Genomic DNA, 43,229 nt, shown 5'->3' on the forward strand with positions numbered 1-43,229 from the left:
CGGGCCGGCGACGGGTATCAGCTGACAGGTGTCAGAGGCAGAGGATGGTGCTGGCGGTGCTCACGGTGCAGTTGAGCACGCTCAGGGTGCTCGGCGCGGTCTCCTCGACGGGGGCCTCGGGTGCTTCCAGGGCCTGCAGGTCCAGAATCTCCATGGTTTCCTCCTGTGTGCGGACGGGATTTCTCCCGGCGGGGGTCGCCGGGGGTCTGTTGGGCCGGTCAGGGCGCGGAGGCCGGACCGGGGCGCCCGATGGGCGCGGTCCACGGCAGGAACGGGGTTCCGGCCATGGTGGTGCCGAGGGCGAGCAGGACGCCGGCCGAGCCGGTGGCCAGGTCGGCCGACAGCCTGAGCAACTGCTCGCCGGGGAAGGCGAGTTGACCTCGGTAGGAGATCTGGTGCCAGCTCAGCAGCTTGCGGTGGCGGTCGGCGTGGGCGGCGCAGCGGGCGCGGTCGCCGGTGTTGCGGAGCAGTCCGAGGTGGCCGATCAGGCCGGCCCGCCCGTTGAAGAGTCCGGGCTGGATGATGAACTCGGGCTCTGCGGCGCGGATCAGCGCGGGTGCGCGGCCGCGCAGGGCGGAGTCCGGGCGGTGGGTCAGCAGCTGGTCCAGGACCAGGCCGATGCCGGCGCTGCCGCCCTCCAGGTAGGGCAGGACCCGCAGGCCGTCCCGCACCTGGACGGTGCCGTCGGCCGCGAGGACGCAGCGCTCCAGGTCGTGGGCGAGGGTGGCCTCCGCCCGGTCCAGCAGCCGGATGTCGCCGGTGTGCTCGTACAGCCGCAGCAGGGCGAGCGCCGCTCCGGTGGGGCCGCTCAGCAGGCCGGGTTCGGCTGCGGCGATCCCTGGTACGGCACCGGTCAGGGTGTCGGCGGCGGCCTCGGCGAGGGCGACGGCCCGCTCCAGCAGTGCGGGGTCGGCGGCGGCCTCGGCGAAGTGCAGCAGGGTGAGGGCGATGCCGGCCCGCCCCTGGCCGAGGCCCGCCTGTCCATGGACGGGGTCGGTGCCGGTCGGCCGGTCGGGCCCGCTGGTCAGCCGGTCCAGCAGGTCGAGGGCGGCGGTGCGGGCCCCGAGCAGGTCCAGGGTGTAGGCGACGCCGTGGCTCCCGGTGTACAGGCCGGGCCGTACGGGGCTTCGCCCGGCGGCCGCGGTGAGCCAGTCCAGGTGCTCCGGGTCGATCCGGCATCCGGTGGCGTCGAGGGCGTAGAGGACGCCGGCCGCGCCGTAGGCGAGTCCGAGCGAGTCGTGGGTGAACTGGGCGACGTCGCCGGGGAACAGCCGGTCGGCGCGGTCCGGGGTCGCGGTGGCGGCGATCCCGGCGGCCAGTGAGCTGCGGATGGCCTTCCAGTCGGGGACGTCCGCGGTGAGCAGTGCGGTGAGTTCGGCGCGGTGGTGGCCGATCTCCTCGTAGCCGGGCAGCGACGGCTCCCGCCGGACGAGGTGGGCGCGGATCGGGGCGGTGTAGCCGTCCGGGAGGGGGAAGCGGCGTTCCACCACGTCGATGAGCTCGTCGGTCTTGCCGGGGTCGAGTGCCAGCAGCTGCTGGAGCGGCAGCAGCAGCCACAGCCGCAGGGCCGCCAGGGCGTGCTGGTCCAGCTCGACTCCGGTGCGGCCGGCCGGGGCGGCGAATCCGGCGGCGCCGAGCGCAGGACGGACGAACTCATCGATGGGGCTGGCGAGTTCGAAGTCGATGAAGACGACGGAGCCGTCCGGGCGGAGCATCAGGTTGCGCGGGTGCAGGTCGCCGAAGACCACGCCCCGGGCGTGGATCGCGGCGAGCCCGCGTTCCACCTGGTCGAGGATGTCGAGGGCCCGGCGGACGTAGTCGGTGACGACGGCCTCGTCCGGGTCCGGGTGGACCAGGGGGTAGTTCTGCACCAGCCACTCGTTCAGGGTGGCGCCCTCGACGTACTCCTGGACCAGGAAGTGGTGTTCCCAGGAGGTCAGCCGGCCGTGCAGCGCGGGCACGGCGGGGATGCCGGCGAGCCGGGTGAGGATGTCGTACTCGTGCCCCAGCCGGGTGACGGCGTCGGTCCCCCGCTGGTCGAGACCGGCGTGCGGGCGGGCCTCCTTGAGGACGACCGGTGTCCCGTCCGAGCGGTCGTGGGCCAGGTAGATGCCGCCCGCGTTGGAGAAGTGCAGGGCCCGCTCGACCCGGTAGGGCAGGGCCGTGCCGCCACCGGCCCTGCGAGCGGTCAGGGCGGGCCGGAGGAAGTCGGGGACGGGCGCCCAGGACGGCACCTCGAAGACGGCGGCGCGGACGTCGGGCACCAGCCGGCCCTCGGGATCGGCGAGCGCCGGGACCTGCTCCCCGGTGTCGGCGCGGCACCAGCGTTCGGTGAACGCGCCGTACCTGAGGTAGAGCGGGCCGTCCTCCCAGCGCAGGTCGCTCAGGATGTACGGGCCCGGCTCCCCGGCCAGTTCGGCCCCGAGCTCGGTGAGGCAGCGCCGCAGGCCGTCCTCGTCCAGGGGGTACAGCGTGCAGAACTTCCCACTGCCGCCCCGGTTGGCGTACTTGGAGTTCTGGACCTGGAGGATCGGCAGGCTGCGCAGGTACTTGAACGGCATGCCGACCCGCTGACAGTACGAGCGGACCGTGTCGAGCACCCGCTCGGCGTTGTCCAGGCAGGCGGAGACGTGGACCTTCCAGCCCTGGTCGGGCAGTCCGGCCCCGGCCGGCTGGACCACGACCCAGATGTCCCGGTCCTGCCGGACCCAGCCGGGCGGCAGGGGCTCGGTCACGGCCGCGAACTCCTCATGGGCGGCCCACCGGACTGGCGAGTCGTAGAAGAGCGGGTCGGCGTAGGAATACGCCTCGTACCGCATGTCCACCACAGATCTCCTCGGTCGCGAGTCGCGCTCCGGTCGTCGCACGGCTCTCGGACAGTCTCGGGCCGACAGCCACCGGAACGGAGGCCGGCCGCTGATCCGAGAGGTGACGGGACGTCAAAAACGATTCATGTGGCGTTACTCGGCGCAACGCCTTGTTCACGCAACGGAGCCTAGGGCGGCCCGGGCAGGGCGTGCCAGGCTTTCCGGGGCTTTGGCCGGATGCCGTTCACTCCGGGGCGCGGGGCGGCGCGGCAGCGGTCGGCGGATGCGCGCCGCACCCGCCCCGGCGTACGCGTGTCCGTACACGCGGGCTTGTGCCCGCCCTGCCAGGGACTGTTCGTACCTGGAATAGGTGTACGACCCGTTCGTTCACCCTCGTACACCGTTCCGGCCGGGCTCCCCGCAGGTCCCACCCGTCCCGGTGTCCCCCCGCGACACCCGGGCACACGGCCCGCGCCGACGCCCGGGTGGCTTGTTCCGCACCCTGACGGGGCGTCCGGAGGGACAGCGCGGCGAAGCCGCCCGGGACGCACTACGGCGGGCGGCGGCCGACGGGCGGCAGACAGAGCCACAGCGGGCGGCGGTACGGCGGGCAGAGCCACAGCGGGCGGCTTCGCCGGACAGAGCCACAGCAGCCGGCGGTACAGCGGGCAACGGGCAACGGGCAACGGGCAACGGGCAACGGGCAACGAAACGGCCCGGGAGCCCTCGTACTCACCCGGCCGGGCATACCGGTGGGGCGAGTGCGAGGGCTCCCGGGCCCGGTGGACGAATCGCTCAGTGGGTCCCGGCCGTCGCCCGGAACCTCAGTCCGGCGTCGTGCCCGGCGTCGTCGAAGAACAGGCCACGGTCGCCGCCGAGCTGCTCCCGCAGTACCGCCAGGGACCGCATGCTGCGCGACTTCACCATCGACGGGCTGAGCGAGAGGATCTCTGCGGTCGTCTCGACGCTGTGGTCCTCCCAGTAGCGCAGCAGGAGGATGGCGCGGTCGCGCGGGGCCAGCCGTCCCAGCGCGTCCAGCAGCGTCAGCCGCACGGCCGTGGGGTCGCTGTCGGCGGTCCGGTCCGGCAGCTGCTCGACGGTGAGCTCACTGCTGCTGCGCAGGCGGCGATGGTCCAGCAAGGTGTTCAGCAACACCTTGCGGGCGTAGTGGAACGGGTCGTCGGGGCCCTTGCGGCCGATCCGGTTCCAGGCGACGTACATCTTGGTGAGCGTGCTCTGAGTGAGGTCCTGGGCGAGGTGCCAGTCACGGCACATCAGATAGGCGATCTGCCGCAGCCGCACGACGTTGGCCTCGGCGAAGGCTATGTACTCCTGCTCACCACGCATGAGCTTTCCCCCGTTCCGACCGGCTCACCGGCCTGAAAACGATACTGGCGCCACGGCCCGTCGATGACACGGGGGGCCGTGGCGCTGCTGGTCGGTCACTGTGCGGCGGTCATTCGTGGGGACGGGCTCCCGGTACCGGGTACCGCCCCCAGCCGCCGCAGGGTCACAACAAGGCCGGCAGGTCCGGGAACCGGGCGGCACCGGCCAGGACCGTCGTGCGCTCCAGACGCGTGCCGACGGCCGGGTTCTCGGCGATCGCGATGGCCTGCTCCACCGTCAGGGCCTGCACACCGGGTCTGTTGCGGTCGTCCTGGGAGTCCAGGCAGCTGCCGATGTCGATCTGCACCACCGTGCCGTCACCCCGGTCGGCCAGCACCCCCGTGCTCTGCACGCAGTTGCCCTCCATGTGGTAGACCTGCACGATCCGACCGGCGGCGTCGGTCACGCACTTCGACGTGCCCCCGTCGCAGACCATCCGCCCCGCGATGGGGTGCACGCTCAGCCTGATCATCCCGGTGCCGGCCGCCGTGGTCAGGTACGTCTGCACCAGCGGTTCGTCGCCCCCGTTCCCCGCGTAGTGGCTGGTCTGGCCGGGAGGCAGCAGGCTCAGCAGTTGCTGCAGCAGGCCGGGCGCCGTCGCCGGGACCTTCCCGTCATCCGGCGGAGTACCCGGGACACCGGTGCGCGAGGACGCCGGGCTGACGGTCGGTGACGCTCCGGACGTCGGCGGGAGAGCCGTGGACGGCGCAGCGGACGGTGCGGCTGCCGAGGCGGCACCGGAGGACTGCGGGACGGCCGGGGCGCCGCTCCCCGCAGCCGCGTCGAGCCGGGCCGGCCCGCCACCGGCGGCCGGCCCCTTGTTGGTCACCACGCCCAGCAGGACCGCCACGACGGCGATCGCAGTGGCCGACCCCGCGACGGCGGTCCACATCCGCACCCTGCGAGTGCGCCGCCCGGCACGCGCGGCCTCCTCGATCATCCCGCCCAGGAGGGGCGGTGGCGGTTCGAGCGACAGTTCGTCGCTCAGGACCTCACGGAAATCGTCCATCTCACTCCCCACTCACAACCCGCTGCCCCTGCGGTCAGCGGTCCGGCCGACCCGCTCGGCTACGGGCCCCGAACCCAAGGACGGGTCGGGCGGCCGATCCGGTCGCACCTGAACGGGAGAATTTTCGCCGTGCCCCCGACCGGCGCCCCGGCGGCCGGGCCACAGAGGCGGTGTGTCAGGGAGTTGATCCTGCATGCGGTGCGACGGCCCGGTCGGTGACGGACCCGGTGACACGGCGGTCCGCCGGCTCCCTCCCCCGGGGTCGACGGACCGGACCCGTACTGCGGGCCTGCTACGACCGGTCGTACCAGGAGTACACGGCGCGGCCGTTGGGCAGGGTGAAGACCTGGTCCCGGGCGACCACCCGGTTGTCGGTCCCCGTGCAGTCGGTGGTCGACCAGACGATCACGGCGGTGTCGAGCCGGTTTCGACGGTCAGCGGTGCGCCGGGGTGGACGATGCAGCGATGGCTCGGCGCCTTGTCGTAGGCATCGCCGTCGAGCAGCAGAAGTCCGGTCGCGGCGCCGGCCGGAGCCGGATGCCCGAAACCCCCTGCCCCACCCGGAGCGGGCAGGAGCAGGGGGCCGTTTCGCACTGCCGCCGTTCACACGGCCGACGTCATGTCAGGGCAGGTAGTACATCGGGTTCGGGATCTTGTAGGTCTTCTCCGCGTGACCGCCCGACAGGTCGCTGTACTGGTCGCCGAAGTTGGCGACGATCTGGTAGCCCAGGCTCTCGATGTGCGCCCGGGTACCCGACTTGTACTCGATCGTCGTGCAGGTCTTGCCGCAGGGCAGGTACGACGGCGGGGTCACCGGGTTCTTCAGGTACAGGTGCTCCTGGTCGGCGGCCGGGAACCCGACGGCGGCGAGGTTGGCCGCCGTCGCCGAACGCTGGGTCTCGGGACGCCCGGTGACGAAGAAGACGGTGTAGCCCTGCTTCTTCGCCCAGGTCGCCAGCGTGTTCATCCCGAACACGGCCGGCATGGTCTTGGTGGCGATGTACTGCGCGTTGCTGGCCGGGTTGTAGACGAAGGTCGTCTCCAACTCGTAGTTGTACGTCGACAGCGAGGTGTCGTCGACGTCGAGCACGATCGCCTTCTTGCCGCTGCGGTCGTGCCGTATCTTGCTCTCCAGGTACTTCTGCGCCTTGGTCTCGATCGACTTGACCTGCGCGGCGTAGTTGCTGTTCGGCGAGGCCCAGTGCTCGCCGTTGGCGTCCACCGTGTCGCCGTAGTACGCCTTGATCTTGCTGACCTCGTCGGTCATGTTGGTGATCTGCCGGTCGCTCTTCGGCGCCGACGAGTCGGCGACCGCGAAGCCGCCGCCGGCCACCGCCCCGCCCACGACCACGCCGACCGCGAGGACGGCGAGCTTCTGGGAACGGCTTCTGAGGGTGTTTCCGACCATCTGAGTACTGCTCCTTCTACCCCCGAGCGGGTGGGCGCGGTTCGCCCGTCGCCGCTCTTCCGGGTACGGTGCCCCAGACCGTACTGGCGGGTAACAGAGCCGGTCAAGGGCACTCTATGCGCGTCGTCTACGCGCGGTGCCGAGCACCGGGAGACGTGAAGGATCCTGCACCCCGGAAGGCGGGACCGCGACCGCCGGGTGTGCGGCCGGTGAACGGAGCGACGACCCCTCCGGACCCCGGGGAGCACCGCCGGCACACCGCCCGGCCGGCGCCCCGGGTGCCGGCACTCCGGCGCCCCACCTACGCCGACCTGCACCGACCCCCGCCGGATGGCGGGCCACTCCGCCAACCGTCCACGACCGTGGACGAGTTGGCGATCCGATCGGTCTGACATGAACCCGCCGCTCGGCGGGTTCTGATGAAATATCAGGTTACCGTACAGTAAATGCACAGTTAATCGCTTCCCAAAGGATCACATCTTGCTCCGCCATCAGCCCCGACGCCTTCGCCGACTCACCGGGACGGTCCTGGCCGGTGCCGCCATCTTCGGCGCAGTACCCGCCGCCGCCGGCCCCGCCTTCGCGGACACCGCCCGGCCCGCGAGCGGTACGGCCGCCCGGACTGCGACCCCGCACCTGGACTCCGTCGAGGGGACGCTGCGTCAGGTCTCCCCCGGCCTGGAGGGTTCGGTCTGGCAGCGCACCAGCGGCAACGCCCTCGACGCCCCGGCCGGCGACCCGGGCGGCTGGCTGCTGCAGACCCCCGGCTGCTGGGGCGACGCCAACTGCACCGACCGGCCCGGGACTCGGGCCCTGCTGGCCAAGATGACCGAGAACATCGCCGGGGCGACCCGTACCGTCGACATCTCGACCCTCGCCCCGTTCCCGAACGGCGCGTTCGAGGACGCGATCGTCGCCGGCCTCAAGGCGGCGGCGGCTTCCGGGAACAAGCTCCAGGTGCGCATCCTGGTCGGGGCCGCGCCGCTGTACAACATCAACGTCCTGCCGACCTCCTACCGCGACGAGCTGGTGCGCAGGCTCGGCAGCGCGGCGCCGGACATCACGCTGACGGTGGCCTCGATGACCGCCTCGAAGACCGCCTTCTCCTGGAACCACTCCAAGCTCCTGGTGGTCGACGGCCGGAGCGTGGTCACCGGCGGCATCAACGGCTGGAAGGACGACTACATCGACACCACCCACCCGGTGTCCGACGTCGACCTCGCGCTGACCGGTCCCGCCGCCGGCTCGGCCGGCCGCTACCTGGACACGCTGTGGACCTGGACCTGCCGGAACACCGGGGTCCTCTCGGCCGCCTGGTTCGCCTCCTCCAACGGCGCCGCCTGCATGCCCACCATGGAGCAGGACCGCAACCCCTCCGCCGCGCCCGCCACCGGCAACACCCCGGTGATCGCCGTCGGCGGCCTGGGCGTCGGCATCCGTGACAAGGACCCGCTGTCCACCTACCGGCCCGCTCCGACGGCCGGCGGCGACACCACCTGCGGCCCCATCAACCTGCACGACAACACCAACGGCGACCGGGACTACGAGACCGTCAACCCGGAGGAGAACGCCCTGCGGGCCCTGGTCGCCAGTGCCGACAGCCACGTCGAGATCTCCCAGCAGGACGTGAACGGCACCTGCCCGCCGCTCCCCCGCTACGACGTCCGCCTCTACGACACCCTCGCCGCCAAGCTGGCCGCCGGGGTCAAGGTGCGCATCGTGGTCAGCGACCCGGCCAACCGGGGCGCGGTCGGCAGCGGCGGCTACTCGCAGATCAAGTCCCTGTCGGAGATCAGCGACACCCTGCTGGCCCGGCTCGGCAAGCTGAACGGCGGTTCGGCCCAGGCGGCGAAGACCACCATGTGCCAGAACCTCCAGCTGGCCTCGTTCCGCGCCGCGCCCGGCACCACCTGGGCCGACGGCAAGCCCTTCGCCCTGCACCACAAGCTGGTCTCGGTCGACGGTTCCGCCTTCTACATCGGCTCCAAGAACCTCTACCCGGCCTGGCTGCAGGACTTCGGTTACATCGTCGAGGACCCGACCGCCGCCGCCCAGCTCGACGCCCAGCTGCTGAGCCCCGAGTGGAAGTTCTCCCAGGACGCCGCCACCGTGGACTACGCCCGGGGTCTGTGCAAGGGCTGACCTCCACCCGCCGGCCCAACCGCCGCGAGGGGCGCGGTAGTCCGTGCGCGACCAGCCCACGGACCGCCGCGCCCCTCGCGGCCACCCGCACTCGCCCGGAGCGGTCGACCGGAGCGGTCGACCGGAGCACTCGCCCGGATCCGACACCCCGCACTCGCACCGGAGTCGCGTGCTCACACCGGAGTCCGGCACTCGCACCGAGTCCCGCGCCACCGACCGGCCGGGCGCCCTGGCGGACCCGACCGCACCGCCCCGTGGGTTCCGTTCACCGGACGGTGAGCGGGTTCACTGGACGGTGAGCGGGCGGTCGGTCGGGGCGACGGGTGCCGGCAGGGCGGTGGAGCCGGTCAGGTAGCGGTCGACGGCGGCGGCCACCGAACGTCCCTCGGCGATCGCCCAGACGATCAGGGACTGCCCGCGCCCGGCGTCACCCGCCACGAACACACCGTCCGTGCCGGTCGCGAAGGCGCCGTCACGGGCGAGGTTCCCGGCGGGGTCCAGGCCCAGGCCGAGCTGGTCGACCAGGCCGCTGCCGTGCTCCGGGCCGGAGAAGCCGAGCGCGAGCAGCACCAGATCGGCCGCGATCACCCGCTCGGTGCCCGGTCGGGGCCGCCGGTCCCCCGGTTCGGCCTCGGCCAGGCACACCGCCCGGACCCGCCCCCCGGCACCCTCGAACCGTACGGTGGTGGCGGCGAACTCGCGCGGGTCGCCCGGCTCGGCGGCCAGCTCCTGCGCCTCCTCGTGCGAGGTCGTGACCCGGTACACCTTCGGATGCACCGGCCACGGCTGGCCCTCCGCGCGCAGTTCGGGCGGACGCGGGTTGATGTCCAACTGCCGTATTTCCGAAGCATGTTGGCGCAATGCCGTACCCACGCAGTCGGCTGCGGTGTCGCCGCCCCCGACGATGACCACCCGTCGGCCCTCGGCCGAGACCGCCGGTCCGCCGTCACCGGCCACCGCCCGGTTGGCCTGCGGCAGGTACTCCATCGCCTGGTGGATGCCGGCGAGTTCACGTCCTGGTACGGCGAGTTCGCGACTGGCGGTGGCGCCGACCGCGAGCACCAGCGCGTCGTAGCGCGCCCGCAGGTCGTCGGCGCGCAGCTCGCGGCCGACCGCGACACCGGTACGGAACCTGGTGCCCTCGGTCCGCATCTGTTCGATCCGGCGGTCGAGGCGGTGCTTCTCCAGCCGGAAGTCCGGGATGCCGTAGCGGAGCAGTCCGCCGATCCGGTCCGACCGCTCGTAGACGGTGGTGGTGTGCCCGGCACGGGTCAGCTGCTGCGCGGCGGCCAGCCCGGCGGGACCGGAGCCGACCACCGCGACGGTGCAGCCGGAGAGCCGCTCCGGCGGCTGCGGCTGCTCGTAACCCGACTCCCAGGCGCGGTCGGCGATTTCCAGCTCGACGTTCTTGATCGTGACGGCCTCCGAGTCGATGGCCAGCACACAGGCGCTCTCGCAGGGCGCCGGGCAGAGCCGTCCGGTGAACTCGGGGAAGTTGTTGGTCGCGTGCAGCCGGGCGCTCGCGGCGTGCCACTCGTCTGCCGCGACCAGGGTGTTCCACTCCGGGATCAGGTTCCCGAGCGGGCAGGCGCTGTGGCAGAACGGGATGCCGCAGTCCATGCAGCGGGCTGCCTGCCCGCCGATGATCGGCAGCAGCGCCCGCTCGCGGTAGACCTCCGCCCAGTCCTGGACGCGCTCGGGCACCGCCCGCCGTGCACGGTGCCGGCGGGGGTTGTTCAGGAATGCCTTCGGATCGCCCATCGGTCGCCTCCAGCGCCTGCGCGACGACACCGGACCGGCAAGGCCGCCCACCCCTCCCGCGGGCGCGGGGACGACATGCGGCACCGTGTCGCCACGGTACGCCCGCACGGGTCGGACGGGAAACCGTGGCACCGGCGGGACTCCCGGGCCCTCGCCCCGCGCGGGCCCGCATCAGGCGGCGGACGCGCACTTCGCGGGCTCGCGCGCACCACCGCGCAGCCGGCGGAGCCCCGCAGTCGGCTAGCGCGCCGGGTCCGGCGCCGTACGCGGCCAGGGGCGGCGCTCCTCCAGCTCCGCCGCCAGCGCGAGCAGGCGCTGCTCGCCCCCGGGCGGTGCCACCAGCTGCACCGAGAGCGGCAGGGCCCCGGCGAAGTCGGGGTGGTGTCCGGCGGGCAGCGCGAGCGCGGGCCAGCGGGCGAGGTTCCAGGGGTGACTGAAGGGTGCGTACCGGGCGTTGGACAGCACGTTGCCGAGCCAGCCGCGGGTGTGCCAGCGGTACGCGGGCGGCGCGGGCCGCGCGAGGGTGGGCGTGACCAGCACGTCGTACTGCGCGAAGAACCGGTCCAACTGCGTCTGCCAGTTGCTGCGCTGGCTCTGGCGGACGAGTCCGGCCCGGGTGACCGCCCGGCCCAGGGCGGCATGGCGCCGGGTCCTGGGGTTGAGCAGCTGCGGGTGGAGTCCCCGCGCGTCGTCGGCCGTTCCGGCCAGCCAGCGGCCGACGGACGCGGCACCCAGCCACCACGGGTAGGACACCTCGGCCCGGGTGACCCGGTGCCCGGCCTCGGCGAGATGCCGGCCGGTGTCGCGGACGGCGGCGACCAGCTGCGGGGCGACCTGGATCCCGGCGGTGGGGCAGCGGACGGAGAGGGCGATCCGCAGCGGACCGTCCTCGGCGTGTGCGGCCGGCCCCGGGCCGACCCCGGGCTCCTCGCCCGCGAGGACCGCCAGCATCAGCCGGGCGTCGGCGGCGCAGGTGGCGATCGGGCCGTTCTCCGACATGCCGGACCAGCCGTCGTGGCCGAGGTCGGCCGGCACCAGGCCGTGGCCGGGTTTGAGGCCCAGCACCCCGCAGTTGGCGGAGGGGATGCGGATCGAGCCCATGCCGTCGTTCCCGACCGCGATCGGCACCATCGCGGCGGCCACCGCGGCGGCGCTGCCGCCGGAGGAACCGCCGGAGCTCCGGGAGAGGTCCCACGGGCTGCGGGTGGTGCCGAACACACTGTCGGTGGTACCGAACACACAGAGTTCGGGGACCGCGGTGAGGCCGACGACCACGGCTCCGGCGGCCCGCAGGCGGCGGACGGTCTCGTGGTCGGCGGGCGCCGGTGTGTCGGGGGTCGCGGCCGAGCCGTTCCTGGTCGCCTCACCCGCCACCGGCAGGTTGTCCTTGACGGCGACCGGGACACCCGCCAGCGGCAGCGACGCCAGGTCGTCCCGGTCGGCGAGCCGGTCGGCCGCGGCAAGCGCCTGCTCGGCGAGGACCTTGCGGAACGCCCCGACCCGGGGTTCCACCCGCTCGATCCTGGCCAGGTGCTCGGCCACCACCTGACGAGGCGTCACCTCACCGCGCCGCACCGCCCCGGCGATCTCCCCGGCCGTACGCCCGACCCAGTCCGCCACCAGCAGCTCCCCTGCTCCGCCCGGTCCGCGACGCCCGGAGGGGCGCCCGGCAGCAACCTACCGAGCGCCCCTCGGGCAGACAAGACCGGCTCCTTGCCGGGGCCGCGGGCCCCGCCCCGCACCGGCCCGGCCCGAGTCCCGCCGGCTCCGGTCAGAGTGCGAAGGCCACCCCGGTCACCCGCTCGGACTCGGCCCACAGCCACCGCCCGAGCCGGGTGTCGTGCGCCTTCTGCCGGAAGGCGACCACTCCGGGAGCTCCGCGCAGTTCGCCGAGGCCCAGCGGTCCGTAGTAGCTGCCGCCGATCGCGTACGGGTCGGTGGCCGCGCGCAGCACGGGCAGCGCCCCGCGCTCGGCGCGCTGGCCGATCAGCCGGGTGCCCCAGGAGGTGGGAGCGGACAGGATGCTGCCGCCGGCCAGGCTCGGGCCCTTGTCCCCGATCTCGGTGGCGGAGAAGCCCGGGTGGGCGCCGATGCTGGTGACGGCGAGCCGGGCCGCCGTGAGCCGGCGCTGGAGTTCCAGGACGAACACGGCGTTGGCGAGCTTGGACGCGCCGTACGCCTGCCAGGCCCGGTAGCCGTGCTCGGACTGGAGGTCGCCGAAGTCGATCCGGCCGGTGCGGTGGGCCAGACTGCTGACCGTCACCACCCGGCTGTCCGGCCGCTCGGTGAGCAGCGGCAGCAGGTGTCCGGTGAGCGCGAAGTGGCCGAAGTGGTTGGTGCCGATCTGGAGTTCCAGGCCCTGGGCGGTCGTCTGCCGGCTCGGGACGGCCATCACTCCGGCGTTGTTGACCAGCAGGTCGAGGCCGTCGAGGGCGCCGGTGGCCCGCTCGGCCGCGCTCCGCACCGAGTCCAGGTCGGCCAGGTCGACCTGGAGCAGTTCGATCCGGCCGTCCGGGACCAAGGCCCGCAGGCGGGCCAGCGCCGCTTCGCCCTTCGCCGGGTTCCGGGCACCGAGGAGCACCCGGCAGCCGCGGGCGGCCAGCCGGTGGACCTGGTGGTAGCCGATCCCGCTGTTCCCGCCGGTGACCAGGGCCGTCTTCCCGCTGAGGTCGGGGATGTCCCGCTCGTCCCACACGCTGTTCGCCATGGCCGGAGTGTATGCGAGCGCCCCGGTCCGCCAACCGGGGCCTCCCGCAGGGGCGTTGGCTGCCGGTCCGGTGCCGCCCGGCCCGCAGCGCGGGCGGGCGGAGGCCGGTGGCCGGGCGGCCGGGTGGCCGGCGATGTCCACGGCCGGTGCGCGCAGTCCGGCGACCCGGCTCTCGGCCCCTTCAGCCCGCTCGCCCGGTGCGCGGTCGGTGGCCCCGGCGGGCCGGCCGACGAGCGTGCGGGCCCCGGGTGGAGCCAGGGGAGGGTGGAGGACGGCCGGCCGGGACGGCGTCCGGAGTGCGCGTCACTCCGCCTCCTCCGCGTGCCGGGCGCGGGCGACGCGCTCCGCGTGGGTGGGTCCGGCCGGGACCTCGATCGGCCGATTCTTCGCGAACTCCTTGCGCAGCACGGGCACGACCTCCTCGCCGAGCAGGTCGAGCTGCTCCAGCACGGTCTTCAGCGGCAGTCCGGCGTGGTCCATCAGGAAGAGCTGGCGCTGGTAGTCGCCGAAGGACTCGCGGAACGTCAGGGTCTTCTCGATGACCTCCTGCGGGCTGCCGACGGTGAGCGGGGTCTGCTCGGTGAACTCCTCCAGCGACGGGCCGTGGCCGTAGACGGGCGCGTTGTCGAAGTAGGGGCGGAACTCCCGTACCGCGTCCTGCGAGTTGCGCCGCATGAACACCTGGCCGCCGAGGCCGACGTACGCCTGCTCGGCGGTGCCGTGGCCGTAGTGGGCGTAGCGGGTGCGGTAGAGCTCGATGAGCTTCTGGAAGTGCTCCTTGGGCCAGAAGATGTTGTTGGCGAAGAAGCCGTCGCCGTAGTAGGCGGCCTGTTCGGCGATCTCGGGGCTGCGGATGGAGCCGTGCCAGACGAACGGCGGGACGTCGTCCAGCGGGCGCGGGGTGGAGGTGAAGCCCTGCAGCGGGGTGCGGAAGCGGCCCTTCCAGTCGACCGTCTCCTGCCGCCAGAGCTGGTGCAGCAGCGCGTAGTTCTCGATGGCGAGCGGGATGCCCTGGCGGATGTCCTGGCCGAACCACGGGTAGACCGGGCCGGTGTTGCCGCGTCCGAGCATCAGGTCGACCCGGCCGTCGGCCAGGTGCTGGAGCATGGCGAAGTCCTCGGCGATCTTCACCGGGTCGTTGGTGGTGATCAGCGTCGTCGAGGTGGAGAGGATGATCCGCTCGGTGTGCGCCGCTATGTACCCGAGCATGGTGGTGGGCGAGGACGGGACGAACGGCGGGTTGTGGTGCTCACCGGTCGCGAAGACGTCCAGGCCCACCTCCTCGGCCTTGCGCGCGATGGCGACCATCGCCTTGATCCGCTCGTGCTCGGACGGGGTCCTGCCGGTGGTGGGATCGGTCGTGACGTCACCGACCGTGAAGATTCCGAACTGCACCTGAACTCACACCCTCCATGTAGTTCATATTTCAACCAGCAACTCTAACGCAGCCACCGGCGGCCCCCCTTCCCCCCGCCCCCGGGGCGGTCTCAGCCGGCCTGCGGCACCGTCCGCAGGTAAGCCCCCAGTGCGGTGATCGCCGCCGGGTTGCGCGGGCTCTCCACCAGGTCGGCGTAGCGCAGCACGAAGATCCGGTCGTTCCTGACCGCCGGCACGTCCGCCAGCGGCGGGTAGGACCTGAGGAACTCCTTCTTGGCCTCGGCACCGGTGTCGCCGTAGTCGTTGATCACGATCACCTCGGGCTTGCGCTGGACCACCGACTCCCAGCCCACGGTGGTCCAGGAGTCCGCCAGGTCGCCGAAGACGTTGGTCCCGCCGGCCTTGGCGATGATCTCGTCAGGAGCGGCGAACCGGCCGGAGGTGAACGGCTTGTCCTGGCCGCTGTCGTAGAGGAAGACGCTCGGCCGGCGGCCCGGTGCGGCCGTCCGTGCCTCGGCGACCTCGGCCTTGAAGCCCGCGATCAGTTCCTCGGCCCTGGGCCGGACGTCGAAGATCTCGCCGAGGTTGGCGAGGTCCGTGTAGAGCGCGTCCAGCGGCGGCATCACCCCGCGCGCCTTCTCCCGGCCGTTCCGGCAGGACTCGGTGAGGGTGTAGGCCGCGATGTCCAGCTTCCCGAGGGTCTCGGGGGTCAGGCCGGCGGCCTCGTCCCAGCCGTAGCTCCAGCCGCCGAAGACGAAGTCCGCCCTGGCGTCCAGGACCACCTCCTTGGTGATCCGGTCCTTGGAGAGCCACTTGGCACGCTGGTAGCCGTCGCGCCACGGGACGGCGGTCAGGTCGCCCTTCTCGTCGGGCATCGCGTAGCCGGCCATCCGGTCGGTGAGTCCCAGCGCGAACATCATCTCGGTGATGCCGATGTCGTTGGTGACGACCCGTTCGGGCTTGCGCCGGTAGGTCACCTCGCTGCCGCAGTTCTCGACCGTGACGGGGTAGTGCGCCGAGGTGTCCGCCCCCTCCGGGGCGGTGGTGGCGACCTCGGCGCCGCAGCCGGTCAGGCCGAGCGCGAGCAGGACGACGACGGTGGCGGAGCGGGTGGCGGCGGAACGCATCAGAGGGGTCCTCACGGGTGCAGACGGTCGAAGAGCAGTTGGACGGCGCCGGTCTCCGGGTGCCGTACGGGATGCGCCCGCACCCCGAACACCTCGGCCAGCAGGGCGGGTCGGAGCACCTCACCGGGCGGGCCCGAGGCGACGATCCGGCCGTGGGCGATCACGTGCAGCTCGTCGCAGTGCGCGGCGGCCAGGTTGAGGTCGTGCAGTGCGGTGAGCACGGTCAGCCCGCTGTCGCGGACCAGCGCGAGCACCTCCAACTGGTGGGCGATGTCCAGGTGGTTGGTCGGCTCGTCCAGCACCAGGACCCGCGGCTGCTGGACCAGGGCACGGGCGATCAGCACCCGCTGCTTCTCGCCGCCGGAGAGCTGCAGGAAGCCGCGCTGCGCCAGGTGCCCGGCTCCCACCCTGCCGAGCGCGGTGGCGCACAGCCCGTCGTCCCCGCCGCGGGCGAAGCCGCTGCGGTGCGGCAGGCGTCCCATCGCGACCACCTCGGCGACCGTGAAGTCGAACTCGGCCGAACTCTCCTGCGGCAGCGCGCCGACCCGGCGGGCGCCCTCGCGGGGGCTCAGGCCGTGCAGGTCCTCCCCGTCGAGCCGGACGGCGCCCGCGGCGGGCCGCAGGGCCCGGTAGACGCAGCGCAGCAGGGTGGACTTGCCGCTGCCGTTCGGTCCGACCAGGCCGAGCACCGTGCCGCTGCCGGCCCGTACGGTCACCTCGTGGACCAGCCGGGCCCCGGCGATCTCGACCGAGACGTCCTCGATGTCGACGCGCATCAGCGGCCTCCGAAGGCGTAGCTGCGGCGGCGCATCAGCAGCAGGAAGCAGGGCACGCCGAGGACGGCGGTGATCACACCGACCGGGAGTTCGGCGGGGGCGAGCAGCAGTCGGGAGATGACGTCCACCCAGACCAGCAGGACGGCTCCGGCGATCGGGGCGATCGTCAGCACCCTTCGGTGGCCGGCTCCGACCAGCATCCGCACCAGGTGCGGGACCATCAGGCCGACGAAGCCGATCGCGCCGCTGACGGCCACCACGGTGCCGGTGACGGCGGCGGTGACCAGGAAGAGCCGGCTGCGCAGCCGTCCGGCGTCCACGCCGAGGGCGGCGGCGGTCTCGTCGCCCATGGCGAGGGCGTCCAGGCGGCCCGCCGTACCGAGCAGGTAGGCGGTCCCGGCGAGCACGCAGCCGGCGGCGATCGGTACCGATCCCCAGGTGGCGCCGCCCAGGCTGCCAAGCAGCCACATCATCGCCGAGCGGGCCGCCTCGCCGCGTTCGGCGCCGAAGACCATCAGCGCGGTGACGGCGGAGAAGCCGTACGCGAGCGCCGTTCCGGTCAGCACCAGGCGCAACGGGGTGAGGCCGTGTGCGGTCCGCGCGACGGCGTGGACCAGGGCCATGGCGGCCAGGGCGGAGAGGAAGGCGGAGGCGGAGAGCGCCCAGGCCCCGAGCGAGGCGAAGGCCCCGAGCAGGAGTACGGCGTTGGCGCCGACCGAGGCGCCGGAGGAGATGCCGAGCACGAACGGATCGGCGAGAGCGTTGCGCACCATGGCCTGGACGGCCACTCCGGTGACGGCCAGTCCGGCGCCGACGGTGGCGGCGAGCACGGTCCTGGGCAGCCGGATCTCCCAGACGATGGTGTAGGCGGCGGCGTCCTCGGCCGCGATCCGGCCTCCGGTCAGCCCGGCCTGCAGGAGGTGCAGGGTCCGCCCCCAGGGGAGGTCGGCGGCGCCGAGTCCGACGCCGCAGACCAGCGAGAGCAGCAGGGCGGCGGCCAGTCCGAGGCCGAGCGGCAGGACCGGGGTACGGCGCGGCGGGGGCGAGGGCGGGGACGGCGGCGGTGCGGGTCGCGGATCGGCGGCCAGGGTGCTCACGGTGGGGCGCCTTCGGGTCGGGCCGTGTCCGTGCCGGGGGCGGCCCGGCGCCGGGGGGCGGCACGGACGCGTGCGTCCGCGCACGGTGGCGCCGTGCGGCATCCCCTCGCAGTCCACGGCGAGTTGACGGGAGGTCGTACGTCGCCGAGGGCGATCGGGCTTGCGGGGGCGGGCCCCGTCCACCGTTGCGGGTCAGCGCCGGATTCTCACCGGACTTCTCCCCCGGGACGTACCCGAAGCATAGCAAGGCTCGCCTTACCTGTAAGGAGTGGACTCCCCATGCACCCAGGACATCCTCCGGAAACCTTCACACCTTCAGGGGTAGTCCGGCGTCGTCGGGTTGTGTTCCGCCGGAACCGGGGTACACGCACCGCCGCCCGAAGCGGTACCCGAGGGACGACGGAGGCATCCCGTGGCGGAGCTCGACGGAGTCGGTCATCAGCAGCGGCGCGGCCCGTCCGGAGCGGGGGCGGCGGCCGGCGACGTCCGCACCGACGTCCCGGCCCGGCTGGACCGGCTGCCCTGGTCGTCCTGGCACTGGCGGATCGTCATCGGCCTGGGCACGGTCTGGATCCTCGACGGCCTGGAGGTGACGATCGTCGGCAACATGGCGGGGCGGCTCTCCGACCAGGGCAGCGGACTCGCCATCAGCTCCGCGCAGGTGACCACCTGGGCGGCGGCCCTGTACGTGGCGGGCGCCTGCTGCGGGGCGCTCTTCTTCGGCTGGCTCACCGACCGGCTCGGGCGCAAGAAGCTCTTCATGGTGACGCTGGCGGTGTACCTCACCGCCACCGCCGTCACCGCCTTCTCCTGGACCGCCTGGTTCTTCTTCCTCTGCCGGTTCTTCACCGGGTTCGGCATCGGCGGTGAGTACGCGGCCATCAACTCGGCGATCGAATAACTACATTCGGGCACGAACGTGGATCCGCCCAACGACCCGATGGTCCTCCACCCAAGCCGTCGATCTGGCGCGTTGCTGCTCAAGTGACCTTGGCGGTACCGGAGGCAGCCGATGTCCTCCACGCACCAGCCACGGGATCCCCGAGGTGGAGATCGTCAGGTCGGGCAGTGGATCAGCTGCCGAAGCGCAGCCGGCGGTAGCGTTCCCGCAGCTCCGGGCGGTCGGCCTTGCCGAAGTGCATGTTCAGGAGCATCTCCAGGAGAGTGCTCTCTTCTTCGTCGCTCCCCCGCCGGTACCGGTCAGGGTCGGCCTCCACCCAGGCGCTCACCGGCCGCCAGCCGTCCGTGGCCGTCTCGACGGCCACCTCGAACAAGCAGCGGGTTCTCGCTGCGGATCACGAAGAACCGGTCGCCTTCCTGACCGTGCCGGACGGCGGGAGGGTCGCACTGGCCGCGTTCACCCTGCTGTTCACCGCACACAGCGCGTGGTGCGTCGGCCTGTTCACCGCGGTGATGCACCGTGCGGCACACGGCCTCGGGCCGGGACGGCTGCGCACCGGTCTGCGGCTGGTGGTCGCCGGCGGGACGGCCGGCCTGGTCTGGGTCGCGGCGAGCCTGATGCCGCTCGTGGCCGGACTGCGAACCGGCCGGCAGGACAACGGCGAGGACGCCTTCTCCGGGCCGGTGGCGCTGCTGGCACTGGTCCTGGGGATCGGCGGTGCCACGCTCGTGGCCCTGCCCGGCCGGGTCTCCGGGCCGCTGCGCCGACTGCGTGCCCGGCGCAGTCACCGGCGGCTCGGGCCGCTCTGGACGGAGTTGCGGGCGATCCGGCCGGAGATCGTCCTTGAACCGCCCGGCTCGGGACTCCGGCTGCACGGGCGGGCGGAGTTCGCGCTCTACCGGCGGGTGATCGAGATCCGCGATGCGCAGCTCTGGCTCCGCGCCCACCAGCATCCCAAGGTGCCGCGTTGGGCGGCCGCGGCCTGCGGCGGCATGGACGACCACCGCCGGGCCGCGGTGGTCGAGGCGGCGGTGCTCGCGGCCGCGCTGGAGGCCGCCGAGGCGGGCCACCGCCGTCCGCCCGCGCCCGACGAGGCGTACGTCCCGCCGGCGGCCTTGACCGATCTGGACGCGGAGACCGACTGGCTGATCCTGGTCACCGAGGAATTCGCCGACTCCCCGGTGGTGGCCCGGATCCGTGACCGGGTGCGCCGTGAACTGACCACCGTCGGTGGGTTCGGCCGGTCCGAGTCCACCTGAACGCGCGGAACCCGGCGGATCGCCGTACCGGGGCCTGGTCGCGGTCCGGGCAGTCCGCTGTCGTGTGCCGGCGGGCGAGGGAGACCGCGAAGGGCCGGCAGCCGTGGCGGGCCCAGGATGTGCGGGACCACCAGGATCGGTGACCGTCGGCGCCGTCCCTGGTGCTCGGGTGTCCGGGAACCCGTTGCCCGGTCCGGCGGGCGGATCCCCTGTGTGCTGCTGGTGTGAAAGTTGATCGCGATGTGATTTCATTTCAGCTTATGCTGAGTTCTTGGGGAGATGGGGTTTCGGTCGGACGCGACCGTGAACTGCACCGGCTGGTCGGGCTGGTGGAGGCCGACGACCGGCAGGCGGCGGTCGCGGTGGTGGAGGGGCCGCCCGGGATCGGCAAGACGCGGCTACTGGCGGAGCTACGGCGGTCGGTTGCCGCCTCGGGGCGGCCGATGGGGCAGGCGCGGGCCACGCCGGGCGGCCGGCCGGTGCCGTACGGGCTGCTGCTGGACGCGCTCTGGGCCACCGACGCCCGCACCCTGCTCGAACGCTTCACCGACGGCGAGGAGAGCGGGCGGCCGGAGCACCGGCTCCACCGGCGGCTGCGGGACACGCTCGCCGGGGTCTCGCTCGTCCTGCTCCTGGACGACCTGCAGTGGGCCGACCGGGAGTCGCTGCTGCTGCTCGACCGGCTGATCGCGAGTCCACCGAACGGGCGGTTCACCGTCGTACTGGCCTGTCGCAGCGGTGGCTGTCCACCCCAGCTGGCGCGGACCCTCGCCGACGCCGACGCGCTACGGATCGAGCTCGGCCCACTGGCCCTTCCCGACCTGGCCCTCCTGGTGCCGGGGGTGGCACCGGCACACCGGCGGCTGCTGGCCGAGGCGAGCTGCGGCAACCCCCGCTACCTGCGGGCGCTCGCGGATCTGCCGCCCGACCTGGTGGCCCGGCTGGCTGCGGGCGATCCGCGCAGCGCCTGCCATCCGAGCAGAATCCGAGTGGACGGCCGACGGACGGGCGATCCGCCGTCGGACGACTGGCAGCCGGACCCGGAACTGCGCGGGGAACTGGCCACGCTGTCGGAGCGCGCCCGCGCGGTGTTGCGGGCGGCAGCGGTGTGCGGCCCGGAGTTCGACCTCCCGCTGGTGGCGGTGGTGGCCGGCTTACCCGCCCGGGCGGTCGGCGGAGCGCTCGACGAGCTGATCGGGCACGGCTGTGTCGAATGGACCGGCAGCCGGTACCGGTTCGCCCAGCTACTACCGGGTGCCGCAAGCTACCGGCTGGCTGGCCCAGCATGGCGGTCCGAGGCCCACCGGCGCGCCGCCCGTCACCTCGAACGGACCGGGGCGCCCCCCGCGATCTGGGCCGGTCAGGCCGAGTACGCGACGCCGACCGCAGGCCTGGACGAGCTGACGAGACTCACCGAAGCCGCTCGCTCCATGCTCGAACCGGCGCCCTCGACCAGCGCCCGCTGGCTGCGCGCGGTCCTCGACGCGCTCCCCGAACAGCCGGGGACCACCGAGCTGCGGACCGAGGCCACCGCACTGCTGGGCCGCTCGCTCACCCTCACCGGCCGACTGGACGAGGCCGCCGAGGTACTGCGCCCACTGCTGACCCGGTCGTCGGCAGGCCGGGCGCAGGCCGTCGGGTCGGCAGCCCTGGTGGAGCGTTTGCGCGGCCGCACGGGCCGGGCGCACAGCCTGCTGCGGCGCCCCGGGGGCCGAGCCGAGGACGAACTCCAGCTTGCCAGACTCGATCTGATGAACGGCCGGACCGAGCGGTGCCTGCGCCGGGTCGTGGCCGCCCTCCGCACCGACGACTCCGCCGAGACGCGTTTGACGGCGCACGGTCTGACCAGTCTGGCCGCGATCGGCCAGGGCGCGGTCCCGGGCGCCCGTCGGACCCTGGACGCGGCGGAAGGGCTCGCCGACTCGCTCGACGAGCGCGGGCGGATCCGCGCGCTTGCCACCCTGCCGGAACTCGGCTGGGCGGGAGTGCTGTTGGAGCGGAGGCAACGGACCGCCGACCGCATCGAGCGGGGGATCGCGCTCGCGCAACGCCACCAGCACAACTACGTGATCCCGCAGCTGCGCGCCGTCCAGACGGCACTGTTACTGATGTCGGGCCCGCTGGAGAATGCGCTCGCCGCCGCGCAGGAGGCGTTCGACCTGGCACGGGAGCTCGGTGCGGCCGAGACGCTGGCGACCGCGGCGGCGCTGCGGCTGCGGGCGGTGCTGTGGCAGTCCGGTCCGGAGGCTGCCGGCCCGGCGCTGGAACTGCTCCGCAGCCTGCCGGAACCGTCAACGGCGGTATGGCGCGCGGTGGTTCGGCACGCCTCCGTGGAGGCGGCGGTGGCCTGCGGGCATCCGCTGACGGGGGCGGAGGCCGCCCGGCTGCTGAGCCTCGGGGACGGCCGGTGGCGTGACCCGATGCCCGCCCACGGCCACGATCTGATGGCCGTGGTGTACGCGGCCGAGGGGAACACGGCTCTGCTCGCCCGGCACGTCGAGCTGGCGGGGCGAGCGGCCCGGAGCGCCGGACTGCCCGCCGCCGGTGCCGTGGTGCCACTGGCCTCGGCCCGGCTGCTGCGGGCCCGCGGCGAGCATGACCGGGCATCCGCGCTGGCCCGCCGGGCGGCGGACCGCCTGGCGGCCTCCGGTTTCGTGGTCCGGGCGGGGCTGGCGCAGCTGCTCGCTGCCGAGATCTCCGCGGAGCACGGCGACCGGGCAGGCTACGAGAGCGCGGCTGGCGCGGCGCGGCAGCTGTTCGGCCGGGTCGGGGCGTACGCCCTGCTGGCGAGGGCGGAGCGGCCCTGGCGCTCCGGCGCACCTGCCCCGGTGGTACGGGTCGCCGCGACGGAGGCCGTGCCGGTATCGCCGCTCACCACCGGGGAGCCGTTGCTGTCGCCGCGCGAAAGCGAGGTCGCGGACCTGGTGGCTCATGGGCTGACCAACCAGGCCATCGCCCAGCGCCTGTTCGTCAGCGTCCGCACCGTCGAGTCCCATCTCACCGGCGTGTACCGGAAGTTGGGGATCAACTGTCGGGGCGCGGTGGCGCGGGCCCTGGACGCGGTCCGGCCCGATCACCGGACGGCCTCGGTCGGCGCCGGCCCCGACATCGGCGCCGGGGCCATGGCCGCGGCGGTATCCGGCTCCGGGGCGAACATCTCGCGGTAGTGCTCGGATCGGCGGACCAGTTCCTCGTGTCGGCCGGCGGCCACGATCCGGCCGCCGGCCAGCACCAGGGTCCGGCCGGCGTCGCGGACGGCGGACAGGCGGTGTGAGATCACGATGCGGGTGATCGCCAGCCGTTCCAGCGCGGCGTCGACCTGGCGCTCGGTCGCCGGATCGAGGTGGCTGGTCGCCTCGTCGAGCAGCAGCAGTCGGGGCCGGTGGATCAGCGCCCGGGCGAGTGCGAGCCGCTGCCGCTGGCCCGCGGACAGGGCGGTACCGCCCTCGCCGACCGGGGTGTCGAACACCATCGGCAGCCGGCGCACATCGTCGAGCAGCCCGGCGATCCGGCACGCCTCCTCGATCTCGGACTGCGTGGCCTCGGGCCGGCCGAGCACCAGGTTCTCCTTGATAGTGCCGTTGAACAGGCTCAACTCCTGCAGTACCGCGCCGAACTCCCGGCGGAGCCGGTCGGGGTCCAGCCCGTCCACCGGTACGCCGTCGAGTCGCACCACGCCCTCCACCGGACGGAGCAGGCCGAGCACGACCAGGCCGAGCGTGCTCTTGCCGGAGCCGGTGCGGCCGACGATGCCGAGCTTTCCGCCGGGCGGCACCTCGAAGTCGACGCCGTCCAGGACGGCTGGCCCGTCGCCGTGGTAGCGGAACGACACCCCGCGGACGGTCACCCTGAGCGGGCCGGAGCCCGGCAGGGCGGCCGTGCCGGCCGGCTCTGCGGGCGTGTCCAGGACGTCGTAGATGCGCTCGATCTGGGCCCGCAGCGTGGAGAAGGCTTGGCCGGCCACGACCAGGGTCTGGACCGGGCCGAGCACCGACAGGGCCATGCTGTTGGCGGCCAGCATCGTGCCGAGGGTCATCCGCCCGTGCAGCACCATCAGCAGACCGCTCCACAGCAGCGCGAGGGGCGCCAGCACGGTGAGGGTGGACTGCCCTGCCTGGATCCACGCGCCCAACCGTGCCCGGCCGGCCATCGCGTCCTGGTAGCGGTCGAACTTGGTGCGCCAGTGCGCCCGTACCCTCCCTTCGATGCCGTTGGCCCGTACCGGCAGCACCGCATCCAGCGCCTCCACCAGATAGCCCTGCTCCTCGGAGCGCAGGGTGAGTTCACGCTGTGCCAGCCGCTTGGCCCGCGCGTACGTCCCGGCCAGCAGCGCGCCCTGGAGCGCGGCGAGCGCGGCCACCACGGGCAGGTAGCCGGGCACCAGGACGATCAGTACGCCGACGTACACCAGCAGCGTCCCGCCGTCCAGCAGCGACGTCAGTACGTGCTGGGTGAGCACTTCACGGGTGGCGGACACGCTCTGCACCCGCAACAGCAGGTCACCGCGGGAGCGTTGCAGGAAGAAGCGGATCGGTAGCCGCCAGAGCCGGTCGATGAAGTCCTGGGAGAGCACGGCGTCCGACCGCACCCGCAGGGCCACGGTCAGCAGCTGCCGCAGCAGGGTGAGTGCGCCGTGCAACAGGACGGTACCGGCCAGCGCGGTGCCCAGCAGGTCCATCAGATCGGTCCGGTGGTCCGGGAGGACCCGGTCGACGATCACCTGGGTGGCGAACGGCATTGCCAGGCCCAGGAGTTGGATCATTCCGGCGAGCACCGCGATCAGGCCGAGCAGCCGTCTACTGCCGGGTGCGGCGACGAAGTCGCGCAGATAGCGCACGACCAGCGCGCGGTGCCAGGGCTGGGTCTGGCGGACGAACCCGGCACCGGGGGCCATCCTCAGGCGCAGGCCCCCGTACTGTTCGGCGAACTCCGCGCGGGTCAGCCGGACCCGGCCCTGGGCCGGGTCCGCGAGCCGGACGACGCCGCGGCGGGTGACCGCCTCCAGGACCACCAGATGGTGGCGGGCGAGAAAGACGACAGTGGGCTCGGGCCCCTGGTCGAGCAGCGGGTCGGCGACGCGTTCCAGCGCGGCATCGAGCTCGTGCTCCCCGGCGACCGCGGCGAGTCGGCCGAGTCCGACGCCGTCACGCCCGGGCCCCAGCCGCTCGCGGCAGTCCGCGACCGACACCTCGCGACCGTGGTGGGCCAGCACCATGGCCAGGCAGGCTGCGGCGCACTCCGTCCCGGACAGCTGCTGGCGGAACGGCACCCGCCGTAGTCGTCGGCGGACTGCTCGGATCATGCGGGGTCTCCCGGGTCGATGGGGGTGAACGACACGTCACCGGTGATCCTGCGGCCGGGCGGGGCCGGCCGCATCGTGGATTCCCGCAGCTTCGGCTGACCACCGGGTGCGCAGGAATCCTGCGGGAATCCCCGATTCCGGCCCGGATCGGCCCGACTAGCGTGCTCGACCGTCCCCACCGAACGGGGACGCACGGTTGATCCACCTACCAAGGAGTCCAGATGTCATACGAGTTGAACGTCGCCTCGGACGAGCTGCTGGCCGGCTACACCGCCTACACCCAGGCGGACGAGCTGGTGGCCGCCGGCACCGACAACGGCGGACGGGACATCATCATCATCACCGTGACCCTCACCCAGACCGGTGTCACCGTGTACACCCCGCAGACCCCGCGGACCACCGTCGTCTGCATGGCCTGACGTGTCGAAGCGCCGCACCCCACCCGGGGTGCGGCACCCTCCCGTTCACCCCTCGAAACAGTCAAGGAGCTTGTATGTCAGTTGAATTGAGCTCTGCCTCCGATGAGCTGCTGACCGGCTACACCGCCTATACCCAGGCGGACGAGCTGGTGGCAGCCGGCACCGACAACGGCGGGCGGGACATCATGATCACGCTGTGGACCAAGGGTGACACCACCTCCACCGGGATGATCACGATCACTCCCCGGACCACCGTCGTCTGCATCGCTTGACGTGTCGAAGCGCCGCACCCCGCCCGGGGTGCGGCACCCCGGCACCCCTACACCGGACTCCCAGGAGCCTGCCTGTGCCCAGTCACCCGTCCACCGACCACCCGCCGTACGAGCCCGCCCCGCTCGACGCCTACCCGGAGGTCGACAAGCTGCTGATCGACCTCGGCCTCGGCGCGTTCGACCGCGCCGGGCTGGTCGGCCACCCCGGACGCAACGAGAACTGGTCCGGTCCGACCGGGAACGGTCGCGCCGTCTTCGTCAAGAAACTGGCCGGCCGGGACATCGCACGCCGACTGCACGGCATGACCGAGTTCGACCGGATGTACCGCCAAGTCAGCGAGGGACCGAAGCCGTTCAGCTGGCGAGCCCCGGGCCTGCTTGCCGTCCAGCCGGCGGATGCGCTGGCGGTATTCGAGCTGCTGCCCGACGCGACCATGGTGAGTCACCGCGCCGAGGAGCCCGGATTTGATCCGGGGCTGGCGGCCCGACTGGGCCGGGCGGTCGGGGAGTTGCACACCGTGGACTGGAGTCCTACCGCGGTCGACGAGCCGGCCGCGCAGGAGACACCGGACCACGAGGACTTCCTCGACCGGCTGACGGTGAAGGAGTGGCAGGCCGCCAGCGCCGGGGAGTTGGAACTCTGGGCACTGCTCCAGCAGGACGGCGCCCTGGTGGCGGCGATCCGCGCGCTGCGGCCGGCAGACGCCACGGTGCCGCTGGTCCCCTGCCATCGCGATCTACGGCTGGACCAGTTCCTGCTGAGCGGCGACGAGGTGTACCTCACCGACTGGGAGGAGTTCGGCCCCGCGGAACCGGCCAAGGACCTCGGTAGCGTGGTGGGGGAGTTCATCTACCGGGCGGCCCGCCGACTCGTCCACGACCTCGACGAGGAGTTGACCGGGGACCCGTCCGCCGCGCACCGTGCCCTGCTCGAACAGGGGCGGGCGGCGCTGGCGCAAGCCCGTCCGGCTGTGCGCGGCTTCCTCGCCGCCTACCGGTCGATCCGCCCGGACGTGGACCCGGTCCGCGTGGCCGCCGTGGTCGGCTGGCACCTGATCGACCGCATTCTGGCCTCCGCCAGGCACGTGCACCAGCTCTCGCCGCTGGACCGCGCCCAGGCGGGTATCGGCCGCACCCTGCTGCTGCGGCCGGAGCGTTTCACCGCAGCCATCGGACTGGAAGGAACGGACGGATGACTCTCCCGGCAACGGTGCCGGTCCGGCTCCCGGACGAACTCACGGAACTCCTCGACACGGTGGCCGTCGACCTGGATGCGGCCGTGGCGACCGTCGGTGGCCGACGCCACCAGGTCGAGGGATCAAGGACGTTGCGCGGTGTGCTGCGCGGGGTGCTCTACCAGTCCTGGCACGCGGGAATCGAGGAGCCCGAGGACGGTACGGTACGGCGGCCACGCCCGCCCCGGGCCCACGCCGGACCCTTGGAGCGCGCGCTCATCCGGGCCGTACCGCACGAGCACACCCGGATCGCGGCCACCCTGCGGTCCGTCGCGACGGACGGTTCGGCGGTGGTGGAGACCGGCGGCGTGCGGATCCTGGTGCACCGGGACGCGCTGGTCGAGGCGGACGACTCCTCGGCGGTCGTCGCCCTGCCGGCCGTCCGCCCCTGGCTCTCGCCGGGATTCGTCCTGGCCCACGGCTCGCGCGGCGGTCTGCGGCGAGGCAGCGAGTACGTGCGGCTCTACGTGCACGTCAGGCGCGCCGATGCAGCCGAGGAGGTGTGGCGCCGCGCATTGGAGTCCCTGGAGGACAGCGCCGTCCCGTACCAGGCGAAGATCCTCGCACACGCCTCCCACTACCCGCGCCGCGACGCGATGGTGGTCTACCTCGACGCCGCGCACGCCGGAGTGGCACGGGATGTCGTCGAGGCCGTACGCTCGCTCACCGGACTGGGTGCGGCGACCTCGGCGTTCGCACAGCGGCTGGCGCCCGGGCTGGCACTCGCCAGCGAACCGGCCGACCACCGGGTCGGCTGGACCGGCCTCAGCTTCGGCCAGCACCGCGCCGCCGCCGTCACCGAAGGCTTGCTCGCCCACGCTACCGACCCCTTTGCCGGCTCGCGCGACGACCAGGTCGCCGCCGCACTCAGCGCTGCCGGCATCGACCCCACCGCGCCCTACCGCAACCTGCTCCCCACCCGGGATCCGTCCTAGCAGGACAGGACCGGACACCACCATCGGCTGACGCCGGCGAGACCTGCCTCCGCCTCACCGGCGTCAGCGCTCCGGACACCGTCGAGGTGCGCGCCGACCACCAGGGGCACATCTGGGGTCCGACGCACTTGTCGCCACGCATGGCCGCTGACCGTCCGGGTCGCTGCGTGCAGATCAAGGTCGACTACCCACTTGCTACGGATGGTGATCTTCCGAGCGGTGTGTCGTCTTGAGCGTGTCTTCGCCGATTGGTTCTGACGTTGCCCTTGCCGAGAACCTCATCCGGGCTGGTAAGGGCGGTTTCGGTGTCGGGCGCGGTTGCTCAAGTCGGCACCCTGGCGGAGCCGGCGGGCACCTCGGCATGATGATCAGTCGTGCTGCTGAGACTGGCATACCTGGGCGTGACGAACGCGCTCGCGCTGCTGCGGCTGCTGCCGATGAGCGACCGCGAGAAGGACGTGGAGATCCTGGCACTGCGCCATCAGATCACCGTGCTGGAACGACAGCTGAGCGGAGCGCGGGTACGGTTCGACGCGAGCGACCGGGCATTCCTCGCAGCCCTGCTCCACCAGCTCCCGGCACAGGCACTGCGTCGAGTGCGGTTGCTGGTGCGGCCGGACACCGTGCTGCGCTGGCACCGCGACCTGGTAGCCCGTCGTCATGCCGCCCGGTCCCATCCCAAGCGCGGAGGCCGACCGCGGACCGTACGCTCCATCCGCGCCCTGGTCCTGCGCCTGGCCGCCGAGAACCCGGCATGGGGGTACCGTCGTCTGCACGGCGAACTGCTCGTCCTCGGCGTGAAGGTGGCCCCGTCCACAGTCTGGGAGATCCTCAAGGACGCCGGCATCGACCCGGCGCCCGAGCGCACGTCCACGACCTGGGCGGACTTCCTGCGCTCCCAGGCCGACGCGCTCCTCGCGTGCGACTTCTTCGAGACCATCACCCTGTCCGGAGCCCGCATGTACGTGTTCGCGGTCATCGAGCACGCCAACCGGCGGATCCGGATCCTGGGCGCAACCGCGCACCCGACCGCCTCCTGGGTAACGCAGACAGCGAAGAACCTCGTCATGGACCTCGAGGACGCCGGCTGCCGGGCCCGCTACCTGATCCGGGATCGGGACGGGAAGTTCCCCGAGCTGTTCGACGAGGTACTCAAGGACGCGGGCATCGAGGTCGTCCTCAGCGGCGTCCAGATGCCCAGAATGAACTCCATCATGGAACGCTGGGTGCAAACCTGCCGCCGCGAGCTGCTGGACCGCACCCTGATCTGGGACCAGCGCCACCTACTCCACGCCCTGCGCGAATTCGAGCACTTCTACAACGGGCACAGACCACACCAGGGCATCGCGAACGCCCGCCCGCTCCACCCACTCCCCAACCGATCACCGATCCAGGACAGATCACCCGCCTCGACATACGCAGGCGCGACCGCCTCGGCGGCCTACTCCACGAATACCAACATGCCGCTTGACCAGGCCGGATGAGCTTTTCGGCAAGGGCAAGGTACACGGATTGGCGGCCGTGTATGGCTGCGGTGCCGGGACCGCGGACCAGGGCGGCTCCCAGGCGGCCAGCACGGAACCGGCGTTGACCGCCTGGGACGGTTGAGGCCAGCGAACGCCGGTCACGGCCGGGCCGCGGCAGTCTGCGGGCAGGGGGGTTGCCGGAGCGGCGAGCGCTCTCAGGGGCGCAGCGTCCCCCACCACAGCGCCCACGGTACGAACAGCACCGCCGTCACCATCACCGTCGCCCGCGCCGCCGTCGACTGGACGGGCCTCGCGTCGGCCGACGGGTGCTCGAATCGCCGACGCCAGGCCGTCACTGCCGTCACCGCCGCCACTCCGGTCAGCGCGACCACAGCGATGCTCAGCACCTGCGCCACCAGCCATCCGACCGGCCTTCCCGCCACGACGGGTGTCGCTGCCCCGTCGCCTGCCGTGAAGACGACGATCGGGCACAGCAGCGCTACCGTCGTCGCGACAAGGCCCAGCCCGGCCAGCCAACGCCACAGAGCGACACACCAGCGCGTACGAGGACGCGGGCGTCCGGTGATCCGTCGAAGGGCCCCGCTCACCGGGTAGGAGGCGAAGCCGAGAAGCAGCAGTACGGGAGCGAGCCAGGCGTACCAGGTGCCGGAGGTGGGCGTGCTAGCGGCTGCCTGCGCTGGTGCGGGGGCGGTACTGGACGGGGGAGGGTGCCCGGAGGCGACAGCATGGACCCAGGAGGTCATGGTGTCCATGTAGCCGGGGGCCAGCGCCCCCAGCCGCTTGCCTTGGTAGAGGGGCCCTCCGATCCGGTCGAAGCCGTCCGACGTCCGATGGCCGTTGTGCGCGGCTTCGCCGAGGAAGCGGATGACCACGTGCCCGTTGCCCGCGTCGGCCAGGGCGCGCTCAATAATCCGCGCGCTCTCGAGCGGCGGCACCTGGGTGTCGTGATCGCCCCACAGGGCAAGTACCGGAGTGCGGTGCAGGCGTTTCCACACCGGCAACGGATCGTAGTCGCCCTCGGGGAACGGAGCGGTGGAGTCGATGAGTTGGGCGGCTGGCCCCTTCACGGCATGCAGGTAGGACCCGGTGATGCCCCGGCGCTGCAGACGGTTGGTGAGGTTCCAGGTCTGGGTGCGAAGTGGGGAGTAGCCCGGCCCGCCGATGGTGATCACGAAGGCGACGTCGGAGGAGCGTGCGGCGGCCAGCGGTGCAACCCAGCCGCCCTCGCTGAATCCCCACAGGCCGACGTGGCGCGGATCCACGCCCCCCCGGCCACGTAGCAGCCGTACCCCGGCCAGGGCGTCCTCGGCCAGCAGCCCAAAGTCGCGGTCCATCGTGGAGTAGCGCACCGTCCGCTTGTCGTAGACCAGCGTCGTGATGCCCGCGAGGGCGAAGGACTCGGCCTCCTGACGGTACTCCTCACGGGGGCCGGGCCCCGACCCGCCGACGAGCACGATCCCGGGCCGTGCACCCGTCGCCTGGGGCGTGACGGGGCTCAGCACCGTCCCATGCAGCGTGAGCCCACCACCCCCGCGAAAGGAGACCTCCTCGCGCATCAGACCGTCGCTGTTCGGGCTGCGGCCGTCGGCATGGGCCGCAGGCGAGGGCAGCAACACGGCCACAGCCGTGAACACCATGGCGGCCAGCGCACATATAAGCCGCTTGGGTAAAAGCATCACCTTGTGCTCTCCTCTCGACTGATCTCGGGAAACCCGAGCAGGCGGACGAGGACGGCACGCGCATCAGGCGCGGCCTCCTCCTGCGACAGGGAGTATCGGTAGATCAGCGCGATGTACTCCTCGAAGAACTCCCTGAGCTGGGCCGGATTGAGCCGCAGCGTGGCACGGGAGAAGACTGCCGCATCCGCCCAGGGCCCAAGAGCGTCGCGCGCACCCTCGAACCGCCGGACACTCTCGACAAGTTCGGCGAAGTTCAGCCGGTGCATCTGTGTCAGCGCCTCCCGCATCTGCGGCGTCTGGCGACTGTACGGCGGGAATCGGCGGTCTCCGGGCACCGCCCGCCACCACCGCTCCCGCCCCTTCGCCAGCTCAGGCACCTCCTCGATGAACCCGTGCTTGGCCATCTGGCGCAGGTGATAACTGGTCAGGCCAGTGCTCTCGCCGAGTTCGCGGGCGAGGGCGGCGGAGTTGGCAGGACCCTTTCGCAGGCACTGCTCGATCTTCTGCCGCATGGGGTGCGCGAGAACCCTGAGGGCCTCTACGTCAGTGATCTCCTGAGGTTCAGGTGCCATGCCAGGCAGCTTAGAAGTTGCAAATATCCTTTGCAAGATGTCTTTTCAACTTCTTTCCTCGGCCTGCCCCCGGACGGGGCACCCTGGTGGCCGCCCTGAGGCCTCGGCGGCATGTGCGTAGTCCGTTTCCGTTATCGGGCCCCACCTGGAGGGTCTCCCTCGGTGTTGGAGCGGACTGTCGCACCAACCCGTACAGAGGGTGGATTGATGAGCAGTGAGTTCGAGACCGTGGAATTCGACGAGGTCACCTCGGGAGGAGGGCGTTGGCAAAACGGGACCGCTGTGGGCGACCGGGCAGTTGTGAGCGGGCGCGCGACGCGGCGCGGCCGTGACCGGTCCGCCAAGCGCCCGCGCAGGGTCGCGGTCATCACCGGAGCGGTCGCGCTCGTTGCCGTCACCGGGGGAGCGGCCGCTGTCATGACCTCCTTGGCAGGCAATGCCCCGCAGCCGCTGGCCGCTGCGGTCCTCCCGTCCGGGGAGGTTTCCCCGTCCCTTGCGCCCTCCGCCACAGCGTCCGGGGTGTCGTCCCCGAGCGCGACGTTCTCGGCCTCGCCGTTCGCCAGTGCGTCGTCCTCTCCCTCGCCGGCCGCGTTCTCTGCCAGCCCCACCATCGCGACGAAGCGCCCCAGTGTGAAGCCCACCGGCGGGGCTACCCCCAATGGGGGTTCAGGGACTCAGTCTTCGAAGTCGTCCAGCACCACCAACGGAGGTGCAGGAACTCAGCCCTCCGGCCCGTCCGGCGGTCCGCCTGCGAACGCCCCGACGGTGACCGGCAACTGGCCGGCCTCGCAGTCCGTCGCCGACGCCGACGCCATTTCCCTGCAGCTGATCAACAAGGAGCGGGCGATGGTCGGCGTACCGGCGCTGAAGCCCGCGGCGGACCTGGCCGCCTTCGCAACCCAGTGGGCGCAGCACATGCGTGAGACCGGCTTCGCGCACTCCGCCAACGCCACCGGCGCCGGGCCCATGCTCACATCCAGTCGCACCCTGACCGGCGAGTGCATCGTGATGTGGAGCGACGCGTCGATGACCGCCGAGCAGGCCGCGGTGCAATTCCAGGACATGTGGCGCAACCATCCCCCGCACTACCAGGCCCAGATCAACCGTGCGTACACCGAGATAGGAGTTGGCATGTACCACGACTCGAGCGGCTGGTGGGGGGTGCACGAGTTCGGCAACGGCTGACCCGGCCGCCCCCGGAGCTTCGACCTGGTCGTGGGAGCCGACGGCCTGCACTCGGCCGTGCGACGGCTGAGCTTCGGGCGCAAGGAGCACTTCACCCGCCATCTGGGCATGCATCTGGCGATCTTCAGCGCGGACAACTTCCTCGCCCTGGACGACTGGCAGCTGTGACTCAGGGACGGCGAGGCCAGCTACGGCATCTACCCGGTGCGCGATGAAGCCCAGCTACGTATCTCGTTCGGTTTCGTAGCCGGACCGCTTTCCGGCGGCCACCGTGACGTCGAACAGCACAAGCAATTCGTTGCCGATCGGCTGGCGATGTTGAGCTGGGAGACCCCGAGGCTGCTGAGGGCACTGCGGGAGGCACCGGACTTCTACTTCGACGCGATGACGCAGGTCTACATGGACCGTTGGTCGAACGGCAGGACCGTCCTGCTTGGCGGCACGGGCTACTGCGCCTCTCTGTCCTCGATCGCGGGCCGGTTGGCGTCCTCGGGCTCGCGCAGCTGGTTGTAGTGCCGGCGCAGGATGGCCTCCCGCTCGGCGGCGGCCTCGTCGAGTGCGGCCTGGCGAGCAACGGCGTCCTCACGAATCCGGCGCAGGTCCTGGTAGGCGGTGTGGTCGGCGAGCGGGAGCCGGGCCGGCTGCGCGGCGGGCCGGTCGTCGTGGCGGGCGGGCCGGTCGTCCTGGTCCTGGTCGTGCTGCACCACGGGGGCGGGGCCGACGCGGACGTCGATGGCCCGGACGGTACCGGGGCGCAGCTGCTCGAGGTCGGTGAGGATGCGGCGGTGGTGGAGGCGCAGCTGGGCGGCCCAGGCCGGGGAGTCGGCGACCACGCGCAGGCGGCGGGTGGTCGGGTCGTAGCCGGCGAGGTGCCAGTGGGCGGCCGCCTCGGCGCCGACGATCGCGGGCCAGCGGTCGCGCAGGCCTCCGCCAGCGGTGCCGAGGGTCCAGCCGTGGGCGGCGACCAGGGCGAGGAACACGTCGGCCAGCGGTTGGGGTTCGCGGGCGCTGCGGTCGCGCGGCGCGGTCGGGTGGGCGGTGGGCGGTGCGGGTGCGCTGGGCCGGGGCTTTGCCGTTGGCGCTGGCGGTCTCGCGGACCTAGAGCTGTGCGCGCATCTGCTGGCGGAGCTGTTGGTAGGCGGCGCTGTCGGTGAGCGGCGGTGCAGTCCAACGACTAGCTGCCCTGGTGGTCGTCGGAGCAGGCGGCCTGTCATCCCGGAATGCCGATCGCGGCGAGGGGCTGCGAGGGAGCCCTCCGAGTTGCTGTCAGTGAAGCGCCAGCTGGTCGGTACCCGCCAAAGCGAGCCTTCGGCGGGACCGATCGGCTGGGGCCTCAGTGGCCGCGGCCGAACTCGGCCTTCAGGTCGCCCATGACCTGGTTGGCAATTTCATCTGGGCGGTCGTTCTCCCGCAGGGAGTAATCCGAGGAGTAGGCGCCGCCGTCACGGCTGGAGCAGACCCAGCCCTTCGGGCCGAACTGCAGTCGGAACAGTCGGCCAGCGTGGGTGAAGTGGACTGCGTGACCGTCGACTTCACCTCGTAGCATGGCGGCCAGCCGTTGCAAGGACCCCTCTGCGGTTGGTTCCTGCCCCTTGCGCTGGACGGCGATGATCGAGGCCAGCGGACCGGCGAACACGTCCCCGCTCTTGCGCGAGGTGAACTCGAAGCCCCGGCCGTTGTTGCCGTAGAGCGTGGGCTCGTCTTCGGCGTTGGAGAATTCCTCTGCCGCCCCTGTCCCTCCCGCAGCAAGTGCACTACTGCAGCCAAGGGCCGTCGCATGCTGACCCTGCGGCCCCAGGAGCTCCACGAGGCCGTCGCCGCCGCCCGCACCGCACAGAAGGCCGACACCTGGCAGGCCAAGTGCGCCCTGCGTGCCGGCGTCGAGGGCACGATCAACCAGGCCCTCGACGTCACCGGGATGCGCCGGGCCCGCTACCGTGGCCTGCCCAAGGTCAGCCTCCAACGTGCCTTCTCCGCCACCGCGGTCAACATCATCAGGCTCGACGCCTACTGGACCGGCCAGCAGCCCCACCGCCCCAGGACCCGCATGAGCCGCCTGTCCCGGCTCGCCTACCGACTTGCCGCCTGATCAACACCATCGCGAATTGGTCAATAGAGTCGTGCGCCGCGAGGTCGGCCGGCCAGCGGTCGCCGGAGGCGGTGACGGACACCGCCTCGGTGCGGGCCCGCTCGACCTGGGCGAGAGCCATGGGCGAGGGAGCGGGAGACGATGCGGATCAGCTCGGGGGAGGTGGCGCGACGTCGAGGCCTCGTTCCCGTCTGTCACCAGGACGCGGCCCTCCGCCGACAGGCCGGGCGATGACCCCCGTCCATCGCCCGGCCCGACCGTACCCCCGTCACTCGTTGTGCAGCACCTCGGCGATCGGCAGCCGGGCCGCCGAGCGGGCCGGGACGAGTGCGCCGAGGACGGCGATCACCACGCCGGCCAGCGCGAGGCCGGTCAGCAGCGGGGCACCCCAGACGTCGATCATCCCCTCCGGGAAGTCCATGATCGGCACGTGCTCGACGATCAGCCGGTGTGCCGCGATCCCGACCGGGATGCCGATGATCCCACTGACCGCGCCCTGCCAGGCCACCGAGGTCACCGTCATCGCGACGACCTGCCTCGGCGTCATCCCGATCGACTTCAACATGCCGAGGTCGCGGCGGCGTTCGCGGATGTTGAGCAGCAGGGTGTTGAAGACGCCGAGCGCGGCGACCACCGACAGCAGGACGGTGAAGATCGTGGTGAAGGTCGTGATGGCGACGATCGACCCATCCGTGTGGGGCGTGACCACGGAGGGAGACAGGCTCGGGTCGGCGTCCGTCACGGCCTTCAGGTACGCCTTCACATCGGCGCCCACGGCGAGCTTCACGTCGTACTCGGCCACGTGCGGGTCGGGGGTGAGCAGGGCCCTGGTGGCATCGTTGGAGGAGATCGCCCGGGGGTTGCCCGCGAGCTCCTCGCCGACGATCGTGACCGTCACCTGGCGGCCCTCCAGGTCCAGGGTGAGCCGGTCCCCGAGCTTGAGCCCGTGCTGGTCGAGGAAGGCCGGCCCGGCCTCCACCTCGCCCGGCCCGGTCGCAGCGCGGCCCTTCACCACCTCGAGACGGCTGGCCGAGGCGATGTCGCCGCCGTAGAAGTTGACGAACGCCCACTGGGTATAGCCGACCAGGCCGACCCGGACCAGCCCGCGGCTGGAGACGCGCTCGGCGCCGGGGGTAGTGCGCAGCATCGCCTCGGTCTGGGCCGGGGTCAGCCGTGGCTCGGTCTTGTTGCCCGTGAAGTTGACGGTCTGCACGTCGACGTGGGTGTGGCGTTCGTCGGCGTGAGTCATGGCCTTGCCCAGGGTGCTGTTCACCCCGGTCGTCACCGTCACGGTGACCACGCCGAGGACGATCGCTGCCATGGTCAGCGCGGTGCGGGCCGGGCGGGCGAAGGGCTGGCCGAGGCCGAGGCTGACGGCGCGCGGCAGCCGGGTGCCGCTCAGCCAGCGCTGGACCTTCAGCCCGCGCCCGGTGCGCGGCGCGCTGCCGGCCGAGATGGCCTGGGCGGCGGAGAGCCGGTGGGCGCGCGAAGCCGGGACCAGGGCGGCGAGGGCGACCAGCAGCGGGACGCTGATCAGGGTGGCGGCGGGCAGCCAGCCGGCCGGCTCGATCACGGCGGTGCCGGTCATGATTCCGCTGAAGGCGGCTTGGAGGATCGGGTAGGACGCGGCCCAGCCGGCCGCCGTGCCGAGGACGGTGCCGACGACCGCGGGCACCGAGACCATGGTCAGGTAGACGGTGACCACCTGGCGCGGGGTGAAGCCGATCGACTTCAGCACGCCGATGTGCCGGTAGCCGGAGACCACCGCGCCACTCACCACGTTGCCGACGATCAGCGCGGCGACGACCAGGCCGAGCACGCCGAAGACCGTCATCAGCGGCAGATAGGCGTCGGCGCCGGCCGAGAAGGCCTGCTTGAGCACCAGGTACGACTGCGCGCTGACGAGCGCGTCCTTGGGCATCCCCTCGGTGGCCGTGCCGAGGGCGGCGGTGAGCTTCTGCTCGGTACCGACGTCGGAGAAGCGGTAGAGCATCTGACGGCCGGTGGGGTGCAGAGCGGCCGCCTGCTCGGGGGCGACCCAGCCGCCGGCGGACTGGCTCATGCTGGACGCGAAGCCGACGACGGTGAGCTTCAGCCCGGTGCTGGTGGTGAGCGGCTTGCCGATTGCGTCATTCGGCCAGCCCCTGAACGGCTGCTGGATGACCACCTCGCCGGGCCCGGTGGCCCAGCGGCCGGCCAGCAGCTCCACCCGGTCTACCGGGCCGGCCGGGTCGGCCCGGCCGACCAGGGTCAGCGGTCCCGGCAGGCGGCCGAGCCACTCGGTGGGGATCTCCACCACGGCCTGGTCGAACGGTCCAGCCGCCGCCTCGACGCCCGGCCGGTGGGCGATGGCGGCCAACTGCTCCGGCGAGGCCTTGACCGGGTCGAAGGCGGCCACGATGTGCGCGCCGTGCTGGATGCCGAAGGCATCGTCGAAGGGGGCCCGGGCGGCGCTGATCACCGCCAGGGCGAGCAGCACGGTCATGGTGGAGCAGAACACCACCAGGCCGATCACGAAGGTCTGGAGCCTGCGCCGCTTCACCGCCGCGCGCGAGGCCCGCCACACCGCACCACCATTCACGACTGCGGCTCCAGCATCCGCTCCCGCGCCACCTTGCCGTCCGCGACCTCGACCAGCCGGCTGGCGCAGCGGGTGGCCAGGTTGGGGTCGTGGGTGACGATCAGCAGGGTCTGTCCGATCTGGTTGAGGTCGATCAGCAGGTCCATCACCTGCTCGCCCGAGCGGCTGTCCAGCGCGCCGGTCGGCTCGTCCGCGAGCAGCAGCGCCGGGCGGTTCATCAGGGCGCGGGCCGCCGCGACGCGCTGGCGCTCGCCGCCGCTGAGCGTGGCCGGGTAGACGTCCTTGCGGTGGGCGACGCCGAGTTCGTCCAGCAGCTCAAGCGCCCGGCGGCGCGCCTGCTTGGCGCTGGTGCCGGTCAGCTGGGCGGCCAGGGCGACGTTGTCGAGGGCCGGGAGGTCGTCGATCAGGTTGAAGAACTGGAAGATCATGCCGATGTGGCGGCGGCGGAAGAGTGCCAGGCCGTTCTCGTTCAGCTGCCCGAGGTCCTGGCCCTGCACCCGGACGGCGCCGGAGCTGGGCCGGTCCAGTCCGGCCACCATGTTCAGCAGGGTGGACTTGCCGCAGCCCGAGGGGCCCATCACGGCGACCGCCTCGCCCGCCCGGATCCGCAGGTCGAGGCCGTCGAGCGCCTTGGCGTCGCCGAACTCCTTGTGCACCCCGGACAGCTCGACGACGAACTGCGCGTCGTCGGGCCGGGTGGTCCCGTCGTGGTCATTGCTCATGGTCGACGACGGTAGGCGCGGCGGCCCCGGCCGGGCGTCCCACCCCGGATGTAGCCGCAGGTCGCCGTAGTACCGGGGATGTACGGGGGCGGCACCCCCGGACGATGTGGATCAACACCTGAACTGGGCAGCTGGCGGGGCGTGGGGAACTGAGATTCCGAATCAAGTTGTCAAGGTGCATCGGATGCACATCGTGGTCCGTAGGGAACGCAACGTAATGACCAGCCCGCAGCGTCAGCCAATCTCCCCGCCCAGTCGTCAGATCGCTGGACTACTGTGTCGGAGCATGAATCCGGACAACTGGTTGGCGGATGCCCGCACCTCGTACGACACGGTCGCGGTCAGCTACTCAGACCAACTGCGCGAGGTTCTGGGCAGCAAGCCGTACCTCCGGGCGGCGCTGGCCCTGTTCGCTGACGCGGTCGCTGACGCTGGCGGTGGGCGAGTAGCGGACGTGGGATGCGGACCGGGCCACGTCACCGCCTACCTGCAGAGCCTGGGCGTCGACGCCTTCGGCATCGACGTCTCACCCGGGATGGTCGACGTGGCTAGGGCTGAACACCCTGGGCTCCGGTTCGAGGTGGGCTCGATGACGGCTCTCGACCTCGCCGACGAGTCGACAGCTGGTGTGCTCGCGTTCTGGTCGTTGATTCACGTCCCCGATGATGCGGTCCCGACGGTTCTCTCCGGCTTCAGGCGAGTACTGCGTCCTGGTGCACCGCTGCTGATTGGCTTTCACGTGGGTGACGGGTCGCGGCTGAAGACGGAGGGCTACGGTGGCCACCCGATGAAGGTCTACGTCCACCGGCGCCGGCCAGCCCAGGTGAGCGCCTGGCTGCGCGAGGCCGGATTCACGGTCGAGACCGAGATGCTCCTCGACCCCGAGGGCAGTGCCCCGGGAGAGATCCTCTTCGCTCGCCGTCGTTCGTAGCGGTCAGGCCTCTGCGGAATCGCTTCGGGGTGGGTTGAGTTCGAAGGTCCGGTTGTCTCGTATGAGGGCCACATCACGTTGAGGCGGCGCCTGGCGAGGGCGAGGATGGCCTGCTCGTGCCCCTTGCCCTCGCCACGTTTGCGGTCGTAGAACTTCTTGGAGACGGGGCAGCAGCGCGCTGCGACCTGGGCGGAGAGGTAGAAGACCCGCAGGAGCCGCCGGTTGTATCGGCGCGGGCGGTGCAGGTTGCCGGAGATGCGTCCCGAGTCGCGCGGTACGGGGGCAAGCCCGGCGACGCCGGCAAGGCGGTCGCAGGTGCCGAAAGCGCTCATGTCACCGCCGGTGATGGCGATGAACTCGGCGCTGAGCAACGGCCCCATGCCGGGCAGGCTGAGGATGGCCTCCGCGTGGCGGTGCTCGCGGAACCGGCTTTCGATCAGAGCGTCAATCTCAGCGATCTCTTCATCGAGGGTTATCACCTCCTTCGCCAGCCTGACCACCATGGCGGCGGACAGTTTCTCCCCGGGAACGGCAGTGTGCTGTGACTCCGCGGCCGCCATCGCGGTTGCTGCCACGGCGGCGGAATTGCGGACCTTGCGGTTCTTCAGCCAGGCAGTAAGGCGGCTCGTCCCCATCCGTCTCAAGACTGCCGGGGTCTGGTAGCCGGTCAGCAACACCAACGCCGCCTTGGAGCCGCTGTAGTCGAAGGCCCGTTCCAGGGCCGGGAAGTACTCCAGAATCTGGGCGCGCATCCGGTTGATCGCGCGGATGCGGTCGGCGGTCAGGTCGTAACGTCGCGCGGTGAGGATCTTCAGGTTCACCGAGATGTCGTCTCCGGCTGCCAGCGGCTGCAGGTCACTGCGCATGCGGGCCTGGTCCGCGATGACGTAGGCGTCCTTCGCGTCGGTCTTCCCGTCGCCCCGATAGGCCGCGGAGGCGTGGTGGATCGTACGGCCGGGGATGTAGAGCAGCTTCTGGCCGTGGTTGACCAGCAGCGTGATCAGCAGTGCGGCGCCGCCGGCGTTGAGGTCGATCGCCCAGGTCACGTCCTGGCTGATGTCCAGAACGTCCGCGATCAGTTCCAACAGCTCGGGCTCGTTGTTCGGGACCCGTCGCGAGAGCACCTTGGTCCCGTCGGTGTCGATCACTGTGCAGTGATGCTCGCCCTTGCCTGCGTCCGTACCTGCCCAGAGTTCGCGCACCAGCGCCTCCGTCGTCGATGGTCGTGTGAATGTCCCAGCAGACGACCTCGCCGACGCGTCCTTACACAGCGATGCACTTCGCTCATCCCAATTAGCGGTCGAGTCGTCGCGGGGCTCCGGACGGCCAATCTCAGTGAGCCACCACAAGGCGGACGGGACACAGCCACACCCGGAACCCCTGGGCCTCCCGATCCTACGAATGACCGGGATGGGACCCGTGCAACAAGGTAAGGACGGGCTGGGTCGCCGCGATCGAGCGAACTCGCCGTGAATGACACCCTTTACCGCCCCATGGGGGAGCATCGGCATGTCCGCGCCCGGACGTGGGCATCCCCCCCGGCGGCTTACCTACGGTCTTTGGACAGACCCGTGAATTGGGCAACAGAGTCATGATCTGGATCAAAGACCTCACCAGAACCACCGCTTGATCACGGCCAAATACGCGCCCTGGCCGCGGCCTTGCCCCTCAGTCGAGCGTGTCCAAGGCGGCCAGGATGTCAGCGGGCTCGGCGCGCAGGGTGTAGTCGGTCTGGACGAAGGCCCAGCGGATGGTGCCGGTGCGGTCGATGACGAAGGTCGCGGGCAGCGGCAGCGTGCGGGAGTGGCCGGCGTTGACGCGCTTCAGGTCGAAGCCCAACTGGTCGTAGAGGGTGCCCAGTTCGTCGGAGAGGTCGAAGGCGATGCCGAACCGCGCCGCGACCTCGGAGCCGATGTCGCTGAGCACGTCGAAGGCCAGCCGCTCCTTCTCGGCCAGAGTCAGGGACTCGTCGGGGATCTGCGGGGAGACGGCCACCAGACGGGCACCACGGGTGGTGATCGCGTCGTGCTGCTCCTGGAGGGCGCGCAGCGCGAGGTTGCAGAAGGGGCACCAGGCGCCACGGTAGAAGGTCAGCACGACCGGCCCGTCGGCCAGCAGCCCGTCCAGCGCGACGCGCTGCCCGGTGGCCGCAGGCAGCGTGAACTGCGGAGCCGGGGCGCCCACGCCGAGCGCGCGCTCCGCGAGGCCGGAGGCGGCGAGCTCGCGCCCGTTGCGGTCCATGATCTCGATGGCCTCCGCCGGGATCGACTGACTCCGGTTCTCGTGCACGCCGCGCAGCTGGTCGTGAAGGCTCACAGGGGTCGCCCTTTCTCGGGGTGGGATCTGGGTCGCTGAACTTGAACCAGTCGTTCCAGGATGATGGGCTGTCAGATCTGCCGTCAAGGACTATCTTGGAACAACCATTTCAAGTACCCGGGAGCGGTCCGCCATGCCCGACATCAAGCACTTCGACCCGGAGCTGGCGCTGGAGCGCGCCGAACGACTGTTCTGGCAGCACGGCGCGGCCGAGGCATCGATCCAGGACGTCGTCGCCGCGACCGGGCTGAACCGCTCCAGCCTCTACGCCACCTTCGGCGGCAAACAGCAGCTCTACCACGCCGCGTTGCGCCGCTACCTGCGACACCGCGCGCAGCCGGCCTTCCGTCAACTCGCCGACGACGGCCGGGGCCTGCCCGCCGTGCGGGACTTCTTCGGCGGGCTGATCGCGGTCCGATGCTCGGGCGAGCACGCGGGCTGGGGCTGCATGGTCGTCAATGCCCATCTGGGCACCGAACACCACGACCCGGAGGTTCGGGCGCTGCTCGACGACCACCACCGCCAACTCCGCGACGCGCTGGACACCGCCCTCGACGTCGCCCGCCGCGACGGCCAGTTGTCCCCGCACCTGGCCACCGGCGCCGCCGCTGAAACCCTGGCCCTGCTCGCCTACGGCGTCAACCTCCGCTCCCGCAACGGCGCCGACGCGGACAGCCTGCTGCGGACCGTCACCGACACCCTCGCCCTGTTCGGGGCCTGACGGGCGACACCACCGCGGGATCACACCTCGTCCCGCTTCTCGGCATCGTGGAGCTGCCGCCACCCGGTGCAGCCCCGCTGCCGGGCCACACGGAAGTGCCGGGCGCAGGCCGGACTCCGCTCAGGGGGTCGGCCGCTCGATCAAAGTGGAACACTGTCGAGCGCCTGATCAACAAGCTGAAGGCCTGGCGAGGTATCGCCACCCGATATGACAAGACACCCGGAAGCGACCTCGTCAGCCTCCACCTTCGCGGCGCGATGATCTGGATCAAGGACCTCGCCTGACACACGCATTGATCACAACCAAATACATGCCCTAATACTCCAGCCGGACTTCTCCATTCCCGCTGGTCAACGGCTTGGAAGTGGGGAGTGTAGCCGGGTGGGAGCGGGTGCGGGGCGGTCTTCGCCGCCCCGTCCCACCAACGGATGACCGCGCCGCATGTAGTGACAACGTCGGGCTCGTGCCTGATGGCGACGCCGCCACCGGGACCACGTCATGACGTGGTGGCGGTCCGCAGGACGGCGGCGGGGTCCAGTTGCCAGCAGACGGCGAATCTCGACCGGTGTGAGGTCCACGAGGTCGGGCGTGTCCCGTTCGGCACCCCCTTTTCACGCTCCTGGCAGGCCATCACCGCCAGGAAGGCGTGCGCGAGCATGGCAAGCGTGACGTGCCGGTACCAGCCCACGTAGCGCCGGACCTCGTACTGGTCCAGGCCGCACTCGTTCTTCGCGCTCTGGAAGCACTCCTCGATCTTCCAGCGGCACCCGGCGATGCGCACGAGGTCCGCAAGGGTGGCCTCCAGGGGAGCACAGGCGAGGTAGTAGGCGATCTCGTCGGGCTTGGCGATGCTGCGGCGGGCCAGCATCCACCGCTGCCGGACGGGTTCGTCGCCGTCGAACTCCCAGACGGCGGGCAGTCGGGCGCCGGCCTAGTGCCGCATCAGGCAACGTTCGCCCTGGTGACGACTTCGCGTAGGCGCTCGTCGGCGGCGTGCTTGTTCCGCCAGATGATGTAGCGGCGGAT

General features: G+C 71.8%; 33 protein-coding genes, 7 pseudogenes and 1 riboswitch. Of the genes and pseudogenes, 15 read left to right on the plus strand and 25 right to left on the minus strand.

Going from position 1 to position 43,229, the window contains the following annotated elements; all coding sequences use genetic code 11:
• Nucleotides 1-31: 31 nt before the first annotated feature.
• The 5 genes from ACFC1R_RS24070 to ACFC1R_RS24090 form a co-directional block, all read right to left on the minus strand.
• Nucleotides 32-154, minus strand: coding sequence for a SapB/AmfS family lanthipeptide (locus ACFC1R_RS24070; RefSeq protein WP_375941811.1), 123 nt, complete (start codon nucleotides 152-154; stop codon nucleotides 32-34).
• 64 nt (nucleotides 155-218) lie between these two features.
• Nucleotides 219-2,819, minus strand: coding sequence for a class III lanthionine synthetase LanKC (lanKC, locus tag ACFC1R_RS24075; RefSeq protein ID WP_375941878.1), 2,601 nt, complete (start codon nucleotides 2,817-2,819; stop codon nucleotides 219-221).
• Between the two features lie 783 nt (nucleotides 2,820-3,602).
• Nucleotides 3,603-4,154 carry a SigE family RNA polymerase sigma factor gene (locus tag ACFC1R_RS24080; protein ID WP_375941813.1) on the minus strand — a complete coding sequence of 184 codons (552 nt, stop codon included), beginning with the start codon at nucleotides 4,152-4,154 and terminating at the stop codon, nucleotides 3,603-3,605.
• A 163-nt stretch (nucleotides 4,155-4,317) separates the two neighbouring features.
• Nucleotides 4,318-5,202: a hypothetical protein gene (locus tag ACFC1R_RS24085; protein ID WP_375941815.1), complete on the minus strand. Its 885-nt coding sequence runs from the start codon at nucleotides 5,200-5,202 to the stop codon at nucleotides 4,318-4,320.
• 622 nt (nucleotides 5,203-5,824) lie between these two features.
• The gene (locus tag ACFC1R_RS24090) at nucleotides 5,825-6,610 is read right to left on the minus strand and encodes an HAD family acid phosphatase (RefSeq protein WP_375941817.1); all 786 of its coding nucleotides are present in this window, start codon (nucleotides 6,608-6,610) and stop codon (nucleotides 5,825-5,827) included.
• A gap of 480 nt (nucleotides 6,611-7,090) precedes the next feature.
• Here ACFC1R_RS24090 and ACFC1R_RS24095 point away from each other — a divergent pair, with 480 nt between their 5' ends.
• Entirely contained in the window at nucleotides 7,091-8,752 is a 1,662-nt protein-coding gene (locus ACFC1R_RS24095) for a phospholipase (RefSeq protein ID WP_375941819.1), read from the plus strand.
• 285 nt (nucleotides 8,753-9,037) lie between these two features.
• On the opposite strand, the gene ACFC1R_RS24100 is transcribed toward ACFC1R_RS24095, so the two are convergent.
• The 7 genes from ACFC1R_RS24100 to ACFC1R_RS24130 all read right to left on the minus strand — a co-directional run bounded on the left by ACFC1R_RS24100 (nucleotide 9,038) and on the right by ACFC1R_RS24130 (nucleotide 17,588).
• Nucleotides 9,038-10,513 carry a glutamate synthase subunit beta gene (locus tag ACFC1R_RS24100; RefSeq protein WP_375941821.1) on the minus strand — a complete coding sequence of 492 codons (1,476 nt, stop codon included), beginning with the start codon at nucleotides 10,511-10,513 and terminating at the stop codon, nucleotides 9,038-9,040.
• 240 nt (nucleotides 10,514-10,753) lie between these two features.
• Entirely contained in the window at nucleotides 10,754-12,133 is a 1,380-nt protein-coding gene (locus ACFC1R_RS24105) for an amidase (RefSeq protein ID WP_375941823.1), read from the minus strand.
• A gap of 151 nt (nucleotides 12,134-12,284) precedes the next feature.
• Nucleotides 12,285-13,220 carry an oxidoreductase gene (locus ACFC1R_RS24110; RefSeq protein WP_375941825.1) on the minus strand — a complete coding sequence of 312 codons (936 nt, stop codon included), beginning with the start codon at nucleotides 13,218-13,220 and terminating at the stop codon, nucleotides 12,285-12,287.
• Nucleotides 13,221-13,523: 303 nt separating this feature from the next.
• Entirely contained in the window at nucleotides 13,524-14,615 is a 1,092-nt protein-coding gene (locus ACFC1R_RS24115) for an LLM class flavin-dependent oxidoreductase (RefSeq protein WP_375941827.1), read from the minus strand.
• Between the two features lie 92 nt (nucleotides 14,616-14,707).
• Entirely contained in the window at nucleotides 14,708-15,724 is a 1,017-nt protein-coding gene (locus ACFC1R_RS24120) for an ABC transporter substrate-binding protein (RefSeq protein ID WP_375941829.1), read from the minus strand.
• 11 nt (nucleotides 15,725-15,735) lie between these two features.
• Complete coding sequence (locus ACFC1R_RS24125; RefSeq protein ID WP_375941831.1) at nucleotides 15,736-16,500, minus strand: ABC transporter ATP-binding protein; 765 nt, start codon at nucleotides 16,498-16,500, stop codon at nucleotides 15,736-15,738.
• Complete coding sequence (locus ACFC1R_RS24130; protein ID WP_375941880.1) at nucleotides 16,500-17,588, minus strand: FecCD family ABC transporter permease; 1,089 nt, start codon at nucleotides 17,586-17,588, stop codon at nucleotides 16,500-16,502. Before ACFC1R_RS24130 ends, ACFC1R_RS24125 begins: the two co-directional genes overlap by 1 nt.
• A 140-nt stretch (nucleotides 17,589-17,728) precedes the next feature.
• Nucleotides 17,729-17,849: riboswitch (cobalamin riboswitch) on the minus strand.
• Between the two features lie 160 nt (nucleotides 17,850-18,009).
• Between ACFC1R_RS24130 and ACFC1R_RS24135 the strand changes: the two are divergent.
• A pseudogene (locus ACFC1R_RS24135) lies at nucleotides 18,010-18,495 on the plus strand (MFS transporter); the annotation flags it as partial.
• Nucleotides 18,496-18,670: 175 nt separating this feature from the next.
• On the opposite strand, the gene ACFC1R_RS24140 reads toward ACFC1R_RS24135, so the two are convergent.
• Nucleotides 18,671-18,862, minus strand: a complete 192-nt coding sequence (locus tag ACFC1R_RS24140; protein WP_375941833.1) for a hypothetical protein — start codon at nucleotides 18,860-18,862, stop codon at nucleotides 18,671-18,673.
• Between ACFC1R_RS24140 and ACFC1R_RS24145 the strand changes: the two genes are divergently transcribed.
• Nucleotides 18,843-19,757: an MAB_1171c family putative transporter gene (locus ACFC1R_RS24145; protein ID WP_375941835.1), complete on the plus strand. Its 915-nt coding sequence runs from the start codon at nucleotides 18,843-18,845 to the stop codon at nucleotides 19,755-19,757. The two genes, ACFC1R_RS24140 and ACFC1R_RS24145, sit on opposite strands and share 20 nt — an antisense overlap.
• A 260-nt stretch (nucleotides 19,758-20,017) precedes the next feature.
• Nucleotides 20,018-22,924, plus strand: coding sequence for an AAA family ATPase (locus tag ACFC1R_RS24150; RefSeq protein WP_375941837.1), 2,907 nt, complete (start codon nucleotides 20,018-20,020; stop codon nucleotides 22,922-22,924).
• On the opposite strand, the gene ACFC1R_RS24155 is transcribed toward ACFC1R_RS24150, so the two are convergent.
• The gene (locus ACFC1R_RS24155) at nucleotides 22,831-25,059 is read right to left on the minus strand and encodes a peptidase domain-containing ABC transporter (RefSeq protein WP_375941839.1); all 2,229 of its coding nucleotides are present in this window, start codon (nucleotides 25,057-25,059) and stop codon (nucleotides 22,831-22,833) included. The two genes, ACFC1R_RS24150 and ACFC1R_RS24155, sit on opposite strands and share 94 nt — an antisense overlap.
• Before the next feature lie 221 nt (nucleotides 25,060-25,280).
• Here ACFC1R_RS24155 and ACFC1R_RS24160 point away from each other — a divergent pair, with 221 nt between their 5' ends.
• The 5 genes and pseudogenes from ACFC1R_RS24160 to ACFC1R_RS24180 all read left to right on the plus strand — a co-directional run bounded on the left by ACFC1R_RS24160 (nucleotide 25,281) and on the right by ACFC1R_RS24180 (nucleotide 29,391).
• A complete protein-coding gene (locus tag ACFC1R_RS24160; RefSeq protein WP_375941841.1) occupies nucleotides 25,281-25,478 on the plus strand; it encodes a hypothetical protein in 198 nt (65 codons plus the stop codon).
• Between the two features lie 74 nt (nucleotides 25,479-25,552).
• The gene (locus ACFC1R_RS24165) at nucleotides 25,553-25,750 is read left to right on the plus strand and encodes a hypothetical protein (RefSeq protein WP_375941843.1); all 198 of its coding nucleotides are present in this window, start codon (nucleotides 25,553-25,555) and stop codon (nucleotides 25,748-25,750) included.
• A 74-nt stretch (nucleotides 25,751-25,824) separates the two neighbouring features.
• On the plus strand, nucleotides 25,825-26,946 hold the full coding sequence (gene lxmK / locus ACFC1R_RS24170; RefSeq protein WP_375941845.1) for a class V lanthionine synthetase subunit LxmK: 1,122 nt from the start codon (nucleotides 25,825-25,827) through the stop codon (nucleotides 26,944-26,946).
• Nucleotides 26,943-27,920 (plus strand): T3SS effector HopA1 family protein, encoded by a 978-nt coding sequence (locus ACFC1R_RS24175; protein WP_375941847.1) that lies wholly within the window; start codon nucleotides 26,943-26,945, stop codon nucleotides 27,918-27,920. Before lxmK ends, ACFC1R_RS24175 begins: the two co-directional genes overlap by 4 nt.
• A 374-nt stretch (nucleotides 27,921-28,294) precedes the next feature.
• A pseudogene (locus ACFC1R_RS24180) lies at nucleotides 28,295-29,391 on the plus strand (helix-turn-helix domain-containing protein).
• Nucleotides 29,392-29,601: 210 nt separating this feature from the next.
• Here ACFC1R_RS24180 and ACFC1R_RS24185 read toward each other — a convergent pair.
• Together ACFC1R_RS24185 and ACFC1R_RS24190 are read right to left on the minus strand one after the other, a co-directional pair.
• Nucleotides 29,602-31,083: an alpha/beta hydrolase family protein gene (locus ACFC1R_RS24185; protein WP_375941849.1), complete on the minus strand. Its 1,482-nt coding sequence runs from the start codon at nucleotides 31,081-31,083 to the stop codon at nucleotides 29,602-29,604.
• On the minus strand, nucleotides 31,083-31,658 hold the full coding sequence (locus ACFC1R_RS24190) for an ArsR/SmtB family transcription factor (RefSeq protein ID WP_375941851.1): 576 nt from the start codon (nucleotides 31,656-31,658) through the stop codon (nucleotides 31,083-31,085). The genes ACFC1R_RS24185 and ACFC1R_RS24190 overlap by 1 nt, the downstream gene beginning before the upstream one ends.
• A gap of 765 nt (nucleotides 31,659-32,423) precedes the next feature.
• Here ACFC1R_RS24190 and ACFC1R_RS24195 point away from each other — a divergent pair.
• Complete coding sequence (locus tag ACFC1R_RS24195; protein WP_375941852.1) at nucleotides 32,424-32,843, plus strand: CAP domain-containing protein; 420 nt, start codon at nucleotides 32,424-32,426, stop codon at nucleotides 32,841-32,843.
• Between the two features lie 30 nt (nucleotides 32,844-32,873).
• Nucleotides 32,874-33,011 carry a hypothetical protein gene (locus ACFC1R_RS24200; protein WP_375941854.1) on the plus strand — a complete coding sequence of 46 codons (138 nt, stop codon included), beginning with the start codon at nucleotides 32,874-32,876 and terminating at the stop codon, nucleotides 33,009-33,011.
• Between the two features lie 278 nt (nucleotides 33,012-33,289).
• Here ACFC1R_RS24200 and ACFC1R_RS24205 read toward each other — a convergent pair whose 3' ends face one another.
• Nucleotides 33,290-33,823 (minus strand): DciA family protein, encoded by a 534-nt coding sequence (locus ACFC1R_RS24205; protein WP_375941856.1) that lies wholly within the window; start codon nucleotides 33,821-33,823, stop codon nucleotides 33,290-33,292.
• 353 nt (nucleotides 33,824-34,176) lie between these two features.
• Nucleotides 34,177-34,650 (minus strand): hypothetical protein, encoded by a 474-nt coding sequence (locus tag ACFC1R_RS24210; RefSeq protein ID WP_375941858.1) that lies wholly within the window; start codon nucleotides 34,648-34,650, stop codon nucleotides 34,177-34,179.
• On the opposite strand from ACFC1R_RS24210, the gene ACFC1R_RS24215 reads away from it, so the two are divergent.
• Complete coding sequence (locus ACFC1R_RS24215; protein ID WP_375941860.1) at nucleotides 34,621-34,932, plus strand: transposase; 312 nt, start codon at nucleotides 34,621-34,623, stop codon at nucleotides 34,930-34,932. The genes ACFC1R_RS24210 and ACFC1R_RS24215 overlap by 30 nt on opposite strands.
• A gap of 37 nt (nucleotides 34,933-34,969) precedes the next feature.
• Here the strand turns inward: ACFC1R_RS24215 and ACFC1R_RS24220 are convergent.
• The 3 genes and pseudogenes from ACFC1R_RS24220 to ACFC1R_RS24230 form a co-directional block, all read right to left on the minus strand.
• Nucleotides 34,970-35,084, minus strand: a pseudogene (locus tag ACFC1R_RS24220) (hydroxymethylbilane synthase); the annotation flags it as partial.
• Nucleotides 35,085-35,200: 116 nt separating this feature from the next.
• On the minus strand, nucleotides 35,201-37,513 hold the full coding sequence (locus tag ACFC1R_RS24225) for an FtsX-like permease family protein (protein ID WP_375941862.1): 2,313 nt from the start codon (nucleotides 37,511-37,513) through the stop codon (nucleotides 35,201-35,203).
• Entirely contained in the window at nucleotides 37,510-38,235 is a 726-nt protein-coding gene (locus tag ACFC1R_RS24230) for an ABC transporter ATP-binding protein (protein WP_375941864.1), read from the minus strand. The genes ACFC1R_RS24225 and ACFC1R_RS24230 overlap by 4 nt, the downstream gene beginning before the upstream one ends.
• 286 nt (nucleotides 38,236-38,521) lie before the next feature.
• Between ACFC1R_RS24230 and ACFC1R_RS24235 the strand changes: the two genes are divergently transcribed.
• Nucleotides 38,522-39,166: a class I SAM-dependent methyltransferase gene (locus tag ACFC1R_RS24235; RefSeq protein ID WP_375941866.1), complete on the plus strand. Its 645-nt coding sequence runs from the start codon at nucleotides 38,522-38,524 to the stop codon at nucleotides 39,164-39,166.
• 3 nt (nucleotides 39,167-39,169) lie between these two features.
• On the opposite strand, the pseudogene ACFC1R_RS24240 reads toward ACFC1R_RS24235, so the two are convergent.
• Both ACFC1R_RS24240 and ACFC1R_RS24245 read right to left on the minus strand, forming a co-directional pair.
• Nucleotides 39,170-40,368 (minus strand): annotated as a pseudogene (locus ACFC1R_RS24240) (IS110 family transposase).
• A gap of 466 nt (nucleotides 40,369-40,834) precedes the next feature.
• Nucleotides 40,835-41,482 carry a peroxiredoxin-like family protein gene (locus ACFC1R_RS24245; protein ID WP_375941868.1) on the minus strand — a complete coding sequence of 216 codons (648 nt, stop codon included), beginning with the start codon at nucleotides 41,480-41,482 and terminating at the stop codon, nucleotides 40,835-40,837.
• 133 nt (nucleotides 41,483-41,615) lie between these two features.
• On the opposite strand from ACFC1R_RS24245, the gene ACFC1R_RS24250 reads away from it, so the two are divergent.
• On the plus strand, nucleotides 41,616-42,203 hold the full coding sequence (locus tag ACFC1R_RS24250) for a TetR/AcrR family transcriptional regulator (RefSeq protein ID WP_375941870.1): 588 nt from the start codon (nucleotides 41,616-41,618) through the stop codon (nucleotides 42,201-42,203).
• 149 nt (nucleotides 42,204-42,352) lie between these two features.
• Nucleotides 42,353-42,487: pseudogene (locus ACFC1R_RS24255) on the plus strand (IS5/IS1182 family transposase); the annotation flags it as partial.
• A gap of 212 nt (nucleotides 42,488-42,699) precedes the next feature.
• Here ACFC1R_RS24255 and ACFC1R_RS24260 read toward each other — a convergent pair.
• A pseudogene (locus ACFC1R_RS24260) lies at nucleotides 42,700-43,080 on the minus strand (IS701 family transposase); the annotation flags it as partial.
• A 65-nt stretch (nucleotides 43,081-43,145) separates the two neighbouring features.
• Nucleotides 43,146-43,229: pseudogene (locus tag ACFC1R_RS24265) on the minus strand (transposase); the annotation flags it as partial.

The sequence above is a fragment of the Kitasatospora sp. NPDC056138 genome (assembly GCF_042264695.1).
In the GTDB taxonomy this organism is placed as follows: domain Bacteria; phylum Actinomycetota; class Actinomycetes; order Streptomycetales; family Streptomycetaceae; genus Kitasatospora.

Coding starts and splice junctions, on each gene's coding strand:
- ACFC1R_RS24070 (WP_375941811.1), bottom strand. CDS start 154: ATGGAGATTCTGGACCTGCAGGCCCTGGAAGCACCCGAGGCCCCCGTC.
- lanKC (WP_375941878.1), bottom strand. CDS start 2,819: ATGCGGTACGAGGCGTATTCCTACGCCGACCCGCTCTTCTACGACTCG.
- ACFC1R_RS24080 (WP_375941813.1), bottom strand. CDS start 4,154: ATGCGTGGTGAGCAGGAGTACATAGCCTTCGCCGAGGCCAACGTCGTG.
- ACFC1R_RS24085 (WP_375941815.1), bottom strand. CDS start 5,202: ATGGACGATTTCCGTGAGGTCCTGAGCGACGAACTGTCGCTCGAACCG.
- ACFC1R_RS24090 (WP_375941817.1), bottom strand. CDS start 6,610: ATGGTCGGAAACACCCTCAGAAGCCGTTCCCAGAAGCTCGCCGTCCTC.
- ACFC1R_RS24100 (WP_375941821.1), bottom strand. CDS start 10,513: ATGGGCGATCCGAAGGCATTCCTGAACAACCCCCGCCGGCACCGTGCA.
- ACFC1R_RS24110 (WP_375941825.1), bottom strand. CDS start 13,220: ATGGCGAACAGCGTGTGGGACGAGCGGGACATCCCCGACCTCAGCGGG.
- ACFC1R_RS24120 (WP_375941829.1), bottom strand. CDS start 15,724: ATGCGTTCCGCCGCCACCCGCTCCGCCACCGTCGTCGTCCTGCTCGCG.
- ACFC1R_RS24125 (WP_375941831.1), bottom strand. CDS start 16,500: ATGCGCGTCGACATCGAGGACGTCTCGGTCGAGATCGCCGGGGCCCGG.
- ACFC1R_RS24150 (WP_375941837.1), top strand. CDS start 20,018: ATGCTGAGTTCTTGGGGAGATGGGGTTTCGGTCGGACGCGACCGTGAA.
- ACFC1R_RS24155 (WP_375941839.1), bottom strand. CDS start 25,059: ATGATCCGAGCAGTCCGCCGACGACTACGGCGGGTGCCGTTCCGCCAG.
- ACFC1R_RS24160 (WP_375941841.1), top strand. CDS start 25,281: ATGTCATACGAGTTGAACGTCGCCTCGGACGAGCTGCTGGCCGGCTAC.
- ACFC1R_RS24165 (WP_375941843.1), top strand. CDS start 25,553: ATGTCAGTTGAATTGAGCTCTGCCTCCGATGAGCTGCTGACCGGCTAC.
- ACFC1R_RS24175 (WP_375941847.1), top strand. CDS start 26,943: ATGACTCTCCCGGCAACGGTGCCGGTCCGGCTCCCGGACGAACTCACG.
- ACFC1R_RS24185 (WP_375941849.1), bottom strand. CDS start 31,083: ATGCTTTTACCCAAGCGGCTTATATGTGCGCTGGCCGCCATGGTGTTC.
- ACFC1R_RS24190 (WP_375941851.1), bottom strand. CDS start 31,658: ATGGCACCTGAACCTCAGGAGATCACTGACGTAGAGGCCCTCAGGGTT.
- ACFC1R_RS24215 (WP_375941860.1), top strand. CDS start 34,621: ATGCTGACCCTGCGGCCCCAGGAGCTCCACGAGGCCGTCGCCGCCGCC.
- ACFC1R_RS24230 (WP_375941864.1), bottom strand. CDS start 38,235: ATGAGCAATGACCACGACGGGACCACCCGGCCCGACGACGCGCAGTTC.
- ACFC1R_RS24235 (WP_375941866.1), top strand. CDS start 38,522: ATGAATCCGGACAACTGGTTGGCGGATGCCCGCACCTCGTACGACACG.
- ACFC1R_RS24250 (WP_375941870.1), top strand. CDS start 41,616: ATGCCCGACATCAAGCACTTCGACCCGGAGCTGGCGCTGGAGCGCGCC.